The organism is Flavisolibacter nicotianae, from assembly GCF_003628535.1.
Classification (GTDB): domain Bacteria; phylum Bacteroidota; class Bacteroidia; order Chitinophagales; family Chitinophagaceae; genus Flavisolibacter; species Flavisolibacter nicotianae.
Map to the genome: position 1 here is coordinate 513,935 of NZ_RBCI01000002.1, position 57,671 is coordinate 571,605.

45 protein-coding genes, 1 tRNA gene and 1 pseudogene (2 of these 47 running past the window's edge) are annotated in these 57,671 nt (G+C 48.2%); 33 read left to right on the forward strand and 14 right to left on the reverse strand.

The window, feature by feature from the left end:
* The 4 genes from D6024_RS07325 to tnpA all read left to right on the forward strand — a co-directional run.
* Positions 1-211, forward strand: partial view of a (2Fe-2S)-binding protein gene (locus tag D6024_RS07325; RefSeq protein WP_121353929.1) — the 3' end only. Its footprint begins 419 nt before the window's first position; 211 of the gene's 630 nt are visible here — the last part of the coding sequence; its start codon lies off the left edge, out of view; it ends in the stop codon at positions 209-211.
* Positions 208-1,191 carry an FAD binding domain-containing protein gene (locus D6024_RS07330; protein ID WP_121353930.1) on the forward strand — a complete coding sequence of 328 codons (984 nt, stop codon included), beginning with the start codon at positions 208-210 and terminating at the stop codon, positions 1,189-1,191. Before D6024_RS07325 ends, D6024_RS07330 begins: the two co-directional genes overlap by 4 nt.
* An 8-nt stretch (positions 1,192-1,199) precedes the next feature.
* The gene (locus D6024_RS07335; protein ID WP_121353931.1) at positions 1,200-3,413 is read left to right on the forward strand and encodes a xanthine dehydrogenase family protein molybdopterin-binding subunit; all 2,214 of its coding nucleotides are present in this window, start codon (positions 1,200-1,202) and stop codon (positions 3,411-3,413) included.
* Positions 3,414-3,749: 336 nt separating this feature from the next.
* Positions 3,750-4,202: an IS200/IS605 family transposase gene (tnpA, locus tag D6024_RS07340; RefSeq protein ID WP_121353932.1), complete on the forward strand. Its 453-nt coding sequence runs from the start codon at positions 3,750-3,752 to the stop codon at positions 4,200-4,202.
* 334 nt (positions 4,203-4,536) lie between these two features.
* Here tnpA and asnB read toward each other — a convergent pair whose 3' ends face one another.
* From asnB to D6024_RS07360, 3 genes are all read right to left on the reverse strand, one after another.
* Complete coding sequence (gene asnB / locus D6024_RS07350; protein WP_121353934.1) at positions 4,537-6,387, reverse strand: asparagine synthase (glutamine-hydrolyzing); 1,851 nt, start codon at positions 6,385-6,387, stop codon at positions 4,537-4,539.
* Between the two features lie 3 nt (positions 6,388-6,390).
* The gene (locus D6024_RS07355; protein ID WP_121353935.1) at positions 6,391-7,014 is read right to left on the reverse strand and encodes a DUF2911 domain-containing protein; all 624 of its coding nucleotides are present in this window, start codon (positions 7,012-7,014) and stop codon (positions 6,391-6,393) included.
* A gap of 262 nt (positions 7,015-7,276) precedes the next feature.
* Positions 7,277-7,942, reverse strand: a complete 666-nt coding sequence (locus D6024_RS07360; protein ID WP_121353936.1) for a response regulator transcription factor — start codon at positions 7,940-7,942, stop codon at positions 7,277-7,279.
* Positions 7,943-8,148: 206 nt separating this feature from the next.
* On the opposite strand from D6024_RS07360, the gene D6024_RS07365 reads away from it, so the two are divergent.
* The 17 genes from D6024_RS07365 to D6024_RS07460 all read left to right on the forward strand — a co-directional run bounded on the left by D6024_RS07365 (position 8,149) and on the right by D6024_RS07460 (position 33,459).
* On the forward strand, positions 8,149-9,510 hold the full coding sequence (locus D6024_RS07365) for a hypothetical protein (protein ID WP_121353937.1): 1,362 nt from the start codon (positions 8,149-8,151) through the stop codon (positions 9,508-9,510).
* Positions 9,511-9,537: 27 nt separating this feature from the next.
* On the forward strand, positions 9,538-9,987 hold the full coding sequence (locus tag D6024_RS07370; RefSeq protein ID WP_121353938.1) for a hypothetical protein: 450 nt from the start codon (positions 9,538-9,540) through the stop codon (positions 9,985-9,987).
* Positions 9,988-10,073: 86 nt separating this feature from the next.
* Positions 10,074-10,985, forward strand: a complete 912-nt coding sequence (locus D6024_RS07375; RefSeq protein ID WP_121353939.1) for a hypothetical protein — start codon at positions 10,074-10,076, stop codon at positions 10,983-10,985.
* 57 nt (positions 10,986-11,042) lie between these two features.
* Positions 11,043-15,410, forward strand: coding sequence for a DUF5977 domain-containing protein (locus tag D6024_RS07380; RefSeq protein ID WP_121353940.1), 4,368 nt, complete (start codon positions 11,043-11,045; stop codon positions 15,408-15,410).
* A complete protein-coding gene (locus D6024_RS07385) occupies positions 15,395-15,775 on the forward strand; it encodes a hypothetical protein (RefSeq protein WP_121353941.1) in 381 nt (126 codons plus the stop codon). The genes D6024_RS07380 and D6024_RS07385 overlap by 16 nt, the downstream gene beginning before the upstream one ends.
* Before the next feature lie 23 nt (positions 15,776-15,798).
* Positions 15,799-20,916 carry a DUF6443 domain-containing protein gene (locus D6024_RS07390; protein WP_121353942.1) on the forward strand — a complete coding sequence of 1,706 codons (5,118 nt, stop codon included), beginning with the start codon at positions 15,799-15,801 and terminating at the stop codon, positions 20,914-20,916.
* On the forward strand, positions 20,913-21,293 hold the full coding sequence (locus tag D6024_RS07395) for a hypothetical protein (RefSeq protein WP_121353943.1): 381 nt from the start codon (positions 20,913-20,915) through the stop codon (positions 21,291-21,293). Before D6024_RS07390 ends, D6024_RS07395 begins: the two co-directional genes overlap by 4 nt.
* Before the next feature lie 138 nt (positions 21,294-21,431).
* Entirely contained in the window at positions 21,432-21,764 is a 333-nt protein-coding gene (locus D6024_RS07400) for a transposase (protein ID WP_121353944.1), read from the forward strand.
* A gap of 381 nt (positions 21,765-22,145) precedes the next feature.
* Complete coding sequence (locus D6024_RS07405; protein ID WP_162944611.1) at positions 22,146-23,072, forward strand: DUF6263 family protein; 927 nt, start codon at positions 22,146-22,148, stop codon at positions 23,070-23,072.
* An 846-nt stretch (positions 23,073-23,918) separates the two neighbouring features.
* Positions 23,919-24,860 (forward strand): metallophosphoesterase family protein, encoded by a 942-nt coding sequence (locus D6024_RS07420; protein ID WP_162944612.1) that lies wholly within the window; start codon positions 23,919-23,921, stop codon positions 24,858-24,860.
* Positions 24,861-24,889: 29 nt separating this feature from the next.
* Positions 24,890-25,468: a GNAT family N-acetyltransferase gene (locus D6024_RS07425; RefSeq protein WP_121353949.1), complete on the forward strand. Its 579-nt coding sequence runs from the start codon at positions 24,890-24,892 to the stop codon at positions 25,466-25,468.
* The gene (locus D6024_RS07430) at positions 25,434-25,739 is read left to right on the forward strand and encodes a DUF6916 family protein (protein ID WP_121353950.1); all 306 of its coding nucleotides are present in this window, start codon (positions 25,434-25,436) and stop codon (positions 25,737-25,739) included. The genes D6024_RS07425 and D6024_RS07430 overlap by 35 nt, the downstream gene beginning before the upstream one ends.
* A 265-nt stretch (positions 25,740-26,004) precedes the next feature.
* Positions 26,005-26,481 (forward strand): phage tail protein, encoded by a 477-nt coding sequence (locus D6024_RS07435; protein ID WP_240409981.1) that lies wholly within the window; start codon positions 26,005-26,007, stop codon positions 26,479-26,481.
* 81 nt (positions 26,482-26,562) lie between these two features.
* Positions 26,563-27,036: a phage tail protein gene (locus D6024_RS07440; RefSeq protein ID WP_205573239.1), complete on the forward strand. Its 474-nt coding sequence runs from the start codon at positions 26,563-26,565 to the stop codon at positions 27,034-27,036.
* 14 nt (positions 27,037-27,050) lie between these two features.
* Positions 27,051-27,575: a phage tail protein gene (locus tag D6024_RS07445; RefSeq protein ID WP_121353953.1), complete on the forward strand. Its 525-nt coding sequence runs from the start codon at positions 27,051-27,053 to the stop codon at positions 27,573-27,575.
* A gap of 158 nt (positions 27,576-27,733) precedes the next feature.
* Positions 27,734-31,939 carry an Ig-like domain-containing protein gene (locus D6024_RS07450; protein WP_121353954.1) on the forward strand — a complete coding sequence of 1,402 codons (4,206 nt, stop codon included), beginning with the start codon at positions 27,734-27,736 and terminating at the stop codon, positions 31,937-31,939.
* A 1,148-nt stretch (positions 31,940-33,087) separates the two neighbouring features.
* Positions 33,088-33,459 (forward strand): MmcQ/YjbR family DNA-binding protein, encoded by a 372-nt coding sequence (locus D6024_RS07460; protein WP_121353956.1) that lies wholly within the window; start codon positions 33,088-33,090, stop codon positions 33,457-33,459.
* Between the two features lie 252 nt (positions 33,460-33,711).
* Here D6024_RS07460 and D6024_RS07465 read toward each other — a convergent pair whose 3' ends face one another.
* The 3 genes from D6024_RS07465 to D6024_RS07475 form a co-directional block, all read right to left on the reverse strand.
* On the reverse strand, positions 33,712-34,143 hold the full coding sequence (locus D6024_RS07465) for a DoxX family protein (RefSeq protein WP_121353957.1): 432 nt from the start codon (positions 34,141-34,143) through the stop codon (positions 33,712-33,714).
* A 1,070-nt stretch (positions 34,144-35,213) separates the two neighbouring features.
* A tRNA-Met gene (locus D6024_RS07470) sits at positions 35,214-35,287 on the reverse strand.
* Positions 35,288-35,342: 55 nt separating this feature from the next.
* A complete protein-coding gene (locus tag D6024_RS07475; protein ID WP_162944613.1) occupies positions 35,343-35,585 on the reverse strand; it encodes a hypothetical protein in 243 nt (80 codons plus the stop codon).
* Between the two features lie 127 nt (positions 35,586-35,712).
* Between D6024_RS07475 and D6024_RS07480 the strand changes: the two genes are divergently transcribed.
* The 3 genes from D6024_RS07480 (at position 35,713) to infB (ending at position 40,600) form a co-directional block, all read left to right on the forward strand.
* Positions 35,713-36,183 carry a ribosome maturation factor RimP gene (locus D6024_RS07480; RefSeq protein WP_121353959.1) on the forward strand — a complete coding sequence of 157 codons (471 nt, stop codon included), beginning with the start codon at positions 35,713-35,715 and terminating at the stop codon, positions 36,181-36,183.
* Positions 36,184-36,273: 90 nt separating this feature from the next.
* Positions 36,274-37,521, forward strand: a complete 1,248-nt coding sequence (gene nusA, locus D6024_RS07485) for a transcription termination factor NusA (protein ID WP_121353960.1) — start codon at positions 36,274-36,276, stop codon at positions 37,519-37,521.
* 121 nt (positions 37,522-37,642) lie between these two features.
* Positions 37,643-40,600 (forward strand): translation initiation factor IF-2, encoded by a 2,958-nt coding sequence (gene infB, locus D6024_RS07490; protein ID WP_162944614.1) that lies wholly within the window; start codon positions 37,643-37,645, stop codon positions 40,598-40,600.
* Between the two features lie 194 nt (positions 40,601-40,794).
* On the opposite strand, the gene D6024_RS07495 is transcribed toward infB, so the two are convergent.
* The 3 genes and pseudogenes from D6024_RS07495 to arfB all read right to left on the reverse strand — a co-directional run.
* The gene (locus tag D6024_RS07495) at positions 40,795-42,354 is read right to left on the reverse strand and encodes an oligosaccharide flippase family protein (RefSeq protein ID WP_240409982.1); all 1,560 of its coding nucleotides are present in this window, start codon (positions 42,352-42,354) and stop codon (positions 40,795-40,797) included.
* A 180-nt stretch (positions 42,355-42,534) separates the two neighbouring features.
* A complete protein-coding gene (locus D6024_RS07505; protein WP_121353962.1) occupies positions 42,535-43,566 on the reverse strand; it encodes a cytochrome-c peroxidase in 1,032 nt (343 codons plus the stop codon).
* A 46-nt stretch (positions 43,567-43,612) separates the two neighbouring features.
* Positions 43,613-44,002 (reverse strand): annotated as a pseudogene (gene arfB, locus D6024_RS07510) (alternative ribosome rescue aminoacyl-tRNA hydrolase ArfB); the annotation flags it as partial.
* Positions 44,003-44,097: 95 nt separating this feature from the next.
* On the opposite strand from arfB, the gene dtd reads away from it, so the two are divergent.
* Complete coding sequence (gene dtd, locus D6024_RS07515) at positions 44,098-44,550, forward strand: D-aminoacyl-tRNA deacylase (protein ID WP_121354157.1); 453 nt, start codon at positions 44,098-44,100, stop codon at positions 44,548-44,550.
* Positions 44,551-44,599: 49 nt separating this feature from the next.
* Here the strand turns inward: dtd and D6024_RS07520 are convergent, their stop codons facing one another.
* From D6024_RS07520 to D6024_RS07535, 4 genes are all read right to left on the reverse strand, one after another.
* Complete coding sequence (locus D6024_RS07520) at positions 44,600-45,082, reverse strand: DinB family protein (protein WP_121353963.1); 483 nt, start codon at positions 45,080-45,082, stop codon at positions 44,600-44,602.
* Between the two features lie 97 nt (positions 45,083-45,179).
* Positions 45,180-48,002 (reverse strand): carbamoyl-phosphate synthase large subunit, encoded by a 2,823-nt coding sequence (gene carB, locus D6024_RS07525; protein WP_121353964.1) that lies wholly within the window; start codon positions 48,000-48,002, stop codon positions 45,180-45,182.
* A gap of 242 nt (positions 48,003-48,244) precedes the next feature.
* A complete protein-coding gene (locus D6024_RS07530) occupies positions 48,245-48,472 on the reverse strand; it encodes a hypothetical protein (protein ID WP_121353965.1) in 228 nt (75 codons plus the stop codon).
* Positions 48,473-48,501: 29 nt separating this feature from the next.
* A complete protein-coding gene (locus D6024_RS07535) occupies positions 48,502-48,849 on the reverse strand; it encodes a hypothetical protein (RefSeq protein ID WP_121353966.1) in 348 nt (115 codons plus the stop codon).
* 97 nt (positions 48,850-48,946) lie between these two features.
* On the opposite strand from D6024_RS07535, the gene D6024_RS07540 reads away from it, so the two are divergent.
* Both D6024_RS07540 and bcp read left to right on the forward strand, forming a co-directional pair.
* The gene (locus tag D6024_RS07540) at positions 48,947-50,623 is read left to right on the forward strand and encodes a peptidoglycan DD-metalloendopeptidase family protein (protein WP_121353967.1); all 1,677 of its coding nucleotides are present in this window, start codon (positions 48,947-48,949) and stop codon (positions 50,621-50,623) included.
* A gap of 84 nt (positions 50,624-50,707) precedes the next feature.
* On the forward strand, positions 50,708-51,172 hold the full coding sequence (bcp, locus tag D6024_RS07545) for a thioredoxin-dependent thiol peroxidase (RefSeq protein WP_121353968.1): 465 nt from the start codon (positions 50,708-50,710) through the stop codon (positions 51,170-51,172).
* Positions 51,173-51,229: 57 nt separating this feature from the next.
* Here bcp and D6024_RS07550 read toward each other — a convergent pair whose 3' ends face one another.
* Positions 51,230-51,979 carry a biotin--[acetyl-CoA-carboxylase] ligase gene (locus D6024_RS07550; RefSeq protein WP_121353969.1) on the reverse strand — a complete coding sequence of 250 codons (750 nt, stop codon included), beginning with the start codon at positions 51,977-51,979 and terminating at the stop codon, positions 51,230-51,232.
* Positions 51,980-52,064: 85 nt separating this feature from the next.
* On the opposite strand from D6024_RS07550, the gene rsfS reads away from it, so the two are divergent.
* From rsfS to D6024_RS07580, 6 genes are all read left to right on the forward strand, one after another.
* Positions 52,065-52,466: a ribosome silencing factor gene (gene rsfS / locus D6024_RS07555; protein ID WP_121353970.1), complete on the forward strand. Its 402-nt coding sequence runs from the start codon at positions 52,065-52,067 to the stop codon at positions 52,464-52,466.
* 84 nt (positions 52,467-52,550) lie between these two features.
* Positions 52,551-54,632, forward strand: coding sequence for an ATP-dependent zinc metalloprotease FtsH (gene ftsH / locus D6024_RS07560; protein WP_121353971.1), 2,082 nt, complete (start codon positions 52,551-52,553; stop codon positions 54,630-54,632).
* 2 nt (positions 54,633-54,634) lie between these two features.
* A complete protein-coding gene (locus D6024_RS07565) occupies positions 54,635-55,258 on the forward strand; it encodes a LutC/YkgG family protein (protein WP_240409983.1) in 624 nt (207 codons plus the stop codon).
* Between the two features lie 112 nt (positions 55,259-55,370).
* A complete protein-coding gene (locus D6024_RS07570; protein ID WP_121353973.1) occupies positions 55,371-56,156 on the forward strand; it encodes a UDP-2,3-diacylglucosamine diphosphatase in 786 nt (261 codons plus the stop codon).
* Positions 56,153-56,962 carry an NHL repeat-containing protein gene (locus tag D6024_RS07575; protein WP_121353974.1) on the forward strand — a complete coding sequence of 270 codons (810 nt, stop codon included), beginning with the start codon at positions 56,153-56,155 and terminating at the stop codon, positions 56,960-56,962. The genes D6024_RS07570 and D6024_RS07575 overlap by 4 nt, the downstream gene beginning before the upstream one ends.
* Positions 56,963-57,090: 128 nt before the next feature.
* A protein-coding gene (locus D6024_RS07580; RefSeq protein ID WP_162944616.1) for a mechanosensitive ion channel family protein crosses the window boundary here: on the forward strand, positions 57,091-57,671 show its 5' portion. Its footprint extends 496 nt past the window's final position; only the first 581 of its 1,077 coding nucleotides appear in the window; it begins with the start codon at positions 57,091-57,093; its stop codon lies beyond the right edge, outside the window.

The window sequence follows — 57,671 nt, forward strand, 5'->3', positions numbered from 1 at the left end:
GCAGGAAGCTTTTATCAGGCACGATGGCTTCCAGTGCGGCTACTGCACGCCGGGACAGATCATGTCGGCAGTGGCCTGCATCAAAGAAGGCCATGCAGGATCCGATGCGGAAATACGGGAATACATGAGCGGCAATATTTGCCGTTGCGGTGCCTATCCCAACATTGTCGACGCCATCAGGGAAGTGGCACAAAAAGGAGGTGTCAAATGATCAATTTCGACTACAGCAAACCCGCAACCGTTGGCGCCGCCATCACGGCGCTGAGCAAAGACACAAAGGCAAAATTCATTGCCGGCGGCACCAACCTCGTCGACCTGATGAAGCGGGGGGTGACAACGCCGGAAAAACTCATCGACATCACCGGCCTGCCGCTGAAAGGCATTGAGCAAAGCGGCACCGTCGTCCGCATCGGGGCACTGGCCCTGAACAGCGAGGTGGCCGAAAACGATATCGTCAAAAAGCAGTTGCCCTTGCTGTCGCAGGCCCTGAAGGCCGGCGCTTCGGCGCAGATCCGCAACATGGCCACCGTGGGCGGCAACATGCTCCAGCGCACCCGCTGCGGCTATTTTTACGACACGGCCATGCCCTGCAACAAGCGGGAACCCGGCACCGGTTGCGGCGCCCTGCAGGGGTACAACCGCATGCACGCCATCCTGGGTGCATCGGATAGCTGCATTGCCGTGCACCCAAGCGATATGTGCGTGGCACTGGCGGCCCTGGATGCAACCGTGGTGGTGCAAGGCCCCGGGGGAACGCGAAAGCTTCCTTTCCTGGATTTTCACCGCCTGCCGGGCAACACACCGGAGAAAGACAACAACCTGCAGCGCGGCGAATTGATCACCGGCGTGGAAGTGCCGGTCAACCCTTCGCTGGCGCAGCATTCGCTGTATACCAAGATCCGCGACCGGGCTTCCTATGCCTTTGCACTGGTATCGGTTGCGGCGGCACTCGACATGAAAGGGAAAACCATCCGGCAGGCAAGGCTGGCCATGGGTGGCGTGGCGCACAAGCCCTGGCGGTTAACCATCGCCGAGAATTTCCTGCAAGGCAAAGAGGCAACCGTCGCCAACTTTCAGCAGGCCGCTTCGCTGGCCCTGAAAGAGGCAAAGGGTTATGGCTATAACAACTTTAAGCTCACCCTGGGACCGAACACCCTTGTACAGACACTCAAAACACTCACCGGCGTTTAAACTTTTTTATGGACAACTTCTTTGATCTGAATATTCCTTTTGCAGAGATTGACCGCGTAGACGGCAAGGCCAAAGTCACCGGCAAGGCAGATTACGTTGCCGAACACGATTTGCCCAACCTCACCTATGGTGTGCTGGTGGGCAGTACCATCGCCAACGGAACCGTTACGGCCATTGATACAAAATCGGCGGAGAGAGCACCCGGTGTGCTGGCGGTGATCACACACCTGAATGCACCCAAAGTGCCGGGTTACGAGGAAGGCGAAAACCCCGCAAAAGGAAGAACAGGCGGCGGCGGACTGAAAATATTCAACGACAACCGCATTCGCTTCAATGGCCAGCCCATTGCACTGGTCGTGGCCGATACGTTTGAACGTGCCACCTATGCGGCTTCCCTCATCAAGGCCCAATACAACAAAGAAGCGCCACACACCTCGCTGGCAGACGCCATCAAAAACGACAAGCCGATTGAAGGCGACAATTACAAAGAAGCCGTAAGAGGAGAGAAGGATGCGTGGAAGACAGCGCCGGTAAAAGTGGAAGGCACCTACATCATGCCGATACAGGTGCATAATCCCATGGAGTTGCATGCCACCATTGCCCGGTGGGACGGCGACGATAAAGTAACGGTGTGGGAAAAAACACAAGGCGTTGTCAGCACGCAGCAAAGCATCGCCAATGCGTTTAAGCTGGAACAAAAAAATGTGCAGGTCTATGCACCCTATGTTGGCGGTGGATTTGGCTCGGCGCTGCGCACCTGGCCGCATGCGATTGCGGCAGTAATGGCTGCCAAAAAACTGGGCAGGCCGGTAAAGCTCGTGCTCACACGGCCGCAAATGTTTATGCTGGTCGGATATCGTCCCGAAGCCATTCAGCACATCTCCATCGGGGCCACACCGGATGGAAAAATTGTGGGCATGCGGCACGATGCCTATGCCGTCACATCGAATTATGAAAATTTCAATGAAGGGCTGGTGGCCCAGACAAAGCAGTTATACGCCTGTGCAAACCTGGCGACCAAATACAACATCTACCCGATGAATTTGAGCACGCCAACGTGGATGCGTGGTCCCGGTGAAGCCACCGGTTCCTTCCCGCTGGAATGTGCGCTGGATGAATTGAGCTATGCACTCAACCTCGATCCCATTGAACTGCGCAAACGCAACTATGCAGAAACAGACCCCGAAAACGGCAAGCCCTATAGCTCAAAATTTCTGCGGGAAGCCTACGACCTGGGTGCGGAAAAATTCGGCTGGAAGGGCCGCAAACCCCAGCCCCGCAGCATGGAGGAAGATGGCTGGCTAGTGGGCTATGGCATGAGCTCGGGCATGTTTGGCGCCTTTCGTGGCGAAGGACGGGTGCGGCTGAAATTTTCGGGTGATGGCATGCTCACCATTCAAAGTGCGGTAAGTGACAGTGGACCCGGAACGGCAACTGCCATGACCAGGATTGCTTCCGATGCAATGGGACTGCCGGTAAACAAAGTCAATTTTGAATTGGGCAATTCTGCCTTCCCTCCCGGCCCTACGCAAGGTGGCTCCAGTACGACATCAACCCTGGGAACGACCGTCAGCATGGCCTGCGATTCATTGAAGAAAAAGCTGGTTGAATTATTAAAAACACAGGAAAGCGAAATAGCCCTGGCGGACGTACAGTTTGCACAAGGGGAGATGCGGCTAAAAAACGGTAAAAGCATTTCGTATACCGATGCCCTGAAAGCGGCTAATCTTCCTTCGATCGAATTAACGGAAAGCTCCGGCCGCAATCCCGAGATGCAGAAGTATTCGGCGTATTCGTATTCGGTGCATTTTGTCAGGGTAAAAGTGCATCCGTTAACAGGCGTCGTGCGCATCGACAAAGTGGTGAGTGCCGGCGATGCAGGCAGGATCATCAGCGAAAAAACGGCGGCCAGCCAGATGAAAGGCGGTGCGGTGGGGGGCATTGGTGGTGCCCTGATGGAAGAGGGGGTGATCGACCATCGCTATGGCCGCTGGGTGAACAACAACTTTGCCGATTACCATGTGCCGGTACACGCTGATGTGCCGGATGTGGAAGTCGTGTTTGTCAACAAACCCGATCCTGTTTTAAATCCAAATGGCTCAAAGGGCATGGGTGAAATTGCGCTGATCGGCTTTGCGGCAGCCGTAGCAAATGCGGTGTACCACGCCACCGGAAAACGCATCCGCGAGTTGCCGATCACGCCGGATAAGGTATTGCTGTAATCTGTACATGGCGCTTGATTAGCAAAGCCCCGAAGGGGCGGTAATCATTAACCCGGTCTGAAGGGCTGGTGGGAGCCGGGAGGGAAGGCCAGGCCCCAAAGGGACGATAATAAGGAACCCGACTCGCAGGGCCACGAATAGAGAATGCGATCGTAAGCGTAATCTCCGAAGGAGCGCAAGCATCAACCCGGTCAGCAGGGCCGTGGGAGCCATGAGGGAAGGCGCAAGCCCCGAAGGGGCGGTAATCATTAACCCGGCCTGAAGGGCCGGGAAGGATGCGGCGAGCAAGGATAAGCCCCGAAGGGGCGAGATAGCCTGTAACCAAACGAACTGCATATGCCCCAGTCCCTGGTCAAAAATTACATCCACCTGGTGTTCAGCACCAGGAGTCGGGTATATACAATCGATGAGGCCATTCAGCCCGAATTGTTCCGCTATATCGCCGGCATTTGCGCAAATAACGAGTGCAACCCGGTGCAGATCGGTGGCCACACGAATCACGTTCATGCCTTGTTTCTCCTGAGCAAAAAGATGGCGTTAGTGAAGGTCGTGGAGGAGATCAAGGCGCATTCTTCCAAATGGATAAAAACAAAAGGCGACGCCTATCAAAACGTCTATTGGCAGAACGGCTATGGTGCCTTCTCGGTTAACCCTTTTGAGGTGGATATCGTGGTCGCGTACATCAAAAACCAAAAAGAGCACCATCGTAAAAAGACCTTCGAAGAAGAGTACAAGGCCTTCCTCGATAAGTACTGCATGGCGTATGATGAGCGCTATGTCTGGGATTGATGGCGGGGGTATGGCGCCCTTTCAGGGCTTACGGTTATATCTTGTAGTGCGGTGCCCAGCCTTGAAGGCTGGGTTACTTATTGCCGCCCCTTCGGGGCTTATGCTTTCAGTTTGCTCTTCGGTTAGTTCCCTCGTTTCCTTCTGATAGTTCTGTCGCTTCGTCAATTCTATAGCGATTGCCGAAAGAATGCAGGCGATGTTGTGCCATACCGTCTTCAGTTTGATGGCCAGCATTCGCCGATGGAGCAATGTCTTGGCCGGCCTGCGTTTCCCAAGATGCAAGTCGCCGGTTGCGTATTGTAAAATGGTAGAAGGCGTGTTCTTCCTTCATTTATTACCGAAAGAACGTTTCGGCAGCGCTCCAGTAGCGCCAGTCATAACTTTCGCCGGCATGCGCTTCTTTTGGCGTGATGGGTTTATGTAAGACAGAAGGCGCCAGGATATGTTCCTGCACAAGTTTCTTTTTTGCACCGGTGATGGCTTCCTGCACAGCCTTGTTCTGCATCCATCGTTTCTGCGGCGGCTCATAGCCGACTTTGTCTTTTCGCCAGACAATTTCCTGCGGCAACTTTTTGTCAACAGCTTTTCGCAACAGCCACTTTGTCCATCCCTGGTGAATTTTAAACTGCGGCGGAAGCGTGAAGATAAATTCGACCAGTTGGTGTTGCAAAAACGGAAGGCGCACTTCCACGGAATGGGCCATGCTGTTGCGGTCGGCAAGGCGCAGCAATTCTTCCAGTCCGTTCACAAAGGTGTTGTAGTACAATACACCATTCAGATCGAAAGTTGATGGGGTGCTGTAGTAAAGGTTGCGTTTGTTGCCGAATGCAAAATCCCGGTTCAGGTCGGGATGCTGAAACGCCTTCTTTGCCTTTTGGCTTTGCAGGATCGAAGCGCTGAATTCCGGTAACAGGGCCGCCGCTTTGTTTTGAAAGCCAAAACCTTCTTTTATACCCAGGGCCTGTGCGGCCGTCCGCTCACCGCTTTTGCCGAGCTTTTTCTGCCTGTACAATTCCTGCCACCACCATTTGTAGTATTTGTGGTAGCCGGCCAGGATTTCATCGGCACCCTGCCCGTCCAGTAAAACAGGAACACCGTGCTGCCGGGCCAGTTCGAAAACCTTGTATTGTGCCAGTACCGATGCCGACGAAAAAGGTTCGTCCTGTTGCTGCGATATTTTTTGCATCAGGCTGACCACGTCACGCTCTTCAACGGTAGTGGTGTAATGGTGCAGGCCGAATTGTTTTGCAACTGTTGCCGCCTGTGAAGTTTCATCTTTTTCAAAACCGGGAAACGAAGCGGTAAAGCCGTTGTGTGTGTACTGCGCCGATGTTTCGCCGGCACAAAAAGCAACAATGGCCGAACTGTCCAACCCGCCACTCAGGCTGGTGCCAACAGGCACGTCGCTGCGCATGCGCCGGTGAATGCTCTGGCGGAAAAGGTCTTCAAAACGGTGAATGGCTTCTGCTTCCGAAAGACTGTTGTCAACAGCAATATCGGCCTGCCAGTAGCGCTCCGTCGCCAGTTCATTTTGCGGTAAAGAATAGGTGAGCCAATGGGCGGCCGGCAGCTTGTGTATGTTGTGGTAAAACGTTTCAAACGGATCGGCGGGGTTGGACGTGTAGCCAATCGTCAGGAAGTTGTACAACAGGCGATGGTTTACTTCCTTGTTTACTTCCATCTGCCAGAGGGCTTTCAGTTCCGAGGCAAACACCAGGCGTTCTTCACCATAGAAAAAGAAAAACGGCTTTTCGCCAAAGCGGTCGCGGGCCGCAAAAAGGGTTTGTTCCTTTTCATCCCAGATGGCAAAGGCAAAGGCGCCGTCGAACTGCGCCAGGCAATCCTTCCCGTAGGTGGCGTAGGCCGCCAGCAAAACTTCCGAATCCGACTGCGTTCGAAACCTGCATCCTTTTTTCTCCAGTTCTTTTCGCAGTTCAGGATAGTTGTACAACTCGCCGTTGTAAACAAGGTGGTAGCGGTCTGCATACGACATCGGTTGAGCCGCCGCGGCGGAAAGATCGATGATACATAGTCGCCGGTGGCCCAGGGTCGCGGTGCCGGCGTCGTTGCGGTAAAAGCCTTCATCGTCAGGCCCGCGGTGGCCCAGGACCGACGTTGCATTTTTAACCGAAGCAAGGCTGGTTGCTTGTCCGTTTTTCGAAACAATTCCGGCAATTCCGCACATCGTTTAAAATTGAATGGGCAGGCGGGCTTCCCTGTTTTCCCAGGCCATGATCAAATCAACCGCACCGGCCCTTTCTTCAAATTCCATGGTGAAGTATTCCGCCATCTGGTTTTTTGTGGTGGCAGGAACGTCAAACCGGGCCACATCTTTCGACAGGTCAAATTTTAAACCCCAGGTATACAGGTTGCTGTTCAAAACAATGGTCCAGTGGTCTTCGTACGGGATGGCGTACAGAAGATAGGTGCCTTTGTCGATCCGCTTTTTTTGAATCGTCACCGGCTGGAAAAACTGGATCTCCGTGGCTTCATTGGCACCCAGCCGCCAGGGTTCGCCCCATTTAACAATGTTTCCAAAAATTTGGCGTCCCTGCCGGTGCGGACGGCTGTAGATCACACGGGCACGGGGAACACCGGTGGCCGTACCATTCATTTTCTGTACAGGAAAATCGTTGGGGAAATAAGCCATGTCCATGGGTGAAAGATCAACGGGAACATAGGGGTTGGTCGTTTCTCGTTTCAGCAGGTTGGTGTCCTTGATCTCCGGCAGTTGCATGGGCCGGGCCGCTGGTGAGTCGTTTTGACAGGATAGCAACAAGGGTAGCAAAAGAAACAGAAAACAGTTTTTCATGGCGAAAAAGTACGGCTTTTCCGCTAAGCAAAACAGACGATCAGGATGAACGGAGATTGTAGTGTATCTATTGAAAGGAAACGGGGCTTGCTTTGTGTTTCGCGGAAGCTTGTCCTTTTGTACAAATATTGAGAGGACAGCTTTGAATGTGTGCCTGTCGTTGTTTGCATGTTAGTGTCTGGCCGGTGGTAAGAAGGAGAATGTTTATACGGGGAACAAAAACACTTGCTTTCTAAAGTGTTTTCGAACAAGGAAGGCACGTTCATTCTTGAATAAGATGTTTTCGCAAGGCATATCGAAACAATTGGATCAGGTTCTTGGCACCGGCTTTTCGCATGATCTTTTCCCGAAAACTGTCGATGGTTCTTTTACTGACAAACAGGGAGGCAGCTATGGTTTTACTGCTTTCTCCGTCACAAAGTAGTTTTAGGATCTCGGTCTCGCGTTTGGTCAATGTTTTCTTCCGGTCATGATCCTGGACTCCATTGTCTTCTCGAAGCTTGCGCATGAAATGAACCGCGGTGGCCGGTGTAAAATATTGGCGACCGGTGTGGACAAGTTTAATTGCATGGGTCAATTCCTCCGGCGCAGTATTCTTTAACAGGTAACCATCGGCACCGGCGTAGACCATTGCCAAAACCGCATCAGGCGTGTTTGCGTAGGAGAGGGCAATTGTGTGTACCTGCGGATAACTCTGTTTGATCAATGCCGTGGCCTCAATGCCGTTCATCTCAGGCATCTCCACATCCATCAATATAATGTCGGGTTGCACCGATTTTAGCATAGCAAGTACTTCTTTGCCATTGGCGGCCTCGCCAACGATTTGGAATGGGTCTTTTTTGCAGGCAGTAAAAATGAATTTTAAACCGGTTCGAAAAAGTGCATGGTCATCTGCGATCATGATTCGAATCGCATTGTTCGAGTTCATAAGCAGTTGTTTGAGGTACAAATATAATATGAAAATAATATGAATAATCCGTACAAATGCGGATAAATTTTTGGGTATTCATGCGGATTGTTTCGTGCTGAAATGAAGGGTAGTTTGGTTGTCCGATTGTTGACATTATGCGCTCTACCCAATTACAAATACTTATTGTCCTGTTATTGGTTTTCTGCACGCTGCTACAAAACGGTATGGCACAGCGTGTTTCGGTCGGCAACGATTGGCAGGAACTGGTAGAGAAAAATATATCCTCGCTTGCTAAAAAATCCTCCTTGCTCAACGAAAAATTTCAGCAGCAAAATGGAAAATACCTTAGCCGTCTTCAAAAGCAGGAAGCAAAGTTAAAGTTGAAACTAGGGAAGGTGGATAGCGTGCTTGCCCGGCAACTGTTTGACGGAATTGAGGAGCAATATGCGGCGCTAAAAGATAACCTACCCAATAAGGGCAACCATTTTTATTCAGGGCATTTGGATAGCCTATCCACTGCTTTACAGATTTTCAAAAAAGTGCAAACCTTTCCTTCCCCTGCATTGGAAGAGACACTCTCACAGTTTTCTTCCCTGCAGGATAAATTGGATCAAACAGAGGTGATCAAAAAGTTTCTTTCCGAAAGAAAACGATTATTAAAACAAAGCCTGGAGCATCTCGGCATGCTTGGAGAGCTCAAGGGTTTTGAAAAGAAAGCGTATTACTACGTCACCCAGGTAAAGGAGTACAGAGCACTGTGGGATGATCCTTCGCAGCTGGAAAAGAAACTGCTGGAAGTCGTATCAAAAACAGAAGTATTTAAAGATTTTTTTCGCAAAAATTCGCAGTTAGCGTCACTTTTCGTCCTTCCCGGTGACAATCCTTCCGCGGTATCATTGGCTGGGCTTCAAACGCGAACTTCCGTACAACAAGATATTGTAGACCGTTTTGGATCGGGTCCACAGGTTCAGCAGTTGCTCCGCGAAAATCTGCAGGAAGCTCAGGGTCAAATGAATGAGCTAGAGTCCAAGCTCTCCCGGTTTAGCAGCGGCTCTTTTGGTAATCGTGCAAGTAATATTGAACTGCCGGAGGGTTTCAAACCGAATGGTCAAAAAACAAAACCCTTCCTGCAACGGCTGGAATACGGTGCCAATGTGCAAAGCCAAAAAGCGAGGAGCTACTTTCCGGTCACCTCGGACTTGGGACTTTCGCTGGGTTATAAACTAAATGATAACAGTTCGGTAGGAATAGGTGCTTCTTACAAGTTGGGTTGGGGCAAAGGCTGGAACCATACGAAGCTGACCCATGAAGGAGTCGGACTACGCAGCTATATGGATCTGAGGCTCAAAGGAAGTTTTTTCCTCAGTGGTGGTTATGAGCAAAACTATCGCACTGCTTTCCGTACCATTCAGCAGTTACACGACCACAGTAAATGGCAGGCAAGCGGACTAATTGGGTTATCCAAAAAATACAAAGTGAGTAAAAAACTTAAAGGTGAGATGAAATTGCTGTGGGACTTCCTCTCTTTCCAGCAGATACCGAAAACACCAGCCCTTCTTTTTAGGGTCGGGTATAGTTTGAAATGAAAAAACAAAATAGCAAAAACAATAGGCATGAAAAAGCTATTCTTAACAATTGTCACTTCTCTTTCGCTTTTCCAGTGCTTTGGTCAAGTAGATACTATGAATATGACAACAGGTCCACTTTTATTAGAAGCCAGAGACGCTGAATTTATCAGTTCACTTTTCGTGTACAATAAGCCGCTCCAGGAATTTTTTTTCAATGACATCCGTAATAGATTTAGAAGTGCTGGAGCGCCAACCGACACAACAATTATTCAGATTGACAGCGTGAAAATCGGAACACTTATGTTCTTATCAACTGCTTTACGTAGTTCCGCATACAGAGGTGCCAAAATCGTGTACAATCGCATTGACATTGCTATACGAAACTGCAAAAGCAGTTTTTTGACAAATTACCTGGAACAACTAGACAAAAAAGAAGTTGATGACTATAATGCAATTCTGCTAGAGGGAAGAAAACTATTAACGAATACACCTTAAAGCGTAAAATACCGACTTCAAACAAGATCACTTCAGTTAACCTTGAACCCCAATTATCGATTTATTAATCTCAAAGAACTTATTGAATGAAAAAGCCATTCATCTTTTTAGCGTTCTATATATTTTTTACTTATACTGCCTTCGCACAAACAGTAACCAATAAGTTTCCCGCCGATGGAAATGCAGGTGTTGGTACGACAAGTCCAACTATGACAATTGATGTGGTGAAAAATGCCGCAGCAAATGAAGTAATCGGCGTGCGAATCACGGATCCAATTTATCCGACTTATTCAAAGATCTTAATTGGTTCGTTGAAATCCTCTGACGGTACTTATTGCGAGCCCAATATTTGGTTCGGCTCAAACGCGGTTAGCCCATCTTTCTCAAATTACTCCTTCAATTATGATGCGACATTCGGTACGATGTTCAATTCACCATATAGTATGATAACCCAATTTAGGACTGGCAACGTCACATCGATGACAGTCGGTTCCGGGGGAGTGGCATTAGGATTAGGAAACAATGTCGCTCCTACCAATCCATTTCAAGTTCATACCGCAAGTGACTTTGTAATCAATTCTAATGGAAATGTTGGCATCGGTATGGCAACTCTTCCAGCAGGCTACAGACTAGCTGTTAATGGTGATGCCATTTTCACCAAAATAAAAGTAAAACAATACAGTGCATGGCCTGACTATGTATTCCACCCGAAGTATAAACTACCAACTCTCAGTGAAGTTGAAGCTTATATCAAGATGCACAATCATCTGCCTGACCTTGCCTCTGCCGCGGAAATAGAAAAAGAAGGTATTGATATAGGCGCGAACCAGGCTGCACTCCTTAGGAAAATTGAAGAACTCACGTTGTATTTGATTGACCTAAAAAAGACGGTGGATGCACAACAAACGATACTAAGGAAGCAACAGCGTCTAACTAACAAGCAAAAAACAATATTGATTGATTTGAAGAAAGCTTCTGGTCAAAAATTTAAAAAATAAAACTTTAATCTCTTTTGAACCGCAGCGCATTTTGAGAAAGTCATTTACAACTGTGATATGAATACCATATTTCATACTTGGGAAAGAAACTGGTTGTCCTTTGGACTTGTCATTTCTTTGTTGCTGGCTAAATATCCCACTTACGGGCAAGTCAACCTGCAAACGGGAAGTGCCATCTTTTCGCTTCCCTTGTTCGACTGGAAAGACCACAAATCGTCGTTGAATGCAATGATTGCGCTCAACTACAATTCTGGAAACGGGTTGAAGACCAATGAAGTGGCTTCCAATATGGGACAAGGTTGGAGCCTAATTGCCGGCGGTATGATTACGCGAATGCAGGTAGGAGAACCAGATGATCAAAAGGAAAGGTCGGGGAACTTAGAGGATATTAACAAGTATCCGAACGGTTATTTATATGCAAGTGCACCGGCTTACCAAGGCGCGCCAACTGCCGTAACAAAATATCCGTTGTATCCACACCGTAACCAGTTGTATAAACCTCATAATAGCGTTACAGAAGATAGGCAATTAGATTACTTCACTTTTCAGTTCAACGGAAAATCCGGAATGTTCGTCTTAAATGCCCCTTCTGCACCGACGTACGATGGACCATCTGGTGATGTTGGTATTCCGTTGGGGGATACAAAGCTGAAAATTACATTTCAGCGCGATGAAACGTTACTTAACCAAGGCATACGAACAACCATCACTTCGTTTATCATACAGGATGTAGACGGTTTGCTCTATAAGTTTTCCAACAAAAGCCTTTCAAAAGTTTTGGACGTATCCTATTGTGATAGGAGTTTAAGTTATGTGCAAACACAACCAAATTTCAAAGAAGGAAAGATCTATTACCAATCTTCGTTTGAAACAAGAAATGAATGGATTATCGATGGGTGGTTTTTAAGTGAAGTGCGGGATCCCTTTACTAGTCGTGTCGTTACTTTTTCATATGGATCACCGAGAATGAGTGCAAACTATGCAGGTGCCGACTTTTCATACAATGAAAGTAGTAAATATGCAATTATTACACATAAAAAGTCGGTAATTCAATGCCCGGAACTTTCGCAGATCATTTTTCCTGACGGCCATTCTGCACAATTTACATATGCCAAAGATAGAGTCGATTTGCCAGGCATGCGTGCTCTAACATCAATTGATATTAAATACACATTTGAGTTCAAAACGAGGACGATTTCGAGGTACTTGCTTAACACAAGTTATTTTATATTGAATCGTTACGGTACGCCTGTTACTGCTTTTCAAAAAAGCGTTGCCCGGCTTTGTTTACGGTCTATAAAAAAAATAGGTGTGGATTTAAAAGAAGATTCTCCGCCTTACCAATTTGATTATTACACCGGTTCGGATTTGCCTGATGATATTGTGCCGCCACCTTATTCCTATAAAAAAGATATATGGGGCTTTTATAATGGAGATAACAGCGTTGATTACAATTACAGCTTACTTAATACGTCTATATCAACATTGGACTATGACGATGTGCGAGGCCTCTGCTTTCTACGTTATAATCAGGGAGGGACGTTGCTCCTGAATCCGAAGCATGGATATGCCAAGAATGGATTATTGAAGCAGATTATTTATCCAACCGGTGGGACATTGTCATATGAGTATGATCAAAATTGGGGAACGTTGAATAATGTATTGCAGCGCGTTGGAGGTGTTCATGTTTCGGTGACCAGTGCAACTGATGGAACCGGAGCTAATGGTTGTGCAAATCCCATACGTACAATCTATAACTATGTTTTAGATCAGACAGGTACATCGTCTTCATTATGGGGTATTGAAAATCCTCGTAATCAACTTACGATTACCAATTATTATAATCCTGAAAAAAAGACTTACACAGGCCTTTCCTGTAGTTTTAAATACAAGTATCCAGGAATTCTTTCCATGCAGCAAGCCATCAACCTGACTACGGCACAGCAGTTACTGCAGGTGTTTTCAGTAGTGGCAGGTATTGTCAGCACAGCTACTACAATATTGGATGTTGTACAATTCATTGCCGCTGGAACTGGCGTTGGCGCCCTAATCATTGATGCCATCACAACGGTGATCAACATCGCCATTACCTGTCTCCATGACTACTCGAAATTGGTGACGACTAATATTTATTACAACTATGATCTGAATGGTGCCAGTCCCCTGCCAGTCCAATTCAAGCGAGTCGAGGTAAGTGAAAGTTCTGGAAACAATGGGAAAACAGTGTACGAGTTTACCAGTGAAGCGCAATATCCGGTTTGGTTTCCAAGGAATGAAGCACTTTCTGCAAAACAACGCTTTGCCTCGTGGGCTTACGGCCTTCCGCTGAAAACGACGGTCTACAATGCAAACGGAAAAAAAGTCAGGCAAACTGAAAATGAGTATGATACTACATATGCAAAAAGACTAATCAAATTTAACGACAAGTCGTTTGCTGGCATTGCTGGCATCAAATCGCAGCTCGTATCTTGCAAATACCTGGTAATAAAATCGACGTCTCAACGCGTAACAGATTATTCGGCTATGGATCCGGGTTCATTCCTTACAGGTAGCACAAGTGACCTGCTTGTTGATTTTAACGGGTATTATACCGGCAGAGTAAACCTTAAAACAACCTATGAAAGATCGTTTGATGAAAATGATGAAACCAGGTTTGTTCAAACAATCACCCGTTACAGTTACAATGAGCTAGCCAACTATGAAGTCAATACAATCACTGCTGAGCAAAGTAACGGTGATCTCATAAAAAAAACCTTTACATATTCCAGCGATGACTACACAGGCGGTTCCGCTATTTATGCGCTGCAGGCAAACAATGTAATCGCACTTCCGGTTACAACAACGACCGCAAACCAAGCCGGCTTGTTGTACGAAAACCGCATCGAGTATGTTCAGTTGGGAAGTGGAGTTGTAATGACAGGCAGGTTATTGGAACGACGCTATAATACTCCTGGTCAGTCAACGACTCCTTCTTTCATGGAAGTCAGGAAGTTTGTCTACGACTCCGATGGGAACCTGGTTACTGTGAAAGACGAGGGTGCACGTGTCGTCTCAAATGTATACGACAATGATGGTAAATATGTGACGGCGGCGGTTGTGAACGCTGATTTCAGCCCGGTAAACGGCGTGCCGGTTGACAAATGTGCATATACCAGTTTTGAAACGAAATCGCTGGGTGGCTGGACTGTAACCGGCACATTGTCTCCGCCCTCACTTGTGTCAATTTCCGGAAACCAGGCTTTCTTATTATCGACAGCAAACAGTTTGTCTGCTTCATCGCTCAATGTTTCAAAAGTATACAAGCTTACTTTTTGGAGTTCTGGCACCGTATCGGTTAGTAGCGGCGCTATCTTAAAAACGACCGGCCCGACGCTAAAAGGATTGACCTATTATGAGTATGAATTACCACTTGGAGCCGCTCAGGTTACCCTGACCGGCGCCAGTACTATTGACGAACTGCGTCTCTATCCAAAGACAGCACGGATGCAAACAATGACCTACGATCCACTCATCGGTAAGACGTCTGAATGTGATGAAAACAATCGCATCGTCTATTACGAATACGACAATTTAGGCCGGATGCGAATGATCAGGGACGAAAAAGGAAATATTGTAAAAATGTATGAGTACAATAACGTTTCAAAGCAAGTTGGCTGCCCGACAATTTATTATAGTCATTATACTAAGGAAGTGTTCTCACGGAATAATTGTGTTCCGGGAAATGTTGGTGGTGATGTGGAATACACCATAACCGCCGGAAAATATACGTCAGCAATCAGCCAGGAGGATGCAGACGCCCAGGTACAAAATGAACTGCTGACGCAGGCGCAGGCATTTGCCAATGCCAATGGCAGCTGTACGAAAGTTTACACCAATGCACTGCAATCGAAGACGGTGACCTCTGAAAGCTGTGGTCCCGGCTTTGTAGGCGGACAGGTCACTTATTCTGTTCCGGCAGGACGTTATGTTTCGACAATCAGTCAGGCTAATGCGGATCAGCAGGCTTCGACGGAAATCGATGCCAATATCTACACTTATGCCAACTCTCCTGAACACAGGGTTTGTACTCCTGTAACAACGCCGCAGTGGTCATGGGAAAGCAATACGTATGAGTGTCGTATAGTTAGTGGTCAAAATCACATGTTCATATTGGAGGTGGACATTAATCCTAGTAGTTCTTCTTATAATTCACCCAGATGGACAGACGTTGGCCCTTCAACCGAATGTTCGAATTGTGCAAGTTGCTCTGGCGCTCAATATGCCTGCATCGGTGGTGTTTGCGAAACTGGCGTAAGAGTAAATACCGATTGGATATACGATCCGGAGTCAGGGCTATACAACTGTATTTATCATTACGAGTGGAGCGATGGTTCTTGGTCGCCAGACTACGTACAAAAATCAACACAACCATGTATTATAAATTAATTATTCAAAGCGACATGGAGATGTCTATGAGCAAAATCTATTTTTTGAATTTACTGCTGATAGCTTCCGTGCAAACGTCCGCTCAGTATTCGACTCCAGTACTCGTTGCCAGTAAGATTGCGGGAAAACTGCAGGATTCTCTTGGTTTGACTGCCTTGCAAAAAAAACGGGTATTCACTGCTAATATGCAAATCTACGATTGGAAAAGAGCTGCACGAGAACAATTCGATATCACCGATGCGCAGTTACAAGTCAAGACTCAGGAAGCTGAAAATAAAAGGGACTCTCTTTACAAAGAAGTGCTTACCAATGCACAATATCTTTTGTATAAGCAAAAAAAGCAGAATCTCGTCACCAACAATTAGTCTTAGCCAACAACTAACGCTGTATGCACTATCGGTATTTCTTGCACATCTGTCTGCTGTTTAGCCTTTGTTTTCTTGGGGCTGCAACGCTTCAGGGACAAAGCAATTGGAATCCGGCACACAGTATTGGAAGCGTGACCAGTGTATATCAATACAATGCAAGCCAGACTCCCACGCAACTGGTTGAAGTTTACCCGGCAGCTATACCGAACACTGGACTTAGCTATCAATGGTACAGTAGCCTTACACCCGATGACGAAAGCTTTAATCCTATATCTGGAGCGCAAAGCAGCAGTTATACTTTTAGTGGGCCCCTTCCCCAAACAACATATTTCCGAAGGCGAACAAGGATTGATGCAACCGGAGACTTTCTCTTTTCGAATATCGTGAAAATACAATTGGTATCTGTCAATTGGGAAGACCGGAATTATCTACGGGAGCATACAGTTCGTATTAACGGTATAACGACGTGGCTATCTGTCGATGCATTGCCTGTCGGCGATAAGCTGCAAACGACAACCTATATGGATGGACTGGGAAGAACAATTCAGAAGGTGAGCAGGGAAACGGCAACACCTGCACAGGCTAACGGGCTATGGGGGGATGTAGTGCAATTTTCTCTTTTCGATGCTCTGGGAAGAGAGCCGGAACAATACCTTGCGTACACAACCACTAACCAATCCGGTAGATTTAAGGCAACGCCCAAAGATGAACAGATACAGTATTTTCAGGCTCTTTACAATGAGACGAAAAGTTTTTCACAAATCGCGTTTGAAAACAGCCCTTTGAATCGTGTAAAAAATGTGAAGTTGCCGGGCTACTCCTGGAATACCAGTAGTGGAAATACGGCGGGCTACGAGGTCAATACTATAGATGATAAGGTGCAATTATTTGCTGTGTCGTATACTACAGGAAGTGCACCAATATATGGCGGTACATACCCTGCAGGGGTGCTCTACAAATACAGTACTACCGATAAGGATAACAACCGGGTAATTGAGTTTAGCAACAAGGCGGGACAGTTGATTTTAAAGAAAGTACAATTAGACAATGTGCCGGTTGATGCTTATAAAGGATGGATTTGTACCTATAATGTGTACGACGATTTTGGGCGATTGCGCTATCAGTTGCAACCTGAAGCGGTGAAATACCTGGATGAGCACAATTGGTCTTTTGCAGGTGCAGACGGCACTAGGGTTTTGAATGAATTTTGCTTCCAGTATCAGTTTGATGAAAAGGGACGAAACACCTGGAAGAAAGCCCCGGGAGCAGAACCGCTCTTCATGATTTATGACAGTCGGGACAGAGTTGTTTTTGTGCAGGATGGAAATCAACGGTTGAAGTCACCAGCTGAATGGACCACCACTTTATATGATGAACTGGACAGACCAGTTATCACAACCCTTTACCGCACAACCAAATCCATAAATGAATTACAGGGCGCCGTTGCCAGTGGAAATAACAGTCCTGTTTCAGTTACCACGCCAGGTGAGGCTATCAACGATCTTGTGGTGGACAGTCGCGATCCGCTGGTAACACAGTATAAGGCAAGAAATACGATTGAATTTGTTCAAGATTTTGCAAGCAATACCGGTGATGAGTTTACCGCTGAAATTGACCCGGCGGCAACAGGCGCTCCATCACTAATTACAGCTGGTGTTTACCAAAATCCGATTAGCAGTAGTGATTTGAATAATTCTGCAGTCTCAACCATTATCAAGTTTCAATTTTACGACAATTATGCATTTGCTGGGGTAAAACCCTTTGATGTCAACTTTGATAATATTTCCGCTTACAGCAGTAGCGACCCAAATGTGCAGCCCATCGCTGTGACTCAACGGACGACAGGCTTTCTTACCGGTAGCAAAGTGCGTATTCTGGGTACGGCGCAATTCCTGACATCGACTTCGTACTATGACGATCGTGGGGACCAAATTCAAAGCCTGGAAGACAATCTTAAAGCGGGAAAAGACGTGGTAACATTCCAATACCATTTTGATGGCCGTGTACTCAGTAGTTATAGTAAACATACAACAATTGGTACGGGCTATAGCAGTTTTGGTGTGCTGACAAAAAATAATTTTGATAAGATTGGCAGGATCTCTTCCATTGAGAAAAAATGGGGCAACAACAACTTTAAAACCATTGCAGCTTATACCTATGATGACATGGGCAAACTGAAGATGAAGCGGCTCGATCCGGGCTATACGGGATCCGGTAAAAATGAGCTTGAGGCACTGACTTACAGCTATAATTTACAAGGTAATCTTACTGGCATTAATAAGGACTATGCGCTGAAAACGCCAAGCAAATACAACAAATGGAGCAATTTCTTTGGATTTTACCTTGGGTATGATAACCGGGATGGAGTGTTTAGTAGCGCAAATCTAAATGGTCAGGCTGCAGGACAACTTTGGACGACCCAGGGAGATGATCAACAGCGCCGGTACGATTACACCTACGACAATGCAGGGAGACTGGTAAAAGCAATCTTTACTGAGCGTCAAACAGCAAATGACGCTTGGAACAGCCAAAAACTGGATTTCAGTGTGACAGGCACAGATAATGGGAAGATCAGATACGATTTGAATGGTAATCTGCTTTCCATGATCCAAAAAGGGTTTACACTTTCTAATGCAACACCTGTTGAGCTAGATAATCTGCAATACACCTATGCGCAGTTTAGCAACAAGTTGCTCAAGGTGGCTGACCTGAGCACCACTATCGGCCAAAACAATGGCAAAGCAGGAGATTTTAAGGATGGGAGCAACGGCAGTGACAACGATTACGACTATGACGCCAATGGTAACTTGATAATGGATCTCAATAAGGACGCCTATACATTACCCCAAAGCACGCAAACAGGGAAACAGCCAGGGATCAAATACAATTTTCTTGACAAGCCGGAGGAGGTCATTATTGCCGGAAAGGGTACGATTCGTTTTGTCTACGACGCAGATGGCAACAAGTTGCAAAAACTCTTTATACCAGTTAATAGCACCACGCCGGTTGTTACAACCTATATCAACAGCTATGTATACATAGGCAGCGAATTGCAGTACATTGGTTTTGAAGAAGGCAGGATTCGGGTGATGCAGGATGTTTCTCAAAACAATGGTTTTGATTACTTGACATTGAGTGGAAACCTTACACTTCCCAACGGGAAAAAAGGTGTCTTCGATTACTACTTACGCGATTATCAGCAAAACGTGCGAATGATTTTGACGGAAGAAACGCATGTGGGCTCAAATATCTGTACCATGGAAATGGCAAGAGCATCCGGCGAGGAGGGCCTCTTTGGTCAAAGCGGAGCTGCGAACGAAGTGGTTACGAGCCGTTTTCCCGTTGCGGATATACCAGGACAAACTTCGGGTGCTGGCTGGCAAAATCCAGACATTGGCAGTCAGGTCAGCCGGTTGGGCAATTTGACAGGTAAACGAATGGGGCCAAATGCCTTGCTTAAGGTGATGGGGGGCGATGAGGTCAGCGCCACGGTGCAGTATTATTACAGAGACCCGGCGACGACCAGCGGTGTTACTGAAAGCTTGCTCAACGATGTATTAAATTCTCTTGTGAAAGCTATTACCGGTAGCACCGTAACAGGTGGAGTGACCAGCGAGGGTGCTACCACTGTCAGCAATACCCTGGGCTCGTCTTATCCGTTTTCTAACGCTGTTTCTCCGTATGGAAACGAAACCACTAACCCGTTACCCAAAGCCTATCTGACGATTTTGTTTTTTGACGAGCGGTTTCAATTTGTATCCGAGGGTAGCACGTTTGTGCGGGTACAGCAGGCGGGCAGTGGCGCACCCGCTCTTGTACTGCCCAATATCCGGGCGCCGAAGAATGGTTACTGTTATGTTTACCTCTCTAACGCCAGCAACGAGCCGGTATATTTCGACGGGTTTCGTGTGACACACAATAGGGGCCGCATCATTGAGGAAAACCATTATTATGCGTATGGATTAAAGATAGCGGGGTTATCATCGCGTAAAATAGGAGATCTGGCTGAAGGGAAATTAGACAATCAATACCTCTACCAAGGAACCTTTTCTGAATTAGATGAAGATTTAGGCTGGCAGGATTTCACTCTTCGAAATTATGATCCACAGATAGGTAGGTGGGTGCAGCAGGATCCTTTTCATCAGTTTGCTTCTCCTTACTTAGGTATGGGCGCCGATCCAATAAATGGTATTGATCCGAGTGGCGGTATAATATTTCCTCCCGGAGGTGTATTAATTAAGACCGGTGCGGAGGTTGTAAGTAAAGTAATGCCAGGCATCACCATCACGACTAAGATTGTATCGAAGACTAATTCACTAGGATCAAAAGTTGGGAGCCTTGTAAAAGCACTTCTTCCGGTATCAAGAGTAGCTGTTAATGTGGCGGAGTCTGTTTGCGTAGGCTGCGCAGAGTTGAACAAGGTCAAAGCTCACAACTGGCGAGAGCCAACTGTAAAGTTTCCTCAAACTTTCATGCAATCAGCAGATATGTCTCCTCTTGCTCAGCAGAGAATACAAGATTGGACAGAGTTTCATGAACGAAACTCCGCTTTTCAAAAGGCAACAATAGATCCACTAGCCGTGCAGGCTTCGTTACCAATACTTAACTTTACAAAGGAAGCAGTGCAATCACCACTGCGCAACAGTGTCGGCCTGATTGAAAGCATAAAGGACGGTAATGGTTGGAAAGCAGCTGGTTTTGGTGTGCTGTTAATGATGGATGTTTCGGCATTGAGAGGTGGTGGTGAGGTAGTTGAAGGGGGTGCGGCAGCATTAGCGAAAGCATGGCAGGGCAAAGGAGCATATCCTGGAGTGGATGCATGGCGAAATATTACACTGAAAGAAGGGACGATAATTGTTGGGGGATTGCCTGGTCAGTCAGAATATTATACTACACTAAGTGGACTAAATAGGTCAGGATTTTCGCAATCAAATCTATGGGAAGGATTGCAAGTTCAACCTCATCCGCTATGGGGCCCAAGAAAAAGTGTAGGAATATACCGTGTAAAAAAAACTACTCAGGCTGCATTTGGTACTACATATGCCAATCCGCAGTTTGGGGCAGGGGGATTGCCTCAAATATTTGTCCCTAAATATCAAAATAATCTAGAGCTTATCTCAACTATGCAATTAAAATGATGTATTTAAATCAGACTAATGGTGCTTTAAAAATCGATGATTTGCAAATCACTCCAAAGTCATTAAAGAATGAATTTAAAAAATATTCATATAAGGAATATAAAAACGGAGATTACACTATATATTCCTTCTGTGATATGGAGAATGGTGAAAGCACCCTATCATTAATGTTTAAAAATGAAAAGTTGTTTTCAATAAATATTGGTGTAGGTAAAAAATATGTATTTCCTCACTATAGAATTACTAATGAAGAAAAGAATATGCTTTACAAAAGGTTAAGGTTAATAGGTGGAGGTAGATCTTATAATTGGGGGTGTGTTGAAATGAGCGAGGATTCTAAGGGTGGTATAATATCAATATCTATAAAATATAACTAGAACTGGTCTCATAAATGGATTGAGTAGTTTTGTGGGATGAGATCTACAGACAAACAATGGGAAAAGATGCAAGATCTTGTTCCTTACGGCTCTGTCAGAAGTGAAGGCAAGGGCCGCCCTTAGCGAAATGAACGTTAAGTGCCGGAAGGTATTCTGTGGATTGTGAAAACGGGTGCCTGCTTGCTGGATTTACCCAAAGAATATCCGCCGTATAAGACCTGTCGTCGCAGGTTCCAGCAGTGGGTGGATGTTGATGTCTTTGACAAAATAATTGAAGCATTAGCCCGTGATCTTCAGGAGCGCGGTGGCATCGATATGAGTGAGTTTTTATCGACTACACCTTCTCAATTGCCAAAAGGGGGATTTATGTGCGAAAGATTAAACGCGGTAAAGGCACCAAGTTCATGGCAACTACGGACGTTGATGGTGGTGTTAGTATTTCTGTTTCGATCAAATTTGCAGACCTCATGAAATCACTTTAGTGGGAACAGCCCTGCAGGAAAGCTTTGCCAAGAAACTGCAGGAAAAGCTCATTGGTTACAGGCTTGCGGCAGTGATTCGCTGGACAAGCGCTTGGCAGAAAAGGCGTTGAGCTGATTGAGCCGCATAAAAGTAACAGAGGCAAGCCGAAAACCTAGGACGAACGAAAGCTTCGGCGCTACAGACAAAAGTGGAAAATAGAACGCTACTTTGCCTGGTTTAACAGCTATCGAAGATGTGTAGTGCGGTACGAGTACGAAGAACAAAACTTTAAAGCCGCCAATGCTACTGGCTAGTGCAATGTTCTGCTAAAGTCTTACTTCCATTTAAGAGTTCGCTTGTAATTAGCCTATCGCAACCAATATTATTCTTATGAATAAGGTTCTACTTTTTACTGCTTATCTTCTTTTTTTTGTTTCTTGCCAACCAGCTTCCACCCCTCAAACTGAAATGTTTGATAAGGGATATAAATTAGTGCCGCAGCTGTTAGGCGGCATGGCTTACAAGTATGACATCGATAGCGAAACGCTAGTTGAAACGGTAATCGATGGCAAGGAAATTCAGAACCTGAGTCAGTCTTCATTTGGTATTTTATATCAAATAGCAAGGGATAGTTTGGGTAATCTTTCGGTTCGAATGAGTTTTGATAAAATACATAGTCATATAAAAAACGGTGCTGTAGACTCTGAACTGGATGCACAAAATGCTTCTTTTTCTCTTAATCCAGTGGAGAAGATATTGGGAGCATTAAAATTGAAATCTATAACTGGCAAGCTATCGCCTAAGGGTGAAATTCTGGAGGTCAATGGATATCAATCCGTAGGAGAAGAGTTATTGAAAAATATTGATCCAAACGATGGTCCTACAAGAGAAATGGCAAAACAACAATGGGAGCAGATAAGCCAGGAGGTGGTAAGAAAAAACATAAAACAGTTCTTTTGCACGTTTCCTGACTCTCTTGTTTATGTCGGTGATAGTTGGCGGCAAGAAACAACAGAAGATAGTTTGCTAGGCTTAAGGTTTACTAACACCTGCACGCTACAAGATATGTATGGCGAAATGGCGTTAATTGCTGTGAAAGGTAGCTTGGAAAGTAAAGGTGGCATGACCAATTTATTGGGATATGATGTTATTTCTGATCTACATCGAGAGCAAAACGGCACCTATTCAATAAATGCAAAAACAGGATTGGTTGTCAGAAGTCAATTAACCTCTATCATGAAAGGCACAATGAAGATACAGGGAAGAGAAGTGCCTTTAATGATAAAGCGCAAATTTGAGCTAAAACGCCGTGGATAACATCAATATCATTTATTTAAATGTCAAATTTATTTTGTGTTTTTTGAAAGCCAATGCGGCGTTTTTGCTATTGAAATCCTCTTAATGCCGCATAGATTCAAGCTAAAATAGTTGGATCAAATAGAGTATAAATAGCTTATCCAAAAATTATTAAATGATAAATAAATAAAGAAGATTTAAAACGTCTTTTATGCAAATTTCGTGCAGGTGGAAAATGCAAAAAGGTTACAATGATTGTAACCGTTAATCTTCTTATGGATCTTGAGGGACCTGAACATTTTGGGTTAAGTCGTTATTTATCGCTATTGACACGTGCAAATTTCAAATGCATAATAGGAGGGGTGAACGCCCTGAATGATCCGCCGTTTCGGCTCGTTTTGAAAATGATTTCATGGGTAATCGGCTTTCCTTAATAGAAAAATTTCCAGGTTCAAAAATCCATAAATTCACGACCAAAATATATTTTCGGTCGCATTGCGTGTTTCTGCCATTGATGTTCAATCAGGTAGATAAGGAGTTCAATTCCATCCATGCCGTTTTTCGACCTGTTTGCGAAAAAAAATAAATTAAATTTCTTTTTTTTGTGTTGATGTGTTAATTTGATGGTTGTTTGTCTCTGTTTGCAAACCACCCCAAACCCTGCAGGCCAGTTTTATCCAGTATTTTAACTGAACACCTTTCCACCGTTCCTATTTGCTTTCTCTTTACAACCGTGTCCTTTCAAAGCTGTCCTTTCTGTTTGGCCGTATAAACAGAAAAGAAGGGATTTGCATTACTTGGAGAAAATGTGCGCATTGTTCTGCAACCCATGGTGAAATTTCGACCTACAGTTTAATATTTTATGCCATGATTAATCGTAGAAACTTCTTGGTAAAGTTTACTATGGCTGTTGGTGCTGTTTCTGTTTTGCGACCTTTTAATGTTTTTGCCGATGCCGGCACTAAACATCCGGTTCTGCCAGGCACCGATGTGATGACCATTTTACATACAGCCAATATAAAAGGCCAATGGGCCGCTTTAGGGATTGGTGAAGCGATGGCAGGCCTGGGTGGTCTGCAAAATATTTCTCAGAAAATAACAGAACTAAAAAAAGAAGTGCCTTCAATCCTGGTGATTGACGCCGGTAACATGACCGGCCGCCGTCAGACAAATGAAGAACGGCTCCTGATTTATAAAAAGGCATCTCGTGCCGGATATGATGTGATTGTGCCCGGCAGAACGGATTTGGTTAATGGTGCAGGCTCCCTTGCGGAGTTGGTAAAGGAAAATAATTTACACGTTATTTTGGCTGATTACCCATCAACAACGGAAGGTGCTTTATTGCCTTATTCAGTCGTCAGAAAAGGCAAAACCAGGATCGGCATAATCAATGCAGGACAGACTGCTTTAAAAGGTGTTCAATCGACATCAATTTTACAGGCCTCCGGTGTATTAAACCAAACAGCGCGGCGGTTGCGGTCAGCAAAAAAATGCACATTAGTCATTTGTGTTGTTCAATCTTCCAGCCAAAAATGCTTAGAGTTGGCTTGCCTTTCTGATGGTATTGATGTGGTGGTTAGCGCTGCAGACAAAACTTCCCTGCACAATACGCAAATCGTACGAAATAAATCCAATCATGAAGTGATCATTAGTTATGCCGGTGCAAAAGGTGCAATGATGAGCCGCATGGACCTTACTTTCAATGAGAATGGCGAAAAGATAAAGGTCGCGTCAACGGCAATCTTTGCCGGTGCCGGAAACGAAACATATGCCAGTATTTTAAAGAGACATGCTGTGTACAACGCTTAAAACTGTAGATAATTCTTGATACATTTTTTATGGTACTGAAACTATCTGATCCTTTACTTCATCTCCGCACCATCAACGCCACTGATGAAGAAAGCTTATGTCAGATCTATTCTAGCACACGAACGGAAGAACTGGATCAATTAACCGATTGGACGGCAACCCAGAAAAACGTCTTTCTGCGATCGCAGTTTGTGGCGCAGCATGCCTATTATCAGAACAACTACAAAGGTGCCCATTTTTGGGTGATTGAATACGGGTCTCAAATCATTGGGCGCTTGTACCTTGACACACATTACGAAGGCACAAGCATCCGCATCATCGACATCGCTCTTTTGCCGGAATGGAGAAACCGCGGCATCGGGAAAAGGATATTAATGGATGTGTTGGATTTGGCCAAAAGCATGGGTAGCAGCGTAACCATTCATGTGGAAAGCTTTAATCCGGCGATGAAGCTGTATGAAAGATTGGGGTTCGTATTGGTAAGCAAGACAAACGGTGTCTACCATTTATTCGAGTGGAAAGCCACGTCTCCGGTTACCCGGCAAAACATCACAAGTAAACAACAGGCAAGCCATGACAGTCGCACTACAGCATTTAACGGCCGCTGACTTTCAGTCGCAAATCGGAAACGATTTTTTTATCCATTTTTCGACTGGCGTCTTGGCTGCGGCACAATTGGACAAAGTTGTGGACTTACCCGCTTATCCGAACCTGGAGCGTAAGCCTTTTTCCATTCTGCTGCAAACCACCCAAAAAGATCGTTATTACCCGCAGGCAATTTATACCCTTGAGCAAGCCGCTTTGGGTCGTATGCAGATTTTCCTGGTGCCTGTCGGGCGCAACGAGAAGGGCGTGCAGTACGAAGCTGTCTTCTCTTAGGATGGCGAAATTGGCCTGGTGTCATTGCTAAGTAGACTGGTTGTTCAATATCGCTGGCGGAGCTTTCTTTCAGGTATGGAATAAGCGAAGTAAAAGGTAAACCGAATAACGGTTTGTCAACATCAGAGAGCGGTTGAAATGTTTGGTCAGGTAAACAGCATGGAACGACATTGATGTTGCCATCAATCGGCTTTGTGAACATGTGTATTCATTCATTCAATAAAAAGTTCTTTATATGGCACAACCCTACGTAGGTGAAATACGAATGTTTGCCGGTAATTTTGCACCTGCCGGCTGGATGTTTTGTGAAGGGCAACTGCTTCCCATTTCCGAAAATGAAACGCTTTTTCAGCTGATCGGAACGACCTACGGCGGCGACGGACAATCAACCTTTGCGCTGCCAGATTTAAGGGGCCGCGTACCGATTCACCAAGGCAATGGTTTTATTCTGGCTGAGACGGGAGGAGCCGAAGAAATTACCTTAACAGTTAGCCAGATTCCTGCACATGCGCATGTGCCCCTTGCTAATTCTGGCAATGGCACCAGCTCAGATCCTGCCAATAATTTTTGGGCTGCACAACCGGCCCTTTTACAATATTCCGGTCCGGGTACCGCCAATGTTAATTTGCCGGCCAATGCGCTTGCCTCTACCGGGGGAAGCCAGCCACACACGAATTTTCAGCCTTACTTATGTGTGGATTTTATCATCTCACTATTCGGAATTTTTCCTTCTCCGACATGATATTTTACAGATCATAAAACAATTACACACATCATAAAATTTTCTGCAATGGCCGAACCTTTTTTAAGTGAAATCAGAATAATGTCCTTTTCCTTTGCTCCTAAAGGATGGGCACTATGCAATGGACAATTGTTGCCCATAAACCAAAACCAGGCATTGTTTTCATTGCTGGGCACAACCTTTGGCGGAGACGGAAGAGTTAATTTTGCGCTGCCCGATTTGCGTGGGCGGGTGCCGATTCATGTTGGAAGTGGTCATACCTTGGGCGAGCGTAGTGGGGAACAGGGTCATACGTTAACGATCCAGGAACTGCCTACACACGCACACAGCGCCAATGCTATAAGCAATACAACGGCAGACCAGCAATATCCCTCAACCACTACATACTGGGCCAGTGGGGGCTCTTTTGCCGGTTTTCACCAAAACTCCAATACCCAAATGGACGCGGGAATTATTTTGCCCACCGGTGGAAGCCAGGCGCACCTGAATATGCAGCCTTTCCTGACGCTGAATGCGTGTATAGCCCTTCAGGGAATATTTCCTTCGCCTAACTAATAAATTTCAGAAACATGGACCCTTTTGTAGCAGAAATCAGAATTTTCCCCTTCAATTTCGCCCCTAAAGGCTGGGCATGGTGCGATGGTCAGCTACTGCCACTAAGCCAGAATACAGCATTGTTTTCGTTGCTTGGAACCACTTACGGGGGAGATGGTAAATCAAATTTTGCCTTACCGGATCTTCAGGGCAGGGCACCCATGCACCCGGGCCAGGGCCCTGGTTTGTCCTTACACGATCTTGGCGAAACAGGGGGGTCGGATGCTGTAACTTTACTTCAAACAGAAATTCCTTCTCACAGCCATACCATCCGGGCAAATGGTGGTGATGGTGTTTCGCCTTCCCCTACGAATAATGTTTCATCCGGCCCGGGGGCAGACAGGGATTTGTTTTGGTATAAAGAAGGAACACCAAATGCCGCCATGAATCCACTTTCGTCAGGAGTCGCAGGTGGCAGCCAGCCACACAATAACTTAATGCCCTACCTCACCTTTTATTTCTGCATCGCTTTGCAGGGCGTGTTTCCGCCAAGAACATAAAGTGCAATCCTGATCCTTTGTATGGCTGTTTTCTGAATTTAATCAAGCAGGATTTTTCTGATACGCGTCTTTAGCTGATTACTGTACCCAACCAACAAGACCCATATATGCTGTTGAAGCAAACTAGATTTATTTAATACCGCTCTAAAAAATTTGGTATGAGAAAATTAATGACGCTCTTATTTGTCATCTTGCTATATGGATTGCAGCAGGTAAACAGCGCTACCATTACAGTTACCAATACCAACGATGCCGGCGCCGGTTCGTTACGGCAGGCCGTCCTGGATGCCAATGCAAACCCGGGTGCGGACATTGTGAATTTCTCCATTACCGGAACGATCAATTTAACGTCAGGCCAGATATTGGTCAGTGGCGAATTAACCATTGATGGTCCCGGCATGAACCAGCTGACCATTAACCAAACGACTGATAACCGCGTGTTTGTCACAGCTTCTGGTGCTGTGCTTTTTACCGTTCAAAATCTTACACTGAATTTTTCAGGACCTGGCACCACTCCTTATTCCGGTGGTGGCGGAGCCATTCTTGCCGGCGGCGCCGGTGCTTCCACCACACTAACCAATGTGACCATTCAAAATTTTACGCAACAAATAGGTAACGGTGGTGCCATTTCCCAGAGTTCCAGCCTGAACACTCATAACCTCACCATTACTAATTGTGTTTTTACCAACAATAAATGCGGTGGTGCAGGTGGTGCGGTAAGTTTTAATTCGCAGGGAGGAACCGCAACCATTACGGGCTGTACGTTTACCAACAATCATACAGGCCCCGTGGGTGCCAATACCGGTGGCGACGGCGGTGCCATCTCTACAACAGGCGGTGGTTCCGGTGGTACTTACCTGATCGAAAAAAATACGTTCATCAATAACCGGGCAGAAAATACCGGCGCCCATGCCGGCGCCATCATGAATACCAATGGTACGGCAACCGTCCGTTTCAACCGTTTTATAGGAAATACTTGTGCCAATACCTCTAATCCACCACTGGCAAACGTTATCGGCCAGGCAGGCGGTTCTTCCGTACAGGTTACAATCGCCGATAACAACTGGTGGGGTGTCAACACCGGCCCCGGCACCAATGATGCAACAGCCTTGGCGGTTGGTGCTACAATGACGCTTACCAAATGGCTGCAGTTAAAATCGACCGCTTCACCCAACCCAATCTGTAATACATCGGCAGGACTTGGAAATACGACCACCGTTACAGCCAGTTTCCTTTCCAACTCTGCAGGTGAAGCCATTTCCGTATCAAACCTCTCTGTTTTACTTGGATTGCCGGTAAGCTGGAGTTCGACCTTGGGAAGCCTTTCATCACAGCAAACGGCAATTCAGGCAAGTGGAACAGCCACTGCACTCTTCACTTCCAACGGAACAGGCGGCACAGCAACCGTGAACGCTGTAGTGGATAATCTCACAGCAGTAGAAACGTCGCCTTCCAGGGCAAACATCACGGTCAATACATTGCCAACAGTTGCACCCCTGATTAGTACAACCACTTGTGCCGGGAGTACGGTGACATTTACCTCGACGATAACCGGAACACCTGCACCAACTATCCATTGGCGTATCGGCACAACAAATCTTGTGGATGGAGTTCAGGCTTCCGGGTCAACCATTTCAGGTGCCGGCACGGCCACGTTAACCATTACCAATGCGCAACCAGGTGATGCGGTGTCTAACTATAATGTACAGGCCAGCAATGATTGCGGAACTGCAACTTCTACGAATGCAACACTTATTGTGAATATTCCTTCCGTTGCACCTACCAGTATTACCGGAACAACAATATATTGTAACCCGGGTTCTACCACATTAACAGCTGAAGGGGGTACATTAGGTACCAACGCCCATTACCAGTGGGGAACCGGAAGCGTGATTGGAACCTCACCTTTAGTGGGAGAAATCAGTTCGACTCTTACCGTGTCTCCAACCACTACCACCACGTATTGGGTTCGCATTGAAAACACAGCCTCACCGTGTGCCGCAAACACCGATGGTATCACACAGGTCGTAACTGTTAACCAGCCATCCATAGCCCCGACCAGTATTACAGGAAACACAACCACCTGTTTTGGTAACTCCACCACGTTAACGGCAACAGGAGGTACTTTAGGAACAGGGGCAAACTACCAATGGGGCACAGGAACGGTTGTCGGAACATCGCCACTTCCTGGAGAAACAAACTCGACTCTTACGGTGTCACCAGCTTCTAACACGACGTATTGGGTACGGATTGAAAATACCGCTTCCCCGTGTACACCAATGACCAGTGGAGTAACACAACTAGTTACAGTTTACCAGCCATCCGTTGCGCCTACGGGAATTACAGGCAATACCACCATCTGCAGTGGTGATCCCACCACATTAACAGCCACCGGTGGTACGTTGGGAACAGGAGCACATTACCAGTGGGGCACCGGCACTATTGTCGGCACATCCCCATTAGTGGGAGAAACGTCTTCGTCGCTAACTGTATCGCCATCCGGCAATACCACCTATTGGGTTCGGATTGAAGGCACGACTTCTCCCTGTTTGGCCAATACAGGCGGCGTTACGCAGCTTGTAACTGTAAACCAGCTTTCTGTTGCCCCAACCGGTGCTACCGGAAATACCACCATTTGTAGCGGTGGCAGCACGACGTTAACGGTTGCTGGCGGAACGAAAGGAACCGGAGCAGTAACAGAATGGTTTACGGGTTCTTGCGGAGGCACTTCGGCCGGTACGGGGGATGCCATCACTGTTTCACCAACCGGCACAACAATCTATTATGTGCGGTATGCCGGTACGTGTAATACCACGACTTGCGGCATGGTAACAGTGAATATTGCACAGACCAATACAATTCAGCTTACCTCGGCAACCGGCACGAATGCACAAACCGGATGTGTCAATACCCCGATAACAACCATCACCTATGCTACTACAGGCGCTACGGGTGCTACCATTAGTAATTTGCCTGCCGGCGTAACAGGGAACTGGTTAGCCAATGTGGTAACAATCAGCGGCTCGCCTTCGGCCAGTGGCACCTTCAACTACACAGTATTGCTTACAGGTGGCTGCGGAAATGTCAGCGAAAACGGCTCAATAACGGTAAATCAAGTGCCGACAGTGAGTGCGCCATCTGTTACACAGCCTACGTGTGCACTGCCAACCGGAACGATTGTAGTAAACGCAAGTGGTGAGGGAGCTTTGGAATACAGGCTTAACGCAGGCGAATGGCAAACGTCGAATAGCTTTAGCGGGCTTGCAGCGGGTAGTTACAACATTTTCGTAAGACTTCAAGGCAACACCGCCTGCGCAACCAGTTATAGCGGAAACCCCGTTATATTGAATGCTGCAACCGGCTGTACCGTACCGCCAACGTTTACCCTTTGCCCGGTATCAAAAACCGTCAATACGGATGCAGGTGTATGTACTGCTACGTTAAGTTTGGCTACACTACTTAGCTATGTAGCAGCTACGGGTACTCCGGCACCGACATTAACTGTAAAAGTTGGGAATACAACGATCACTTCATCGTACACTTTCCCGAAAGGGAATACCACGGTTACTGTCACGGCATCTAACGGAACCTTGCCCAATGCTACTTGCAGCTTTACCCTTACAGTTGAGGACAATCAGCCGCCGGTGATTAATACGATAGCACAGCCGATTGTGCTGCTGTGGTCGCCCAACCATAAATACCAGAATGTGAAGGCATCGCAATTTGTTACCTCTGTAACGGATAATTGCGGCAGCATTCCTGTAAACAGTGTGGTGATTACAAAAGTAACCAGTGATGAACCCGATGATATACCGGGCAAGGCAGATGGCAACACCACGCAGGATATTAAGATTGCGGCAAACTGCACGTCGGTGGATCTTCGTAGCGAAAGAATAGAAGGAGGCGACGGCCGTGTATATACCATCTACCTGCAGGTAATGGACAGCAAGGGCAACATAGGTACTGCAAGCGCCAAGGCGATTGTGCCACCTAGTCAAAGTGGCACGACAGCCGTAGATAACGGCCCCGCATATACAGTGTTCAGCAACTGTAACATCGCTGCTGCCCTCACCCTGAACACGGCCGCTCCACAGCGGTTGATACAGGAAGTACAAGCGTTGCAGGTGCATGCTCTGCCTAATCCGACCACTCACCAGTTTACAATACAGCTTACGGGTGGCTCAGATGAAGGGGTGAACCTGCGGGTGGTAGATGTGCTTGGAAGAGTCGTGGAGGCAAGGAAAGGCATTCCGTCCAATGCCTCCCTGCAGATCGGATCAACCTATCGTCCGGGCATTTATATTGTGGAAGCCGTGCAGGGTAGCAAGCGGGTAACCCTTAAATTGATTAAACAACCCGATTAAACAAATTGATTGTCAGAAGTAAAAAGGCGGCGCATGGATGTGCTGCCTTTTTGTTGTATGATAGAATTAGAAATAGCAGGGTGTCGTAAACTCCAAAAAATCGTGATGATACGATTGCCAGGTGTTAGAAATCGAGTATTTATTTCCCAAAGACGATCGATTCTGCTAATCGTGTTGAGTTGGATAGGAGGGCGGTCCTGAATTGGTTATCCAATCTCTTTCCATCCGTGGTAGTCAGAACCGGTGTGCTCCAGGATTTCTCAAAGCTCTTGTTATTATTTCTAACATGCGGATGAAAAAGTTTTCGAGGTTGTTTCGGTAGTATACGTCCAGCGTGTTAAAGGATACATCGATATCACAACAGAGCCTTTTCGTTTCCATTGTTTTGTGGTGAAGAAAAAATATTGTTAGAAAAAAGAAACGACGTCGCAAGAACAGTCTTGCTCTGTGCTATCGATCCTGCTGAAAGTTTTTAAATAACTTGTTGAACTGTTCAGTATCGGTCAGGCAAAAGGGTGGGGATGATCATGGTAGAGAGGCTTCAATGCCTAAAGGTATTTCACATCTTGTTCCACCCTTTGTTCTTTCGATATATTGTTAATTACTCGTTCCTTGAATCTGCTGAATTGTAAACATGGGATGCGGTTTTGTACAAGTGGGGCTGAAGTGCTGATTTCATCTGTAAACAGAAATCAACAGAATCGCTGGAATGAAGCTGGAGTAATGCTGTTACCCACCTTTACAAAGCGCTTCTACGATTAGGGGCATTGGAGGACAACACTGGTCAATAGTTTATGAAATTATATGCCTACAAAAGGAATTTCAAAGACATGTAAAAAATAGACATCGATATGATAAACGTAACGGCTGCCCGATATGCGAAGAAGAACGTAGTTCTAAAGACAGCTTTCTCGCATTACTTTGTGTTCCTGCGAGAGGGGCACTAGAAAGGGAAAATATTAAGACCTTGGAAAACTTGGCAAAGTGGACAGAAAAGGAAATTCTCGCTCATCATGGAATGAGACCAGGCACAATTCCAAAACTTAAAAAGAACGTAGTAAAATCAAAATCTCATAAAAAAGTAATTGCCGAGAGCAGGAGATAAGCAACTCTGTGTTTGGCCACACCTGTAAAAAAATAGTTTGACAATGGTATCAATTGACACGTTTCGAAAATTAGCACTTTCGTTTCCCGAATCAACAGAAGAACGTCACTTTGAAAAGACTTCATTCAGAGTGAAGAGGAAAATCTTTGCAACCTATGATACTGTAGTGAAAAGAGCTTGTATCAAGTTATCAGAAATAGACCAGGACGTATTTTCTTCTGTTGACAAGACAATCATCTTCCCGGTTGATAACAAATGGGGCAAACACGGATGGACGCTAATTGAAATGAGCAAAGTGAGAAAAGAATTATTTATTGACGCTTTAACAAAAGCTTATTGTGAAGTTGCACCCAAAAAACTTGCTGATCAAGTCAGGCCCCATGTCAATGAATCAACAAAGACAATGAACCGTTAACGTCATATCGGCAATAGCGGGGCTGACCTTGTAAATTCAGCAGTTGTATTTCTGTTGCGCATTTGTGCAAAACTAAGGCGGACGATTTTCGAATGTCCTGCCTTCGCCAATCCGTTCTCCGTTATTGGCCACTGCTACACGTCTCCAAATGCTGAACAAGAATGAGATGTTTTTCTCAAAGGGGCTACTCGCCCCTTTCTGAGTTTTCTTTTGTCTTCACGAAACCATTCGACTCGTAAGCATGACGGGTCTTCAATAAGACAATGCAGCTTCCTTCTTGTTTTCAGATACTACATTCTTGTGCGAGTCAAGCTTCATTTTCTTATGCCAGAATATGTACGACAGTATACCTGGTGCAAACCAAAGCAGCATCGTCAGCATCAACGGATTAAAGGTTTGCGATACCGCGATGCCTGAATAAACGGCAGCAATCAAGTCAAAAAACAAACCGGCGTAAGCCCATTCTTTTATTCTGACGTAACCGGGAATTAACAGTACAAGGGAACCAATGAGTTTCGCCCAGCCTGTAAAAGGAATAAAATATTCCGGGTAGCCCAACATGCCGTGGATTAATTTAATTGAATCATCATTTACCACGATACTCGACCAGGAGGAAAAAATCATTAATGCACAAAAAAGTATCGTGAAGATCCAGTAAAGCGTGTTGATTGTTTTGGGTTTCATAATTTTTGATTTGATGACAAAGATGGACTTGATTGCTGATCTTTTCCCTGTGCAATTACGGCAATTAAATGGGTGGATTGCGACAAATGGCCACAAGCGAATGCGTCTATCTCCATATGAATAATCTTCGAAAGCATTTTGGTAGAGAGTAAAATCGATTGTTCAAAGCAACAATACATATCTAAAACGGAATGGATCGTCCTGGCGGTGATGCAAAATGTGTTTGAAGGACTAATCTATGTAGCCAACACCGGAGACCTTCACAACCCGGTTGAAAAATCTGTTTTTCTCTTTTGCGTTCTGAAGTGGAAAGTTTTGTCTTCATTTGCCCGCAGTCAGTGCCAAACGATTTGTTTTGTCCTGTGGCATCAAGAAAGACCATGGCGAAGAAAAGAGCTCTAAGCGTGTTTTTCCCGCAAGTTGGAGGTTGGCTCTTGTCCATTTCAGTAGCCGTTTGAGCGTTTCGCTTTTCAACATAGTGAAAATCCTACCTGGTAAGATCAATCGCTTCAATCTTCGTTCTGCCCTGCAACCGATTGACTGAAAATGAAACTTACTTGGTGGATCCTGAGGGACTCGAACATTTAGAAGCTAGTAGATGTATATCAGCTATTTACGTATGCAAATGCCTGTCAGGTGACAAACCGATGAACTAGTCTCACTTTGCGTCGAAATGGCCCGTTTCAAGAACTGCAGTAAAGGTATACGGCTATCTCTTATACAAAAACCTCTGAAGGTTAAAAGCGAGCCAGAGCATAGACTACCTATGATGGATCGTAGGTCCAAGTGCTCGATTCTGCCAATAGTGCTGAATAGGATAGGAGGAGTACTCTAATTGATCTATTCAATCTCTTGCCAGGCAAACCAGTAGGAGAAAAGCAATGAAGAATACAATCATTATTAGGAAGTTCGGTGAAAAGAACAGTTCTGACAGAGTGTTACTCAGGCAAATGGTCCTACAGCAGTAAACAAGAGAATAGTTAGCAAAGAAGGTTTAACGATTTGTGCAAATTTTGTGCACAGGTCCACATGAAAAAAGGAGTTACTGGTGTAACTCCTTGAATTTCATGTGGATCCTGCCGGATTTGAACCAGCGACCCTCTGATTATGAGTCAGACGCTCTAACCAACTGAGCTAAGGATCCGGTTATTAGGAAATTGCCTTGGAACGGCGGAGCGCAAAAATAAGAAAAACCGCTTTTACTCCTTCACCTCTTCAAAATCGATATAGTCGCCGAAGGTTTCCTGCCCTTTTTGGGGCGAACCGTTTGAAGACGATTTGGGTGGATGGGCGCCCATGGGCGGCGCTTGCGCATCGTGGTGCATGTCACGGAAACGCTGCTTTACTTTTTGTGTTGTCCGGTAGATGGGAAGAATAAAATCAAACACCAGCTTGAACAGCACATAGAACAAAAAAGCAAAGAAAAGAAAACTTAAAATCATAGAAACCAAAGTTACAATTGCCACTTTATTCAAATTGGATTTGGAATGTATTTAACGTTTGCCGTACATTTGCTACAGCAAAGGAAAATCGGAAGGGAACGAGGACGTTCCCTTCTTCTTTTAGGATATGCAAACAGAAACAATCATCGGGGCATTGGAAGCAAAGATCAATGCCCTTTTAGAGGCCCACCCCGCACACTTTTTGGTGGAGGTCCGCATTAAGCCGACCAACAATATCAAGGTGTTTATCGACTCCGATGAGGGGATCATACTTTCCACGTTGATTGAGTACAACCGGAAACTGTACAAGGAAATCGAAGAAAGCGGGCTGTTCCCGGCCGATGATTTTTCGCTGGAGGTCTCCTCGCCGGGACTCGACGAGCCGCTGAAAAAACATCGCCAGTACAAGAAAAATGTGGGCCGTTACGTACACATTACCCGGAACGACGCCACGGTGGTGGAAGGAAAACTGCTGGACGCTTCAGACGAAGGCGTGATCGTGGAAACGGAAACCGGTAAAGGAAAAAAGAAAGAAATCAAGCAGGAAACTGTTTTGTTCAGTGATATAAAAACAACAAAAATTCAAGTAAAGTTTTGAGACAGCGACAAGCCATTTGCCGCAAGCCACAGGCCTTTAGGGGTTGCTTGCAGCTTGGAGCTTGGAGCTGGAAGCTAAAAAAACAAAGCTATGGCCAGTATCAACCTGATAGAAGCATTCCAGGAGTTTAAGGATGCCGAAAACATTGACCGTCCCACGCTGATGCGTGTTGTGGAGGATGTATTCAAAACCCTCATCCGCAAAAAATACGGCAGTGACGATACGTTCGACGTGATTGTGAACGCCGAAAAAGGTGACCTGGAAATCTTCCGTCGCCGTACGGTGGTCGATGATGATGATGTGTACAACACGCTGGAAGAAATTGAGGTGACGGAAGCCAAAAAAATCTCCCCCGACTACGAAGTGGGCGAAGAAGTGTACGAAGAGGTAAATTTGGAGGATTTCGGCCGCCGCGCCATCCTGGCCGCCAAGCAAACACTGGCCAGCCGCATTTCCGACCTGAAGAAGAACGTACTGGCCAAAAAATATGGCGACCGCATCGGCGAGATCATTTCGGCCGAAGTCTACCAGGTGTGGAAAAAGGAAATCCTCCTCCTGGACGAAGAAGGCAACGAACTGATTCTGCCCAAAAGCGAACAGATCCCGCAGGACTATTTCAAAAAAGGGGAGAACATCCGTGCCGTCGTGAAGAAAGTGGACATGAAGAACAATACGCCGGTGATCATCCTTTCCAGAACCTCGCCTGATTTTCTGGCAAAGCTTTTGGAAATAGAAGTTCCGGAGATTTTCGACGGCCTGATCGTGATCAAAAAGATTGTCCGCGAGCCGGGCGAACGGGCAAAAGTGGCCGTAGAGTCCTACGACGATCGGATCGACCCCGTTGGCGCCTGCGTGGGTATGAAAGGTAGCCGCATCCACGGCATTGTTCGCGAGCTGAAAAACGAGAACATCGACGTAATCAACTGGACAAACAATACCCAACTCCTGATCCAGCGTTCCCTGACGCCGGCCAAGATTACGACAATGGACCTGAATAACGAAGACCGGCATGCAAGTGTGTATCTCAAGCCCGACCAGGTGTCGCTGGCCATCGGCCGCCGCGGCGTGAACATCAAACTGGCGTGTGAATTGACAGGGTATAATATCGACGTGTATCGCGATAACGAAGGAGAAGTGGAAGAGTTTGACATCGACCTGGAAGAATTCAGCGACGAGATCGAAAGTTGGGTGATCGACGAGTTGAAGCGCATTGGTTGCGATACGGCCCGTAGCGTACTGGACCTGACGCCGGAAGAACTGGAGCGCAGAACAGACCTGGAAAAGGAAACCATCGCTGAAGTGCGCAAGGTACTTCAGGCGGAATTTGAAAAAGAATAAGGGAGGTAAGACGTGAACGCCAAATGTGAAACAGGAATGCTTGTTAAAAAAACCTTCTGTTTCACTTTTCTCGTTTGACGTTTCCCCGACCGATAAAACGAAGTTTATTTAAAAACAGTTAATGTCAGAAGTAACAACAACACCGCGCTTAATGGCAGCCGCCAAAGAATTCAACATCGGGAAGGATACCCTGGTGGATTTTTTGGTGGGCAAAGGGTTTAACAAAGACGAGCTGAAACCAACGGCAAAGCTGACCGAGGACATGTACCGGGCTTTGCAAAATGAGTTTCAGAGCGACAAGGTGGCCAAACTAAAGGCCGTACAGATCGACCTGCCCAAAGGCGCTGTTAACGAACAAAAAAAGAAGCGGGACGAAGAAGAGGTCCTGCGTTTCCGCAAAGAGGAGAAAAAGCCGGCAACCAAAGAAGCCCCGGCACCGCCTCCTGTGGAGGAACCGCAGCCGCCTGCACCGGTGCAGGAAGTAGCAGCCGTGCCTGAACCGGTTGCCGCGCCGGAGCCCGCAGAACCAGTCGAAGTGCCGGCACCGCAGGAGCAGGAAGAAGTGGTGGCAACCAGGCCCGAGGTACCGGAAATCGAAGGACCAAAGATCATCGGCAAGGTTGACCTTTCGGCCATCGACTCCTCCACACGTCCCAAAAAAGGCGTGAAAAAAGCAGTGGAGGAAGAACCGGCAGCACCGGCGGCCCCTGTGCAGGAAACTCCGCCGGCACCGGTGGAAGAACCGGCGCCGCTCGAAGAGTTGCCGGAAACTGTCGTGCAGGCCGTTGCAGAAACCAACGTCATTGACTTGCCGGAAGCCAAAGAAGAAGAGCCGGTCATCGAAAACATCAAAGCGGAAAAATTGGAAGGCCCGAAGATTTTAGGCAAGATCGAGTTACCGGTAGACAACGATACCCGTCCGAAACAACTGGACGAAAAGCGGAAGCGCAAACGTATCCCGATTGAAAAACGCGGACCGACAGCCTTCCGCGAAGGCGGTCAGGCCGGCGGCCAGCAGGCAAGCACAGGCCAGGGCGGCGGCGGACGCTTTACCCCGCAGAAAAATGTTGGCGGCCAGCAAGGTGGCGCAGGTCGTGGCCAGGGTGGCGGCGGCCGGTTCTCGCCGCAGCGCCGTGGCGACCATCGCGGACCCCGCGAAGACCGCCAGATCGACGAAAAAGAAATTCAACGGAAAATACAGGAAACGCAGGCCAAGCTTTCCGGTGGTGGTGGCAGGGGCAACAAGGCCCTGAAAGCCAAACGCCGCGATCGCCGGCACGAAATGGCCGAAGGAGCCGAAGGCGTGGACAACAAGCTGCAGGTAACCGAATTTATTTCGGTGAGCGAACTGGCCAACCTGATGGATGTTTCCTTTGCTGAGGTAATCAGTAAGTGTATGAGCCTCGGCATCATGGTGTCGATCAACCAGCGCCTGGATGCAGAGGTGATCGAACTGGTAGCATCGGAATTTGGCTATGATGTCGAATTCATCGACATGGAAAAGCAGCTGGAAATGGAAGAGGAGGAAGAGGAAGACAGTGCCGACGACCTGCAACCGCGTTCGCCGATTGTCACCATCATGGGTCACGTCGACCATGGTAAAACATCACTGCTCGACTATATCCGGAAGGCCAACGTGGTGGCCGGTGAGGCGGGTGGTATCACCCAGCACATCGGTGCCTACCAGGTGAACCTGCCCAACGGCAAGGACATTACCTTCCTCGATACGCCGGGTCACGAAGCGTTTACCGCCATGCGTGCCCGTGGTGCAAAAATTACCGACATCGCGGTGATCGTGATTGCGGCGGATGATGCCATCATGCCGCAGACAAGAGAGGCCATCTCCCACGCACAGGCGGCAAATGTGCCGATGATTTTTGCCATCAACAAGATCGATAAGGACGGTGCCAACCCGCAAAAGATTTACGAACAACTGGCCAACATGAACATCCTGGTGGAAGCCTGGGGCGGTAAATTCCAGAACCAGGAAATTTCTGCCAAACAAGGATTGAATGTTGACCTGTTGCTGGAAAAAATATTGCTCGAAGCCGAATTGCTTGATCTGAAAGCCAACCCGGACAGGGAAGCCTCCGGCAGCATCATTGAAGCCACACTGGACAAAGGTCGTGGCTACGTGGCAACCATTCTTGTGCAGAACGGGACCTTGCAAAGCGGCGACCTGGTGGTTTCCGGCCAGCACTATGGCCGCGTAAAAGCGATGATGAACGAGCGGAACAAACGCGTCGACGAAGCCGGTCCTTCTACGCCGGTATTGATCCTCGGTTTGAACGGTGCGCCGCAGGCCGGTGAAACCTTCCGTGTGTACGAAGACGAAAGTGAAGCAAAAGAAATAGCCAACCGCCGTGCCCAGATCCTGCGGGAGCAGGGAATGCGTGCCAAGAAGCACATCACACTGGATGAAATCGGCCGTCGCCTCGCACTTGGAAACTTCAAGGAACTGAAAGTGATCATCAAAGGTGACGTGGACGGTTCGGTGGAAGCCCTGAGCGACTCGCTGCAGAAACAGTCAACCGAAGAGATCCTGGTTTCTGTGATCCACAAGGGTGTCGGACAGATCAACGAAAGTGACGTGGTACTGGCCGAGGCGTCCGATGCCATCATCATTGGCTTTAACGTCCGTCCGTCGCTGCAGGCCAACCGCCTGGCCGACAACGCCGGTATCCAGATCAAGACCTACTCGATCATCTACAACGCCATCGAAGAGATCCGCAGCGCCATGGAAGGCATGCTGGAACCGAAAACGCAGGAGAAGATCATTGGTAACGTGGAGATCAGGGAAGTCTTCAAATTCGACAAAGCAACGGTTGCCGGTTGCCAGGTTGTGGAAGGCCGCATCAAGCGGGACAGCAAGATCCGCCTGATCCGCGACGGTATCGTGGTTTACCCGACTGCCGAAGGCGCACAGGCCGAACTGGGATCGCTGAAACGTTACAAGGACGATGCAAAGGAAGTGCTGACCGGTATGGAATGCGGTTTGACGATCAAGAACTACGCCGACATCAAGGTTGGCGACGTCATCGAAGCCTACGAAGAAGAAGAAATCAAGCGCACGCTGTAAAGCCTCCCCAGCCCCTCCGGTGGAGGGGCTGGCTTTGCACAGAGCCTGCTTGAGCACGATACAACAAAGGCTCCATCATTTTACATGATGGAGCCTTTTTCTTTTATGTGACCGGCAGCAGATGATCGATTGCGCTTTCGTTGCGTCGCACACGTCAGGGTTCAGAGCAATACTGAGCAAGGAATGTGTCTTGCCTAAGCTGGCCTTTGTGTGCCAGCCAATCCCCCATTGGGGGGCAGGGGGGCTTGACCAAAGAACTTCCCCACAAAAGGTAGCTTCGCCAACTCTTTTCCTTCCACCAGGCCAATAAACCAGGCAAAGATGAAAAACAGCAGGGCGCCAAATGCCCGGTTGATCCATTCGTTCAGGTGCAGCAAACCAAAAGCGGAATGAAGGCCGAAAAAGGCCACGCAGATCAGGATGTACGCCACCAGCTTTTTCCAGGCGTAAGGCACACGGTAGGCCTTCTGTCCCCAGACAAACGAGGTGACCATCATGCTGCCATAGCAAAAAAACGTTGCCCAGGCACAGGCATAGTACCCAAAATAGGGAATGAAAACAGCGTTGATCAAAAGCGTAATCAGGGCGCCGATCAGCGTGATCCAGGCGCCGGCCATCGTCTTGTTGGAAAGCTTGTACCAGATGGAAAGATTGTAGTAAATACCCAAAAACATGTTGGCCAGCAGGAGTACCGGCACCACGCCGAGTCCCTGCCAGTAAACCGGGTTGGTAATGAAATGCTTCCAGATATCTAAAAAGAGCACCACCGCCAGGAACATAAAGCAAACCGTGATGACAAAAAACTTCATCACCCGTGCATAGATTTTTTGGGGCTGCTGTCCCTGTGCGGCGGAGAAAAAGAACGGTTCCGCTGCCATGCGGAAGGCCTGCACCGACAGGGTGATCAGGATCGAAAGCTTATAACAGGCGCTGTAAATCGCTACCTGGACTTTCGCGGCGCTTTCGGTTGGCGCCGACGACCACCATTTGAGCATGATGCGGTCAAAGGTTTCGTTGATCATGCCCGCAAAGCCAGCCAGGATCAGCGGCGACGCATAAAGAATGATCTCCTTCCAGAGTTTGGCATTGAACCGGAGTTTGAAAGAGAAAAACTCTTTGGAAAGAAACAGGAGCGTAAAGACGGACTGCAGCAGGTTGGCCAAAAGGATGTATCCCACGCCAAAACTTTTATTGTACCAAACCCCGATAAAGCTGTTCGGATTTTTGGCCTGCAGCGACGGGCATGCCGAAAGGAAAAAGATCGTCAGGCCAATGTTGATGACAATGCTGGCGATGCGGATAAGGGCAAATTTGCGCGGCTTGCTCTGGTAACGCAGCTTGGCAAATGCCAGTGCGCCCAACGCATCAAAGGCAATGATGAAAGCCGCCATGGTCATGTATTCCGGGTGTTTTTCCACGCCCAGCAGGGTGGCCAGGGGTTGCCGGAAAAACAGCAGGATCGAGGTGAAAAGAACCGTGGAGCCGATCAGCGACAGGGTGGACGTGCTGTAAACCTCCACTTCCTCCTCTTTTGATTTGGAAAAACGGAAATAGGCCGTTTCCAGTCCGTAGGTGAAAATGATGTTCAGGAACGGGATAGCCGCATAGATGATGCTCATTTCGCCATAGGCCGTTTCCTTCAGCACCGAGGCATTGGTCAGGTAGGGGGTAAGCAGGTAATTCAAAAAGCGGGCAGCAATTGAAGAAACTCCATACCACAGCGTCTGTCCTGCCAGTTTTTTAATGCCGCTCAAATAGAATGTTTTTTAGAGAAAAAGCAAATTTAGGGAATAGCAAGGCGCAAGTAGCACCCGGCGGAAAGCCTTTTGGTGCAAGTCCTCTTTTCAACAAAATCTTCACCAAAGTGCAAAAACCGGCAGACAAAGAGTTTCTTCAGCCTCGGTCGCTGCTTGCCACCTGCTCTTTCCTGCTCGCTATTCCCGGAATCGTGGATTGTTGAGAAAGGCCGAATCAGAGAGTGTCCGGATGAAGGCCACCAGGGCATCTTCTTCCGTATCTGTTAGTTGAATGCCGTTTGTCAGCAATGGATCCAGCGTGGGACTGCCGTTCACGCTGAAACGGTAATGTTGTATCACGGTGCGAAACGTGTTGATCCTTCCGTCGTGGGTGTAATAAGAGGTGAATTCCGCATTGCGCAGGGAAGGTACACGGAACTTGAGTGAGTCGGTGCGGCTGCCCGAGACCCGCATCCGGCCATAGTCGTTCAGGAACGGGTCCGCTTCAAAACCCGTGTTCCGGTAGCTGAAATCGGTGAACAGGGGCTCGGCATGGCAGGCAGCGCATTTTGCCCGAAAAAGGGTATACCCCGCATTTTCCTGTGGGTTGAAGACGGCTTCACCTTTGCGCATCCTGTCGTATTTCGAATTGGCCGAAACAAGACTCAGTACAAACTGGTTCAGCGCTTTGTATAGCCGATCCTCCGTGATTTTTTCGTCGCCGAATGCGGCCCTGAACAGCGGCTTGTAGGTTTCGTCGTTGCCGATCTTGGCCAGCACGTTGCCAACAGTTTCGCCCATCTCTACCGGGCTGGTAATATGGGCACGGTACACGTCCTCCGGTTTTGCCGCGCTTCCGTCCTGGTTGAAGGCGGGATACCAGGCCAGGTTGAACAGCCCCGGCGCATTGCGCAGCGTATGCGAATTGTTGACACCGTGGCTGCGATCGTGCTCAAAAGTGGTAAAGGCCGCCACCGGCTGATGGCAGGAGCCGCAGGAGTGCACCTTGTCAACAGAAAGGCGGCCATCGAAAAATAATTTCCTGCCCAGTCGAAAACCTTCTTCCGTCAGCGGGTTCGCCTGGAAATCGTAAACGGGTTGGGGAAAGCCGGCCGGCACGCTGAAGGGAATCACGGTGGTCTCCAACCGTGTTTTGCGGCAGCCGTTCAGCAGCAGCGAACCGGTCGCCACAAAAAGAATCAAAGTAAAAATGATGACACGGGATTTCATGGACACTTGTTCGCACTAAAATTAGCGCAGAATCGACCCGGACGGTTTACGAAAAATCAGTGGGGCGAAATTTCTTCCGGGCCTGCTTCACTTCCGAACTGCGTTTTTTACTTTCAACCCGTCTTTCTTTTGCTGCTTTCGACGGCTTGGTGGCAATGCGCATTTTTTTCTTCTTCAGCGCCTGTTCCAGCAACGCGTTTACTTTTTTGATCACTTCCTCCTTGTTGGCAAGTTGGGTGCGGTGGGTTTGTGCTTTCACCACCAGTTCGCCTTCCGCGTTGATGCGGTTGGAGAGTTTTTCACGGACCAACTCTTTTTGTGCATCCGTCAGCAACCGGGAAGTACCGACGCTAAAATAGGCGATCACGGCAGTCTCCACCTTGTTCACGTTTTGTCCGCCCTTACCGCCGCTACGGGTGGTTTGCAGGTTTATTTCTGAAGAAAAATCCATTTGCAATTCAAAATTCAAAAGTGAAAAGTAAAAATTGTACCGCAGGTTTTTGGATTTTTTACGGTTTACTTTTACGTCTTATGCGTGCCGTTATTCAAAGAGTTGGCAAAGCCAGCGTTACCGTCGATGGGAAAGTAACCGGGCAAATCGGTGAAGGCTTATTGGTCCTGGTCGGAATAGAAGATGCCGACACGGGCGAAGACATCAACTGGCTAAGCGGGAAAATCGTGAACCTGCGAATCTTTGGTGACGAAAACGGAGTGATGAACAAATCGGTGTTGGAAACAGGCGGTGGTATTTTGCTCGTCAGCCAGTTCACCCTGCATGCGTCTACCAAAAAAGGGAATCGGCCAAGCTATCTCAAAGCAAGCAAGCCGGAGGTGGCCATACCGATGTATGAAAAAATGATCAGGCAACTGGAGAACGATCTTGGAAAAAAAGTTGAAACCGGAATTTTTGGTGCCGATATGAAAGTGGAACTGCTCAATGATGGCCCGGTAACGATTGTGATGGATACGAAAAACAAAGAGTAGGACCTTCTTCCTTTTTATGAAGGAAGAAGGTTGTTCCCTGGTAAAATTTTTATTCAGTACCGGAAGCCTTCAAAGCTTTTGTGAGAAAGGCAATCTGCCCCAAATGATAGATGTCGTGCTGGATAATGCCGGTCAACAATTTCCGGTAAGGATAGGTTCGTTCGCTGACGTTTTGCGCTAAAATTGAATCGTCTTTTTGCTGCAGGAGCCGGATCAGTTCATCCTGTGTTTGCTGCAGCCGCTTTCGTCCTTCGGGCCACAGGCTTTTGTTGGTGTGATCCAGATTCTGCCAGTCGTTGTGTTCAAAATGGGCCAGGCTTTTTTCCGACGGCGCCAGGTGGCTGATCACGAATTCACGCCAGTTGCACATGTGCCAAACCAGTTCCAGGATGCTGTGCTGTCCGCTGATCTTTTCAAAAGCAGCCTGCTCGCTTACTTCTCCCAAGAGTACACTGGCATTCCGGCCAAACCACGGATCGCCTTCCCATGTTTCCTTCAGTTGTTCAATGAGCAAATTGATCTCTTGTTTCATCGGGCAAAAATAAAAAAGTCAAAATTCAAAAAGAGAGCGTCGCCGTTTCCGGCTTTTTCCCGTTTGAATTTTGACTTTCGTATCTGGTCAGTATAAACTACTTGCTCAGGTACATGCTCCGGTCTTTGTACAACTGCCGGAAGTAAGGATCACGCAGGTCTTTGATAAAGCGGATCGCTTCGCCGGTGCTTTTCATTTCAGGGCCCAGTTCCTTGTTCACATTCGGGAATTTGTTGAACGAGAACACCGGTTCTTTGATGGCAAAGCCATTCAGCTTTTTGTCAAATTCAAAGTCGGTGAGTTTGTTCTCGCCCATCATCACCTTGGTGGCAATGTTCAGGTATGGAATGCCGTATGCTTTCGCGATGAACGGTGTTGTACGCGACGCTCTTGGATTGGCTTCGATCACATAGACCTTGCCGTCCTTGATTGCAAACTGAATATTGATCAGGCCCTTTATGTTGAGGGCTCGGGCAATTTTCTCCGCGTAGTATTCCATTGTTGTTACCGTAAGCGGCGGCAGGTTGAAGGCCGGCAGAACGGCGTTGCTGTCGCCACTGTGAATGCCGGCGGGTTCAATGTGCTCCATCACGCCCATTACATGGAAGTTTTCGCCGTCAAAGATGGCGTCGATCTCGGCTTCCTGGCAACGGTCGAGGAAGTGGTCGATCAGGATTTTATTCCCGGGGATATGTTTCAATAAAGAGATCACCGCTTTTTCCACTTCGTCGTCGTTGATCACGATCCGCATCCGTTGTCCACCCAGCACATAGCTGGGGCGAACCAGTACAGGATATCCCACGCGGTTGGCAACTGCAACGGCTTCGTCTACGGTGAAGGCCGTGCCGTAATTGGGATAAGGAATCTCCAGTTCTTTCAGCATATCGCTGAAGCGGCCGCGGTCTTCGGCAATGTCCATGTTGTCATAAGAGGTGCCGACGATCTGAATGCCTTTTTCGTGCAGGCGTTCTGCCAGCTTGAGCGCCGTTTGACCGCCCAGCTGCACAATCACTCCTTCCGGCTTTTCGTGTTCGATGATCTCCCACAGGTGCTCCCAGTAAACCGGTTCGAAATAGAGCTTGTCGGCGATGTCGAAGTCGGTGGAAACCGTCTCGGGGTTACAGTTCACCATGATGGCTTCGTACCCGCATTCTTTGATGGCAAGCAGGCCGTGAACGCAGCAGTAATCGAATTCGATGCCCTGGCCAATCCGGTTGGGACCGGAACCAAGGACAATGATTTTCTTTTTGTCGGTTACCTTGCTTTCGTTGGTATGTCCTTCTTCGAAGGTGCTGTAGAAGTAGGGCGTCTTCGCTTCAAATTCGGCGCTGCAGGTATCCACCATCTTGTACACACGGGTGATGCCGGCAGCCTTGCGTTTTTCATACACGTCTTCTTCGTTGGCGTCCCCCAGGATGCGGGCAATCTGCTCATCGCCGAAACCATGAATTTTTGCCTGCTTCAGTACATCGATGGGCAAGTCGGCCAGGCCATATTTATCCAATTCTTTTTCAATGTTGCAGATCTTTTGGATCTCGTACAGGAACCAGCGGTCGATCCCGGTAGCCTTGGCGATGGTGTTCACACTGATGCCCAGCATCAGGGAATCTTTCAGGCGGAAGATGCGGTCCCATTTCGGCGTTTTGATGTATTCGAGAAGTTCCTCCGCGTGCATCTGGCTCTTGCCGTAATAACCCAGGCCCACGGCATTGTTCTCCAGGCTTTGACAGGCCTTTTGCACCGCTTCGGTAAAGCTGCGGCCAATGGCCATCACTTCACCCACGCTTTTCATCTGCAGGCCGAGTGTGTCGTTAGCACCTTTGAACTTGTCGAAGTTCCAGCGGGGAATTTTTACGATGACGTAGTCGAGTGCCGGTTCAAAATAGGCCGATGTGGTTTGCACGATCGGGTTTTTCAATTCGTCCAGCGTGTAACCGATCGCCAGTTTTGCCGCGATCTTGGCAATGGGATAACCCGTGGCTTTCGATGCCAGCGCCGAAGAGCGGCTTACACGGGGATTGATTTCGATCGCGATGATTTCTTCCGTTTCGGGGTTGAGCGAAAACTGCACGTTGCAGCCTCCTGCAAAATTTCCCAGGTCACGCATCATCCTGATCGCGGTGTCCCGCATCAGTTGAAACGCCGTATCGCTCAGGGTCATGGCCGGCGCCACGGTGATGGAGTCGCCGGTGTGCACACCCATCGGATCAAAGTTTTCGACGGTGCAAATGATCACCACGTTGTCGTTGGCGTCTCGCAGCAGTTCCAGTTCAAATTCCTTCCATCCCAGCACGGCTCTTTCCACCAGCACTTCGTGTATGGGGGAAGCGGACAGGCCACGCTGCAATGCCTCGTCCAGGTCGTCGGCATCGTGTACAAAACCGCCACCGGTTCCTCCCAGGGTAAACGAAGGACGGATCACCAGCGGGAAGCCGATCTGCTGCGCAAATTCTTTTCCTTCCAGGAAGGAGTTGGCCGTTTTGGCCGGCGCCACAGGCACGCCCAACTGGATCATCCACTGGCGGAATTTTTCGCGGTCTTCGGCTTTGTCGATGGCTTTGATGTCCACACCAATCAGCCTTACGTTGTATTGTTGCCAAAGCCCCAGGTCTTCGGCTTCTTTGGCAAGATTGAGCGCTGTTTGTCCGCCCATGGTTGGCAGCACGGCATCAATGTCGTTTTCCTTTAAAATCTGTTCAAGACTTTCCACCGTCAGCGGCAGCAGGTACACTTTGTCCGCCATCATCGGGTCGGTCATGATGGTAGCCGGATTGCTGTTGATAAGGATCACTTTGATTCCTTCTTCCCGCAGGCTGCGGGCCGCCTGCGTGCCGGAATAATCAAATTCGGCCGCCTGACCAATAATAATGGGACCAGAACCAATAATGAGGACAGATTTGATGGACGTGTCTTTGGGCATGCTTAAGAAGTTTACCCGTTCAGTTGTTTGCGTGTTTACAAGTTGGTTTCCGCTGTTGCGAACAACTCGTGAACTTGTGAACCGTGAACTCGTGAACGATTCATACAGATATAAAAAAACCGGGTTTTTACCCGGGGTGCAAATGTAAATGAAAATGACAATGGTGAACGGTTAATTTTCCGTCGCAGCAAAAGCAAAAGAGCCGCTTGTCGCGGCCCACTGATCTTTTATTTGCGAACGGCCTACCCGCCATAGGTCACATCGCCGGAAAATGAATTGATCCGTGCGTCGGGTGAGGAACCATTGCGGCCAAGAGCGCTTTTGAGGTTTCCCAAATTATCGGCAAAGAGGCGCCGGCCTTTCTCGACGAGGCCATTTCTTTCTTCCGTACTCATTTTGGAAAGACGGTACAAGCCATAAGCCGCCGCCCCAGCTAACAGTAAAGATCCCAGACTGGTTTTTCGAGTCATAACCCTTTATTTTTTGTGATAAAAATTCATTACGAGGCGGAAGCCGCAGGATTCTCGGCCGCTGGTGTTGCGCCGCCCGCTTCTGCCGTTGCTTGTGTGCCGGCTTTGGCACCACCAAACAGGTTGTTAAAAAAATCTTCCACTTTGGGCATGTGCTCTTTAAAGGCATCGGTGCCCTTGCTTTTTAATTCGTTGAAATAATCCATGGCCTTGTCTTCTGCGGCCACAGCCTGGTCCTTGAGTTTGTTGGCCTTGTCCTTCAGGTTTGTGGCCAGCTTTTCTTTTTCCTCGTCAGACAGGTTCATATACTTGTAGGCGCCAAAGGCGGCAGCGGCACCGAGCAGAAAGGTTGCCAGGTGTTTGTTGTTGACACTCATAAAATATTTTTTTTGTTACGATAGGCATTCTGCTACCAATTTTGTGCCCGCCATGGCAAAAAGGTGGAACAGGAATTGAACCACGGGGGATTTCGACATGATGAACGGGATGCACAAAAAAATACTCACTCTTCTTTTTTTCGCTTCGACAGTCGGTGGGGCACAGGCGCAAAGCTATCCGCGGGGCTATTTCCGGTCGCCGCTGAATATACCCATGCAACTGGTGGCCAATTTTGGCGAGATCCGAGCCAATCACTGGCACATGGGCCTCGACATCCGCACCCAGCAACGGGAAAACCTTCCGGTCTACGCGGCGGCCGATGGCTATGTGGCCCGCATTAAAGTGGAGCCGGGTGGTTTTGGGCAGGCAATCTATATCAATCATCCCAACGGGTTTACCACGCTTTATGCCCACCTGAACCAGTTCTTTCCCGCTTTGCAGCAGGCCATCAAAGAAGAACAATACGGGCAGGAGACCTGGGCGATTGAATTGCAGTTCCCGCCGGATCGGTTCCCCGTGCACAAAGGCGAGTTGATTGCCCTGAGCGGCAATACCGGTGGTTCGGCCGGCCCCCATGTACACTTCGAGATCAGGGACACCAAGACCGAAAAGGTTCTCAATCCCCTGCTGTTTGGGTTTCCCCTGTCCGACGCGGTGCCACCTACTGTTACCAGGGTGGCCATGTACGACCGCAACAAGAGTACCTACCAGCAATCACCGCAGATTTTCAGTTTAGGAGGAATCAGGGGGCGCTCCATCAAAGTGGGGTCGGACAAGATCAGTTTTGCCATTAGCGCAACGGACCGGATCGGCGGCAGCAACAACGGCATTTATGCCGCAAAAATCTCGGTCGATGGAAAGCCTGTTTCTTCATTTGCGCTCAATAACATCGGCTATGACGAAACCCGTTACATCAATGCGCAGATCGATTATCCATTCGCGGCAAGGGGCGGCGGCCACCTGCAGCATATCTCGCCGCTGCCCGGCGCCACGGAGGTCGCTTACGATCTGCCGGGGGGTGACGGGATCATTCATCTGTCGGACAGCGAGCCGCATGCGGTGTTGATCGAGGTGCAGGATGCGAATTTCAACACCACCGGAATCCCTTTTACCGTTCAATACGATGGTGCCTTGCTGCCCGCATCGTCGAAGGCGACGGCCGAGCAGTTTTTACCGCGCAACATCAATGTGTTTGAACAGGAGAACTTCCAGGTGGTCACAACGGAGAATTCGATGTACGATGCGGTGAATGTGAGCTATTCGCAAGACTCCGGCGGCGCTGCCAACGCCGTGTCGCCGCTGCACCATTTTTTAAGTGCGGCCATCCCTGCGCACGACAGCGTGATGGTGCGCATCAAACCCTCTGTGGACATGCCCAATGCCTGGATGGACCGGATCGTGATCAAAAACGTTTCGGGCAGCAAAACCTTTGTACAAAAAGCGGTATGGCAAAAAGGATGGCTGATGGCCCGGTTCCGGCAATTTGGTACCTACCAGGCTTTTGTTGACAATGTACCGCCGAACGTGAACGGCGTAGCAGCCGATCTTTCACGGGCAAGCCGCATCGTGTTTACACCAACCGATAATTTCAATACCATCCGCCGCTTCCGCGCAGAACTGGACGGCCAGTGGCTTCGCTTTACCAACGATAAGGGAAGAACCTGGATTTACACGTTCGATGAACACTTTCCACGGGGCGAGCATCAACTGAAAGTGACGGTGGAGGATGAAGCTGGAAATGTAACCGAGCGAACCTGGAATGTGAAGCGGTAGCAACGATCGAAAAGGTGAACAGGGAAGGTAGAAGGGTAAAGGAACAAGAACTCCGAAATTGTAAATCATAAATCCGAAATTGTCATGGCCACCCATTTACAGGAAGGACAGAAGGCGCCGGCCTTTACCGGCATAGATCAAAATGGTAAGAAGATTTCTTTGGCCGATCTGAAAGGGCAAAAAGTCGTGCTCTATTTTTACCCCGAAGACGATACGCCGACTTGCACCGTGCAGGCGTGTAACCTCCGCGACAATGATGCGTTGTTGAAAAAACACGGTTTTATCGTGATTGGCGTGAGCCCCGACGATGAACAAAAGCACCAGAAGTTCAGGGAAAAATTCAACCTGCCCTTTACGCTATTAGCCGATCCCGAACACAAGATCATTGACAAATACGGCGTCTGGGGCGAGAAGAATCTGTACGGCAGAAAATACATGGGCTTACACCGCACGACCTTTGTCATCAATGAAGATGGTATAATTCAAAAGATCTTCCTGCGGCCAAAAAACAAGGCGCATGCAGAGGAGATAGTGAAGATAGCAGGATAGTTGATATTGAGATATTGGATATTGGGATATTCCTAATATCCAATATCCATCTCCTCCTCAAACCCACTCCACTTCACCTACGCCAAACCGTTCTTCCGTAGCGTGTTCTACCACCAGTTCGCCCAGCGACGATACGTCCCGGATGGCTGCATCAAAAACGCGGCTGCCCTGTTTCAGGCGAACGGTTTCATTGAGCTTGTACAGGTGCTTCCGGTACTGTTCCTTGATCTCGGAAGGCAGTTTTTCCAGCAGGTCGTAAGCTTTCTCCAGGTGCGAGCAAAGTTCTTTGGCCAGCGCCAGGGGCTCTTGGTCCCTGCCGGTGATCTGCTTCAGCGAAACGGCTTTTGTTCCAAGGTGGTCGAAATGCGTTTGATTGACATTGATGCCGATACCAACAATAGCGGCTTCCCATTTGCTACCCTTTACGATATTCTCGATCAGGATGCCGCCTGCCTTTCTGTCACGCCAAAAAAGATCGTTAGGCCATTTAACTTTTGTTTCGGGACCGGCATGAGCCGCAAAGAAATTATACACCCCAACAGCCGTAGCCATGCTGAGCAGGAATGACTGGGACAGGGCCAGGTTTACCGGCTGCAGGATGATGCTCAGGGAGATGTTTTTTCCGCCTTCGCTTTGCCACTCTTTGTTGCGCTGGCCTTTGCCCTTTGTCTGATCGTGGGCAAACACGGCCATTCCGCTTTGTGCCAACCCCGCATGCACCAATCCGGTGGCATAGTTGTTGGTGCTCTCTACCTGCTGCAGTTCTTCAAAGGGAGTTCCGATGGAATATATGAAAGACGTTTTCAACCTATTTTTGCGGCAAAGAAAAGCAGTCTTTCCTTACCTTGGCAACTGCACGAATTTTATTTGCTTAACATTTTAATTTACCTATTTGGAACCATTAGACGTACTGACGAAAAGGAAGAAGTCTCCAGCCCGGCTAACAAAAGCATCAAAAATTTATAAAACCATCATCAGGGCCATACAGGATAAAAAGGGCGAGAACATTGTCTCTCTCGACCTGCGTAAAATTCCCGAAGCTGTTGCCGACTTTTTTATCATTTGCGAAGCCAGCAACCAGCCCCAGATCCGGGCCATCTCCGACGCGGTAGAAGAAGCGGTAAAGAAAAATGTGGGAGAGATTCCCTACCGTCACGAAGGAAAGCAAAATTTGCAATGGGTGCTGATCGATTACATCAACGTCGTCGTGCATATCATGAGCTCTGAGTCCCGCAAATTTTACAAACTGGAAGAAATGTGGAGCGATGCGCCATTGGAAGAGCATAATGGCTAGCCGCTAGTTTTGTTAAATCGGAACATTTGACCGGCAAATCCGCCAAAAATTCATTACTTGCACCGTTTAGAATAAACAGAAGAAATGTCACAAGAGCCATATAAAAACGATAAAAGAAGGACCCTCCCCAAGTTCAACCGGAACACAGGAGACAATGAAAACAATTCGCCCCGCAAAGGGCCCCGTTTCAGCTTTTACTGGGTCTATGCCATCATTTTTGCCGTCCTGATCGGGCTGCAATTGTTTGGCTCGTTCAACCCCAACGCAGCACAGATCACCCAAAATGATTTTGAAGCCATGATCCGGCGCGGCGAGGTTCAGGATTATACCATCATCTCCAACCGCAACCTGGTAAAGGTGCTGCTGAAGAAAGAAACCCTTTCCGACTCAGCACGCAATGCCATCGGCAAAAACGGCATGACCAGCGAAGGACTGATTGCCACCTTCCGGATAGCCTCGGTGGAATCGTTCAAAGACGATATGCGGGATTTTTATAAATCCAATCCGCAGATTCAAAAAGTAACCGAAAAAGCCGAAGCGGAAAGCAACTGGTTTACCCCGATCCTGCAAACCATCCTTCCCTTCCTTTTGCTGATCGGCATCTGGATCCTGCTCATGCGCAAGATGAGCGGTGGTGCGGCCGGCGGTGGTGGCCCGGGTGGCATTTTCAATATCGGTAAGTCCAAGGCAACCCTGTTCGACAAAGGCACACGGGTGAACATCACCTTTGCCGATGTGGCAGGCCTTGACGAAGCCAAAGTAGAAGTGATGGAGATTGTGGACTTTCTCCGCAACCCGAAAAAATATACCTCGCTGGGCGGTAAAATCCCCAAGGGTGCCCTGCTAGTAGGCCCTCCCGGTACCGGTAAGACCCTGCTGGCAAAAGCCATGGCCGGTGAAGCCCAGGTGCCATTCTTCAGCCTGAGCGGATCTGACTTTGTGGAAATGTTTGTGGGTGTGGGCGCCAGCCGTGTTCGTGACCTCTTTAAGCAGGCAAGGGAAAAAGCACCCTGCGTGATCTTCATCGATGAAATTGACGCCATTGGCCGTGCCCGTGGAAAGAATATGATGATGAGCAACGACGAGCGGGAAAGCACGCTGAACCAGTTGCTGGTGGAAATGGATGGTTTCGGCACCGATACCGGCATTATTGTACTGGCAGCAACCAACCGTCCGGACGTGCTGGATACGGCGTTATTGCGCCCCGGCCGTTTCGACCGCCAGATCTCCATCGATAAGCCCGACGTGAAAGGCCGTGAAGCAATTTTCAAGGTTCACCTGAAGCCGATCAAGGTGTCAGAGAAAGTAGACATCCATCGTCTTGCCGAACAAACACCCGGTTTTGCCGGCGCCGACATTGCCAACGTGTGCAACGAAGCGGCCCTGATCGCGGCCCGTAAAGGCAAACAGGCGGTTGACATGAGTGACTTTCAGGACGCGGTTGACCGTGTGATTGGTGGCCTCGAGAAAAAGAATAAAATCATTTCTCCCGAAGAGAAAAAAATCATTGCCTACCACGAAGCTGGTCACGCCATTTGCGGCTGGTTCCTGGAGCATGCCTACCCGCTGCTGAAGGTGACCATCGTGCCACGTGGTACGGCAGCCCTGGGTTATGCACAATACACGCCGAAAGAACAATATCTCTACAACACCGACCAGTTGCAGGACCAGATCTGCATGACACTGGGTGGTCGCGCCTCGGAAGAAATTTTCTTTGGCAAGATTTCCACCGGTGCGCAAAACGACCTGCAGCAGATTACACGCATCGCTACGGCAATGGTCACGGTCTATGGCATGAGCAGCAAGGTCGGGAACATCAGCTATTACGATCCGCAAGCCGATAACTCTTTCCAGAAGCCGTATTCGGAAGAGACAGCCCGCATTATCGATGAAGAAGTGCGCCGCATGATCGACGAGTCGTATGATCGTACCCTGGGGCTGCTACGGGAAAAAAAGCAGGAAGTTGAAAAACTGGCAGAGGCTTTGCTTGAAAAGGAAGTGCTTTTTCAAAGCGATGTGGAAACGCTGATCGGGCCGCGTCCGTACGAAGAGAAAAAGCCGTTGGACAACGGGCTTGAAGCCCACCCGGATGGCGGCATTAGTGAAGGTGTACCGCCGTACGATCCGAACGTAACGAACCACCCTAATCACCCGGCCTCGGCATAGAAATGAACAAAGCAAGAAACAACATTCTGAATAAAATACGGATGGCGTTGGCAACCCCAACGCCATTGCCTTTTCCGCAGGCGGAAGGCCGCGAGAACCCCGTGCAGGCTTCCTCGCAGGATTTTGTCGTGGATTTTGCAGAGCAGTTTTCGGCGCTGCAGGGCAAGTTTATCTTTTGCCTCGATAAAAACGAGCTGGCGCAAAACCTGCAAAGGCTTTGCGGTCAAAACAAGTGGACAAAAATTTATTGCGGCGAGAAGCCGCTGCAGTCCTTATTGAATCCGAAAACCCTGCACAATGACATTGCGACCTGCGAAGCGTCGGTGACCAGTTGCGAAGCCCTGGTGGCCCGAACAGGAAGTATTTTGCTGAGTTCCGCCCAGCAGGGCCGTGTGCCCAGCGTGTATGCGCCGGTGCATGTGTGCATTGCTTCCACCTCGCAATTGGTGTACGATATCAAAGACGGGCTGACAAGAGTGAAAGACAAATACAAAGACGCCTTACCATCTTTGCTCACACTGGCCACTGGTCCCAGTCGCACGGCCGATATTGAAAAAACGCTGGTGGTCGGTGTGCACGGGCCAAAGGAAGTGTATTGCTTTGTGGTTGATGATGGTGCTGCATAGCGCTCCCACCATGTGACGAATTTGGTTGAAACGGATTTAGTCCTGCTGCGGAAAATGTCTCTCATTCAACAATTACAAACAAAGCGTTAGCGCAGAATCTTTTGGTGATCTCATGCAACTGCCCCCCGATAAAAAAGTTTATTTTCTCTCCGATTTTCACCTTGGCGTACCCACTCCCGGAAAAAGCCGTGAACGCGAAAAACTCATCGTGCAATTTCTCGACGAAGCGGCGAAAGATGCACACACCATCTTTTTGGTCGGCGATATGTTCGACTTCTGGTTTGAGTACAGCACTGTCGTCCCCCGCGGCTATGTGCGGCTGCTGGGCAAGCTCGCCGAATTGAGCGATGCCGGTATCCAGCTGCATTTTTTTGTGGGCAATCACGATATGTGGGTGAACAATTACCTGCAACAGGAGCTGAATATGCCGGTCTATTTCGGTCCGCAGACCTTCACCTTCAACGATTGCCGTTTTTACATTGCCCATGGCGATGGTCTTGGGCCCGGCGATCATGGCTACAAAGCGCTGAAAAAACTGTTTCGTAGCCCGGTGAGTCAATGGCTGTTTGGTGTTTTGCCACCGGCAATCGGCGTGGGAACCGCCAATTATTTCAGCCGCAAAAGCCGCAAGGCCCAGGAGCATGTCGAAGAGTCGTTTCGCGGTGAAGAAAACGAATGGCTGCTCATTTACAGCCGCGGCATTCTGCAAAAAGAGCACTACGATTTTTTGATTTTCGGTCACCGGCACCTGCCCATCGATTATCGCCTGGGCGCCGGCAGCCGTTACATTAATCTTGGTGAATGGATGAATTTTCAAACCTATGCCGTCTTCGACGGCAGCTCGCTGGAACTGCGTTCCTATACCGGCAAAAACGATAAAATCTACCGCAAGCCATGAAGTCCTTTTTCACCTTCCTCTTCCTGGTGGCTGCAACGGTTTCGTTTGCACAAAAGGACAGTTCGTTTTTGCTCGTCAGAACCTACAGCGGTGACATTGCCGCCGTAGCGATCGACAACCTGGACAACCTCTATGTTGTTTCGTCCACAGGGCAGTTGAAAAAGTTTAACAGCAGGGGCGATTCAGTCGGTGTCTTCAATGGCCTCCGTGCATACGGCAAACTCCAAACGGTTGATGTGACCAATCCCTTGCGGCTGCTGCTTTTTTACAAAGACTTTTCCACCGTGGTTATCCTGGACAGGCTGCTCGCCAGCCGTGCCAGTATCGACCTGCGGCGGCACAACGTGCTGCAGCCGGCAGCAGTTGGGCTTTCGTACGACAACAACATTTGGGTTTTCGACCAGTACGACAACAAGCTGAAAAAGCTGGACGAAAGCGGGAACCTGTTGCTGGAAACGCCGGATTTCCGGCAGCTATTTGCAAGTTCCGTGACACCGCAAAAGATCATCAGCGACAATGGCCTGGTTTACCTTGCCGACAGTGCGCAGGGCCTTTTTGTGTTTGATCATTACGGTACCTACAAACGAACCATTCCCCTCAAAAACGGTGGCGACCTGGATGTGTGGAGCGGAAAGGTAGTCCGTCTCAGCGACGGTGCCGTTCGGGTGTATAATCCTGATCTTTTTACCGAGCAAGCACGCCGGTTACCGCCTTCCTTTACGCCTTATCTACACTCGTTCACCACCGGGAATAAGCTGGTGACTTATTCGCAGGACTCACTTCGCATTTACCGGTTTGCCGACTGATCTCGATGACAATTCTGTAAGCGTGGACAGACCTCACGGGTTTTCAAAACCTGTGAGGTCTTGGCAAAGTTTCCGGAATGAAAACTGTACGGTCGCATTCACTAATTTTATCGCAAATCGGACGTGTAATGGATCGGATCTTTTGGGGCAATACGGTAGAAAATTATCTCTGGACGCTGGGTGTTATCCTCTTTGTTTTATTGCTCAATCGCCTCATCTCAAAATACCTGGCCCGGCTGATTTTCCGGCTGTTTCGCAGGCGGCTTACCGTTCATGATCCAAAGAAGTTTACCGACCTGGTTGTGCAGCCTCTCGGAATTTTTTTGGTGATCACCGTGTCGATCGTGGCGCTTTACAAACTCCATTATCCTCCACCACTGCAATTCACACTTTACAAATACCCACTGCAGCAGGTGCTGCTTTCACTGGCCATTGCTGTGCAGATCCTGGCGTTTACCTGGCTGACGCTGCGGGTCGTTGATTTTATTGCGAGCATCCTGGAGCACAAGGCCAATGAAACGCCTTCGCCCGGCGACAACCAGCTGATTGTTTTCTTCCGCGACTTTATCAAGGTGCTCATCGGCGCCATCGGTATCATGCTGATGCTGAACCAGGCGTTCAACTACGATGTGTCTTCGCTGCTGACGGGCCTGAGCATCGTGGGAGCGGCACTGGCCCTGGCCTTTCGCGAAAGCCTCGAAAACCTCAT

What these genes read in the sequence shown, in the direction of transcription:
- D6024_RS07570 (WP_121353973.1), top strand. Translation starts at nt 55,371, where the DNA reads ATGCAACTGCCCCCCGATAAAAAAGTTTATTTTCTCTCCGATTTTCAC.
- D6024_RS07575 (WP_121353974.1), top strand. Translation starts at nt 56,153, where the DNA reads ATGAAGTCCTTTTTCACCTTCCTCTTCCTGGTGGCTGCAACGGTTTCG.
- D6024_RS07360 (WP_121353936.1), bottom strand. Translation starts at nt 7,942, where the DNA reads ATGAACTCGAACAATGCGATTCGAATCATGATCGCAGATGACCATGCA.
- D6024_RS07370 (WP_121353938.1), top strand. Translation starts at nt 9,538, where the DNA reads ATGAAAAAGCTATTCTTAACAATTGTCACTTCTCTTTCGCTTTTCCAG.
- D6024_RS07480 (WP_121353959.1), top strand. Translation starts at nt 35,713, where the DNA reads ATGCAAACAGAAACAATCATCGGGGCATTGGAAGCAAAGATCAATGCC.
- ftsH (WP_121353971.1), top strand. Translation starts at nt 52,551, where the DNA reads ATGTCACAAGAGCCATATAAAAACGATAAAAGAAGGACCCTCCCCAAG.
- D6024_RS07535 (WP_121353966.1), bottom strand. Translation starts at nt 48,849, where the DNA reads ATGAGTGTCAACAACAAACACCTGGCAACCTTTCTGCTCGGTGCCGCT.
- D6024_RS07445 (WP_121353953.1), top strand. Translation starts at nt 27,051, where the DNA reads ATGGACCCTTTTGTAGCAGAAATCAGAATTTTCCCCTTCAATTTCGCC.
- D6024_RS07430 (WP_121353950.1), top strand. Translation starts at nt 25,434, where the DNA reads ATGACAGTCGCACTACAGCATTTAACGGCCGCTGACTTTCAGTCGCAA.
- D6024_RS07380 (WP_121353940.1), top strand. Translation starts at nt 11,043, where the DNA reads ATGAATACCATATTTCATACTTGGGAAAGAAACTGGTTGTCCTTTGGA.
- D6024_RS07460 (WP_121353956.1), top strand. Translation starts at nt 33,088, where the DNA reads ATGGTATCAATTGACACGTTTCGAAAATTAGCACTTTCGTTTCCCGAA.
- D6024_RS07390 (WP_121353942.1), top strand. Translation starts at nt 15,799, where the DNA reads ATGCACTATCGGTATTTCTTGCACATCTGTCTGCTGTTTAGCCTTTGT.
- D6024_RS07365 (WP_121353937.1), top strand. Translation starts at nt 8,149, where the DNA reads ATGGCACAGCGTGTTTCGGTCGGCAACGATTGGCAGGAACTGGTAGAG.
- D6024_RS07405 (WP_162944611.1), top strand. Translation starts at nt 22,146, where the DNA reads ATGAATAAGGTTCTACTTTTTACTGCTTATCTTCTTTTTTTTGTTTCT.
- D6024_RS07465 (WP_121353957.1), bottom strand. Translation starts at nt 34,143, where the DNA reads ATGAAACCCAAAACAATCAACACGCTTTACTGGATCTTCACGATACTT.
- D6024_RS07355 (WP_121353935.1), bottom strand. Translation starts at nt 7,014, where the DNA reads ATGAAAAACTGTTTTCTGTTTCTTTTGCTACCCTTGTTGCTATCCTGT.
- D6024_RS07475 (WP_162944613.1), bottom strand. Translation starts at nt 35,585, where the DNA reads ATGATTTTAAGTTTTCTTTTCTTTGCTTTTTTGTTCTATGTGCTGTTC.
- D6024_RS07540 (WP_121353967.1), top strand. Translation starts at nt 48,947, where the DNA reads ATGATGAACGGGATGCACAAAAAAATACTCACTCTTCTTTTTTTCGCT.
- infB (WP_162944614.1), top strand. Translation starts at nt 37,643, where the DNA reads ATGTCAGAAGTAACAACAACACCGCGCTTAATGGCAGCCGCCAAAGAA.
- D6024_RS07440 (WP_205573239.1), top strand. Translation starts at nt 26,563, where the DNA reads ATGTCCTTTTCCTTTGCTCCTAAAGGATGGGCACTATGCAATGGACAA.
- D6024_RS07335 (WP_121353931.1), top strand. Translation starts at nt 1,200, where the DNA reads ATGGACAACTTCTTTGATCTGAATATTCCTTTTGCAGAGATTGACCGC.
- tnpA (WP_121353932.1), top strand. Translation starts at nt 3,750, where the DNA reads ATGCCCCAGTCCCTGGTCAAAAATTACATCCACCTGGTGTTCAGCACC.
- carB (WP_121353964.1), bottom strand. Translation starts at nt 48,002, where the DNA reads ATGCCCAAAGACACGTCCATCAAATCTGTCCTCATTATTGGTTCTGGT.
- D6024_RS07520 (WP_121353963.1), bottom strand. Translation starts at nt 45,082, where the DNA reads ATGAAACAAGAGATCAATTTGCTCATTGAACAACTGAAGGAAACATGG.
- D6024_RS07425 (WP_121353949.1), top strand. Translation starts at nt 24,890, where the DNA reads ATGGTACTGAAACTATCTGATCCTTTACTTCATCTCCGCACCATCAAC.
- D6024_RS07530 (WP_121353965.1), bottom strand. Translation starts at nt 48,472, where the DNA reads ATGACTCGAAAAACCAGTCTGGGATCTTTACTGTTAGCTGGGGCGGCG.
- dtd (WP_121354157.1), top strand. Translation starts at nt 44,098, where the DNA reads ATGCGTGCCGTTATTCAAAGAGTTGGCAAAGCCAGCGTTACCGTCGAT.
- D6024_RS07420 (WP_162944612.1), top strand. Translation starts at nt 23,919, where the DNA reads ATGATTAATCGTAGAAACTTCTTGGTAAAGTTTACTATGGCTGTTGGT.
- bcp (WP_121353968.1), top strand. Translation starts at nt 50,708, where the DNA reads ATGGCCACCCATTTACAGGAAGGACAGAAGGCGCCGGCCTTTACCGGC.
- D6024_RS07435 (WP_240409981.1), top strand. Translation starts at nt 26,005, where the DNA reads ATGTTTGCCGGTAATTTTGCACCTGCCGGCTGGATGTTTTGTGAAGGG.
- D6024_RS07330 (WP_121353930.1), top strand. Translation starts at nt 208, where the DNA reads ATGATCAATTTCGACTACAGCAAACCCGCAACCGTTGGCGCCGCCATC.
- D6024_RS07450 (WP_121353954.1), top strand. Translation starts at nt 27,734, where the DNA reads ATGAGAAAATTAATGACGCTCTTATTTGTCATCTTGCTATATGGATTG.
- D6024_RS07395 (WP_121353943.1), top strand. Translation starts at nt 20,913, where the DNA reads ATGATGTATTTAAATCAGACTAATGGTGCTTTAAAAATCGATGATTTG.
- D6024_RS07385 (WP_121353941.1), top strand. Translation starts at nt 15,395, where the DNA reads ATGTATTATAAATTAATTATTCAAAGCGACATGGAGATGTCTATGAGC.
- D6024_RS07375 (WP_121353939.1), top strand. Translation starts at nt 10,074, where the DNA reads ATGAAAAAGCCATTCATCTTTTTAGCGTTCTATATATTTTTTACTTAT.
- D6024_RS07565 (WP_240409983.1), top strand. Translation starts at nt 54,635, where the DNA reads ATGAACAAAGCAAGAAACAACATTCTGAATAAAATACGGATGGCGTTG.
- asnB (WP_121353934.1), bottom strand. Translation starts at nt 6,387, where the DNA reads ATGTGCGGAATTGCCGGAATTGTTTCGAAAAACGGACAAGCAACCAGC.
- D6024_RS07505 (WP_121353962.1), bottom strand. Translation starts at nt 43,566, where the DNA reads ATGAAATCCCGTGTCATCATTTTTACTTTGATTCTTTTTGTGGCGACC.
- nusA (WP_121353960.1), top strand. Translation starts at nt 36,274, where the DNA reads ATGGCCAGTATCAACCTGATAGAAGCATTCCAGGAGTTTAAGGATGCC.